This window comes from Corynebacterium sp. 045007 (genome assembly GCF_040743205.1).
Classification (GTDB): domain Bacteria; phylum Actinomycetota; class Actinomycetes; order Mycobacteriales; family Mycobacteriaceae; genus Corynebacterium; species Corynebacterium jeikeium_D.
Genome location: NZ_JBFLKW010000003.1, coordinates 115344 through 172794 on the forward strand (window position 1 = coordinate 115344; position 57451 = coordinate 172794).

Below are 57451 nucleotides of genomic sequence, written 5' to 3' on the forward strand. Positions count from 1 at the left end.
AGCGCCTCGATATCGGTGGCGTTGGACACGCGCGGCAGGCGAATGGCGGCCACGGACAACGTTTCCGTACCCAGCGGTGCGTTCGCCGGCCCTACCGACGCACCAGCGACTGTGCCGAGCGAATCCTCCGCATCGATCCACAGCCCCGGAATAAAAGGCACCACGCCGAGTACGGGCACGCCGGTGTGCTCGCGCACCACGTCCAATCCCGGTGTCAACAGCGAAACATCGCCCCGGAACTTGTTGACGATAAAACCGGTAATCCGCGCGCGGTCTTCGCGGCTCAAAATTGCATGCGTGCCGACGAAATGTGCAAGCACCCCACCGCGGTCGATGTCGCCGGCGACCACAACCGGCAAATCAGCGAGCTCTGCCAAGCCCATGTTGGCGATGTCTGACTCTCGCAGATTGACCTCGGCAGGACTACCAGCGCCTTCGCACAAGACGACATCGAACTGCCCCCGCAGCTCTTCCAATGTCTCCGCGACTACCCCGCGCAACGCTTTTCGACGCGACCGGTACGTCAGAGCGCTCACATGCCCATCGGCTTTGCCCTTCACCACCACCTGACTAGTGTGGTCCGAGCCCGGCTTGAGAAGCACCGGGTTAAAGGAGACATCCGGCTCCAGCCCACAGGCGAGCGCCTGCAGAGCCTGCGCGCGCCCAATCTCGCCGCCGTCAAGCGTGACAGCGCAGTTGTTGGACATGTTCTGTGCTTTGAAGGGTGCGACCTTCACGCCGCGGCGCGCGAGCAGCCGACACATGCCGGCGACCAGAACCGACTTACCGGCATCTGAGGTGCAGCCGGCAATCAGAGCTGCAGGGGCCTGCACGGGTTAGGCCTCGGGCTTCCAACCAGTTTGGAACTGACCTGGCACGTTCTGCTCATCCGGCAGAGTGAGGATTTCATAGCCGTCGGAGGTCACCAGCACCGTGTGCTCGAACTGGGCGGTGAACTTGAAGTCATCATTCTGCACAGTCCAGCCATTATCCCAGATGTGGTACGGCAGCTCACCAAGGTTAATCATCGGCTCAACAGTCAAGGTCATGCCCGGCTCGAAAATGGTGTCCTGGCTCGGCTCATCGTAGTGGAGAACGATTAAACCATTGTGGAACGTGGTACCGACACCGTGACCGGTGAAGTCCCGAACGGTGTTGTATCCAAAACGCTTAGCGTAAGACTCGATTACGCGGCCGATGACATTAATCTCACGGCCCGGCTTGATGACCTTAATGCCGCGCATGGTGGCGTTGTAAGTGCGCTCCACTAGCTGGAGGTGCTCCTCCGAGACATTGCCCGCGAGGAAAGTCGCGTTGGTGTCACCGTGGACGCCGTTCTTGTATCCGGTGACGTCGACATTGACGATATCGCCGTCTTCAATAACCTGAGTGTCCGGAATACCGTGGCAGACAATCTCATTGAGAGACACACAGCACGACTTCTCGAAACCGCGGTACCCCAGCGTGGACGGGTAGGTGTCGTGATCCAACAGGTACTCGTGCACCACCCGGTCAATCTCATCCGTGGTCACGCCCGGAGTTACGGCCTTGCCGGCCTCCACCAACGCGTTGGCAGCAATGCGAGAGACCTCTCGCATATTTTCAATATCTTCCGGAGTCTGTACCAGCGGCTCGCCGACGCCTTCCTGAACCTCGTCCTTCCAGGCGTACTCCGGCCGTTCAATATGTGCCGGAACAGTGCGAATTGGCGTGGACTTTTGCTGAGTAAGTGGAGAACGCTGAGTCATGGAACATACTCTACCCCTACCCCCGGATTAGCCTTTCGGCCTGTGCCGGTTTCGAAGCCAGAAATGCTCTAGCCCTCGTCTCCTGAACCTTCATCCATATTGGCGAAGAAGGCATCGGTAATCGCCACCGCATGTTCGGATCCACCACCACCGACGATGAGCGTGGCGAAGGCCAAGTCATCTCGATAGCCAGTGAACCAAGCGTGCGAGCCGCCTCCATACTCGGCCTCACCGGTCTTGGCGTAGACCTCACCGCGTCCGGCAATGGCCGAACCGGTACCGGAGGTCACCACCGCCCGCATGAGTGAGCGAATCTCATTCAAAACCTCAGGTGGAAGTGGCTTCGATGTCTGCGACTGCCACGTTCCCGCGCTTGGCACGAGTGACGGCGTCGGAGTGCGCCCGGCCGCCACCGTCGCGGAAACCAGTGCCATGCCAAACGGGCTGGCCAAGTCATTGCCCTGTCCATAGCCCGCATCGATACGCTCGACTTCATCACTGCCGTCAGAAACGCTGCCGGTAATAGTGTCGAGGCCCGCGATGTGATAGTTGATGCCGATGCCGAAGTTCTTGGACTCCTCCTTGAACTGCCCTGGTTCCAATTTGTGAGAGATGTTGCCGAACGTGGTGTTGCAAGACCGCGCGAACGCATCGCTCAGCGAGGTATCCCCGACGCCACTTCCGTTGTAGTTGGTAACAATTCGCGGCCCGATCTCCATCGAACCTGGGCACGGCACAGTCGATCCCGCATTTAGCCCCTCGTGCTGCACACCTGCAGCAGCAGTGACAATCTTGTACGTCGATCCCGGCGGGAACTGTCCCATCAGCGCAAGGTCGCCGTCCTTGTCTGCTTCCGCCGTCTGGGCTACCGCCAGAATCTTGCCCGTAGACGGCTGCACAGCCACCAGCATTGCCTTCGCATCTTGCCGCGTATCGACTGCCTTCTGCGCTGCGTCCTGCACCTTTTTACTAATCGATGCCTGCACCGCCGGGGCTACATCCGGAGACACCTCATAGAGCGTGCCGACGACTGCTCCGCCCTCGTTGGCCGCCACGATATTCCAGCCATCGGCACCGTGGTCACCAGTGTCCACTAGCCTTTCCACACGGCTCATCAAATCAGGCGCAAACCCCGGGTCGGGTCGCACCATCGCTGCTTCATCGTTAACAGAAATTCCGTCAATGTCCGCGAGCTCATCCTTGACTCGCTGCGGCGTGGATGCCGGCAGCACAATCAGTGAAAAGTTACCCTTCCCACCAGCTGCCTGCTCCCCTATAGCGCGCGCGTCAAGCTTCGGACCATCTTCCGGCATTTCATTATTGATGACCGTCGCCGCCCGATTAATCGACGACTGCACATTCTCCGCCCCATCACGATTGAGAATTACCCGGTGCACAGTCCCCGGCTCAAGCAAGGCCGCACCGTCCGAACCAACCACGGACGGACGTGGAGCTGCGATAGTGCGCAATTCTGGGTGCTGATTACGCCCCAGCTGTGGATGCAGGGATGCTGGCGACCAGCGCAACGCCCAATCCCGTTGCCCAGCCTCAGTCTTAGTCAGCGTAAAAGTCGTGTCATATCCCCAGCGTCGCTGGTGCGGTAACTGCCAATTCATGGCAACTTCGGCAGAGGACTGATTCGAACTGGAATCGATACCCGCAATTTCATACTCAAGCCCCTCCGGCTGGAGGCCGTCGGTGGCCGCTTTCAAATCTCCTTCAGCGGAATCCGGATGATCGGTCAGCGCCGCCGCCTTAGCGACATCCCCTCCCGCCAGCGCCCCCAGGAATTCCTCAAGCACCTCGCGCCCGGTGTCAGGCCGCGGCGTACACGCGGCGGATGACAACACCAGACCCGTGATTGCCACAGCCGAGATACTGCGAAGCAGGGGCTTGCGGCGCGAAGTTTGTTCCATGTGGGCTGACGTTAGCACCGCTTTGCTTTACGACGACGCTGGCGCGCCGCAACCTGCTATCAGCGGTTCAGTACAATTGGATTGACCACGTCAGCAGCCATAACCAGAACGCCGAAGACCAGCAAGACTGCGGTAAAGGCCATAGTAATTGGCATGAGTTTGGTGTAATCGGCAGGCCCAAGCGCAGGCTTACCGAACGCCTTGCGAATCAGGTCGCGGATGCGCTCATAAATAACCACGGCGATGTGGCCACCGTCGAGTGGCGGCAACGGCACGAGGTTGAACACGGCCAGGAAATAATTGAGGTTGGCCAGCAACAGGAAGAATGAAGGCCACTGGTTCATCTCCACCAATTCACCACCGGCACGCGACGCGCCGACCACACTCATTGGGCTGGCCGGGTCACGCTGAGCACCAAAGATAGAGGCGACCACGCCGGGAACCTTCTCCGGGATGGAGAGCAGCCCGTTCCAAACCGCCCCGAAAAGGCTGCCTGTGAAGCTGGCCGCACCGCCGATGGCAGTCACTGCGTTGTACTCGTGAAGGATGGTCTCTGGTCGCTGGAAGGCGATACCAATTGCTGGCTGGTCGATGTCCTGCCCGTCGTTAGTCTTGCGCTTGACGACTTCCGGGGTGACCGTGACCGTCTGGGTGCTGCCATTGCGGTCGATGGTCATTTTGATGTCGCCACCTGCAGAGCTACCGATGAGAGACACAGCCTCGGGGTAGGACGTGATCTTGGTGCCATTGATCTTCTCAATCACATCTCCGGCACGTAGCCCTGCGCGCTCTGCAGGACCGGAACCAGTGCAGGGCTCCAGCGTGCCGTCGGCACGCTGTGCCGGCGAGACGCACTGCACCGCCTGAATGCGTGGCGCCATTTCCTTACCCATGTTGGGCAAACCCCACGTCACGGCAATGAAGTAAAGAATGATGAATCCAACGATGAGGTTCATTGCCACCCCACCGAGCATCACGATAATGCGCTGCCACCACGGCTTCTTGTACATGGCGTAGGGCTCTTCGGCAGGATCGATTGGATCCATTGCGGTCATGCCTGCGATGTCGCAGAATCCGCCAAAGGGAATTGCCTTTACTCCATACTCGGTGTCATGCCCACCTGCCGCAGCGTGATGCCGCTTGAAGGAAAACAGCGTTGGGCCGAAGCCAATGAAGTATCGACGCACTCGCATTCCACACAGGCGAGCTGCGGTGAGATGGCCCCATTCGTGAAGAGCGATTGTCACCGCGATGCCGATTGCGAAGAGTAAAACTCCAAGAAGAAATGTCACGAGTGCTCACCCTACCCCCACTTTGGGCAAACGAGCACACCGGCGAACAGTTTCCGGCCGGGCTGAGTCCCAATTTCAGCAAGTTCTAAGGTATCCTTACACCCGATACTCAAGATTGTCTGAAAATGCGCTCAGTCGCTTTCAGCAAAATCGCAGATAGACTGAAGTGCATATAGAGTGCAATTCGCCGAAAGTGTTTACAGGAGGACTTTCAAGTGAGCAACCACGAGCCAAAGGAAGAGATTTACCGCGGCGTCAGCACCCTCGACGAGCCGTCGGCGAAGTGGGGCTGGCACGGCATTAGCAAGAGCGCTATGCAGAAGGCCGGCTGGATTTCCGTGATCTTCCTGCTGGGCATGACCATTGGTAACCACAAGGGCAACGTCGAGAACTGGTGGCTGGTCGTCATCGCCGCCCTGATCGCTATTGGCCTGCTGCTGCAGTTGTTCGCCCCGCAGGGTTCTCAGGTCCGCACCGTTACCGGTCACAACAAGCCGGAAGGCCACATTGAGCCGGAGTGGGCACGCGACCAGGTTAACGGCACTGGCGTCTACGCTAACCTGACCGACTCTCAGCTGCGCTCCTGGAACCGTCTGCCGGAAGGCCAGAACCAGTAGAGTTAGCCACTTTTGCTGAAAGTCTGGCCTAACAGCTCTATAGCAACAGCTCTATAGCGCTACAGCGCACAAAAAGATCCGCACCGAATTCGGTGCGGATTTTTTGCTATTTGTCGGCTAAACCTCTTCGGCCGCCAGCTGACCACACGCTGCCGCAATCTCGTTGCCACGGGTATCGCGGACCGTGCACGGTACCCCCTGCGCCTGTACGCGGCGGACGAACTCCTCCTGCTGCTTCTTCGGAGAGGCATCCCACTTCGAACCCGGAGTTGGGTTGAGCGGAATGAGGTTGACGTGGACACGTGAGCCCAGAGCATTATGGAGCTTCTTACCCAACAGGTCTGCACGCCAATCCTGGTCGTTAATATCGCGAATCAAAGCGTACTCAATAGATACGCGACGGCCTGTCTTGTCTGCGTAGTAGCGAGCTGCATCAAGTACCTCGGCCACTGTAAAGCGATTGTTGATTGGTACCAGCTCGTCGCGAAGCTCGTCATCTGGAGTGTGCAGAGACACCGCGAGGGTGACTGACAGGTCCTCGTCGGCAAGCCGTCGGATGTTCGGCGCGAAACCGACCGTAGAGACGGTGACATTGCGCATCGAGATGCCGAATCCCTCCGGCGAAGGCCGCGTGATGCGATGGACGGCGGCGAGAACGCGATTGTAGTTCGCGAGCGGCTCACCCATGCCCATGAATACGATGTTAGTCAGACGACCGCCCTCAGCTGCCATCGTGGCAGCGGCCTCACGAACCTGGTCGACAATCTCCGCGGTGGAGAGATTACGCTGCAGACCGCCTTGACCCGTCGCACAGAATGGGCATGCCATACCGCAGCCCGCCTGCGAGGAAATACAGAGGGTCGCACGCCCCGGGTACTTCATCAGCACGGATTCCAGCAGCGTACCGTCACCTGCACGCCACAGAGTCTTACGCGTTTCGCCGTCGTCACAGGTGATGTGCCGCACGGGGGTCAACAGAGGTGGGAAGAGACTGTCTTTGACCTTTTGACGGTCTGCTTCCGGCAGATCAGTCATCGTCATAGGGTCAGCCTCAAGCCGACCGTAATAGTGCCGGGCAATCTGATCGGCGCGGAAGGCCGGCAGGCCCAGTTCCTTGACCGCAGCCTTCCGTTCCTCAACATCGAGGTCCGCAAAATGGGTCGCGGGCATGCCGCGACGTGGAGCTTTAAGAACGATTGGAAGTGAAGATGCCATGATGGCACCCATTTTCGCATGTAATGACGGTTTTGGCCTAATGAGCGACTAGGCAGCCGCAACTAAGTGGACCTTTACAAGTGGTACATACCTGCCAAAACGTGTTGAATGATAGGTATGACTAACGCTAATCAGCCGAATAACGACAGTCCGCTTTTCGACGATACTCCGTCGTACTCTCCAAATGATTCCGTGGCTCCTGCACCAGAGCAGGACAACCTTCCAGAGCCAGTCGTTGACGCGCCCGCAGAGAAGGACTCCACACCGGAGCCAGCGCCCGCTCCTGGCCGGCGCAAGGTGAAAAAGACTACCGCGGGCTCGATGTGGGTTGGCCTGGTCATCAGTGCAGTTTTGCTGATCGTATTGCTTGTATTCATTCTGCAGAATCAGCAGGAGACCACACTAAACCTGTTCGGCTGGGCCTGGAACTTCCCGGTCGGTGTCGGAATGCTGTTCGCTGCTATCCTCGGCGCCCTCATCACTGCGCTAATCGGTGGCTGGCGAATGTTTGATCTGCGCCGCCAGATTCGTAAGGGCGACAACTAAAGCCCGACTGAACCAGCCAAATTAAACCAGGCTGAAAAGCTGCAATATCAGCCACGTCATCGCGGCTGATGGCAGCATGCCATCCAGGCGGTCCATCAGACCGCCGTGGCCCGGCAATATCGAGGACATATCCTTAATCCCCAGATCGCGTTTGAACTGGGACTCCATCAGGTCACCAAGCGTGGCGGAGATAACCAAGGCAATGCCCAGCACGATGCCCTGCCACCACGGCGCGTGCAACATAAAGATTGCACAGAGCGCTCCAGTAATAGTGGCGAGTACGAGAGAGCCGCCGAACCCTTCCCAGGATTTTTTAGGGCTTACCTTCGGGGCCATCGGATGCTTTCCGAACATGACACCGGCGGCATAGCCTCCGACGTCATTGGAAATTACCCCGATCATGAAGGTCACAATGACCAGACGGGGGTCGACTCCCCAGGGATTGTCCATGTGCACCAGCTGCACAGCTAGCGCCGCAAAGAACGGAATCCACATCACCACGAAAACTCCAACTGCGACATCCCGCAGCCAGTTCCGTGGTGCTTCAGCCATCCCGTGCAAAAACAGACGGATGACTAGTAAAAGCATCAGGGTCACAGTCAGGCCCATGACCAGACCGTCAATCCCCCAGTAGGCGGACAGCCACACCATCAGCTGTCCGCCGAGAATCAGAACCGGGCGAGGGACCTGCCAATCGGACTCGCGGAGCCGCTCGCAGACCTCCCAGGTTGCAAGGCCAACCGCCGCGGCGACCAGAACGGTCCAGGCGAGCGCCCCCAGCAGCAAGCCGATGATGACGACTGCACCAAGTGCTACGCCCACCGTAATTGCAACCGGCAGGTTCCGACCTGCCGAGTTACGCGGCTTAATAAGCCGTAGCTCGTCTAGAACCCGTTCCTTATTGGACGCTGGCTTCGACGTTGGCATTGGCGCCTCAAATCCCCTCTCCCGGTTGAATATGAAGGCCTAAACCTCCATCAGTTCCGCTTCCTTGCGCTCAACCAAGGAGTCCACCTGCTCGACGTAGTTCTTGGTGACCTGGTCCAGCTCCTTTTCGCCTGCCTGCACCTCGTCCTCGCCAGCGTCGCCGTCCTTCTGAATCTTCTTCAGAGTTTCCATGCCCTTACGACGGACATTGCGAATCGCAATCTTGGCGTCTTCACCCTTCGAACGTGCGACCTTGACCATCTCACGACGGCGCTCCTCGGTCAGCTGCGGGATAGTTACGCGCAGAACCTGGCCATCATTAGTCGGGTTCACGCCCAGGTCGGAGTTGCGAATCGCGTTCTCGATGTCGCCCATAACGCTCAGCTCATACGGCTTAATCAGCAGCATGCGCGGCTCCGGAACCGAAATGGTAGCCATCTGGGTAATCGGAGTCGGAACACCGTAGTACTCCGCAATAACGCCATTGAACATCGCCGGGTTCGCACGACCAGTGCGAATGTGCGTCAGCTCCTCGCGGCAGTGCTCTACGGAGCTACCGTACTTTTCTTCACAGTCAAGCAGGACTTCATCAATCATTGTGTTTTTAACCTCGGGTTTCTACTCGGGTTCTAGATAGTTCTAGAGCGCTCTGTGGAAAGAACGTATTACGAACAAATTTATCAGCTGTGGACGAGAGTACCGATTTGCTCACCGGCTACCGCGCGCGCAATGTTTCCGTCGGTAAGCAGATTAAACACGAGAATCGGCATGTTGTTGTCCATGCACAGGGAGAAGGCGGTGGCATCAGCAACGCGCAGGTCCCGTTCCAGAACCTCACGGTGGGTGATGTCATCGAACAGCTCTGCGTCCGGCACCTCACGTGGGTCGGCCGAGTAGACACCGTCAACGGCCTTTGCCATCAGCAGCACCTCGCAGCCGATCTCCAGGGCGCGCTGGGCGGCGGTGGTGTCGGTGGAGAAGTACGGCATCCCCATACCTGCACCAAAGATGACCACGCGGCCCTTCTCCAGGTGGCGCTTAGCACGCAACGGCAGGTACGGCTCCGAGACCTGTGCCATGTTGATTGCAGTTTGAACGCGGCAGTCCACGCCCTCCTGCTCGAGGAAGTCCTGCAGAGCCAGGCAGTTCATGACCGTGCCCAGCATGCCCATGTAGTCAGAGCGTGCGCGGTCCATGCCGCGCTGCTGAAGCTGTGCGCCACGGAAGAAGTTACCTCCGCCGATGACGACACAGACCTCGACGCCCTTTCGGGAAACTTCCGCAATCTGTCGGGCAACGTTTTGCACCACGTCCGGGTCAACGCCAACCTTGCCGCCACCGAACATCTCACCACCGAGCTTGAGCATCACACGTTTGAAGCCATTGCGCTCGACAGATTCTGCCATGACCATGCACCTTTCTCACACCGTTTAAAAAGTCGCAGACGAGTCTACCCGGTCACGACAGCAAGGCACACTTGACGCTCCGCATTATCGGCTACAGGACAGCAAAATACCCCGCCCGGGTTCCCGAGCGGGGCATTTAAACTAGCTCACAGCTAGAGGCTTATGCACAAATTACAGCGAATTAGTGCTGGCCAACCTCGAAGCGAACGAAACCGGTCAGGGTAACGCCAGCCTCTTCCATGAGCTGCTTAACGGTCTTCTTGCTGTCGGCGACAGACGGCTGCTCCAGCAGAACAACGTCCTTGTAGAAGCCGTTCAGACGACCCTCGACGATCTTGGCGATAGCCTGCTCCGGCTTGCCCTCTTCGCGGGTGATCTTCTCGTAGACAGCGCGCTCTGCCTCGACGCGGTCGGCCGGGACATCCTCGCGGGACAGGTACTGAGCCTTCAGAGCGGCAACCTGCATAGCTGCTGCGTGAGCAGTCTCTGCAGCACCCTCGCCCTCACCGGTGTAAGCAACCAGAACTCCGACAGCTGCCGGCAGGTCTGCTGCACGGCGGTGCAGGTAGACAGCGATGTTGTCGCCCTCGAGAGTAGCGGCGCGACGCAGCTCCAGCTTCTCACCGATCTTTGCGGAGAGCTCCTGGGTAGCGTCAGCTGCGGTCTGACCGTCGAGGTCAGCTGCTGCGAGCTCTTCCGGGGAGTTTGCCTTGACTGCTGCGGCAGCGTCGGCGACCTTGTTGGCGAAGTCGATGAACTCCTGGTTCTTGGCAACGAAGTCGGTCTCGGAGTTGACCTCGACCATGGTGTTACCAGAAACAGCGATCAGGCCCTCGGCGGCGGTGCGCTCTGCACGCTTGCCGACGTCCTTTGCGCCCTTAATACGCAGGATCTCGACAGCCTTGTCGAAATCGCCGTCGGTCTCGACGAGTGCGTCCTTACAAGCCTTCATGCCGGAGCCGGTCAGCTCACGGAGCTTCTTGACGTCAGCAGCAGTGAAATTCGCCATGCTGGGCGTTCCTCCTTGTGGTGGTTAGAACTTGTGGTGGTTAGAAAGTTCAGCTTTACTCAGCGGATGCCGTCTCAGTTGCAGTGGAGCCCTCGGCGTCCATCTCTGCAGCCTGGTCGGTGTTCTCAGCGGCGGACTCGATCGGAGCGTCGCCTGCTGCCTCGCGAGCAGCGTTGGCCTCGCGCTCAGCGCGAGCCTTGCGGCCCTCTTCAACAGCGGTGGAGATGATGCGGGTCAGCACGGAAGCAGCGCGGATTGCGTCGTCGTTGCCCGGGATCGGGAAGTCAACGTCATCCGGGTCGCAGTTGGTGTCCAGGATGGCAACAACCGGAATGCCCAGCTTCTTAGCCTCGGCGACAGCGATGTGCTCCTTGTTGGTGTCAACAATCCACAGTGCGGACGGAACCTTGGACATGTCGCGAATGCCGCCCAGGGTGCGCTCCAGCTTGGTGCGCTCACGGGTCAGCATCAGGATTTCCTTCTTGCCGCGACCCTCGTAGCCGTTCTCAGCAGCGTCCATTGCCTGAAGCTCCTTCAGGCGAGCCAGGCGCTTGGAAACGGTGGCGAAGTTGGTCAGCATACCGCCGAGCCAGCGGTGGTTGACGTATGGCATGTCAACGCGCTCTGCCTCGTTCTGAACGGCTTCCTGAGCCTGCTTCTTGGTACCGACGAACAGGATGTTGCCACCGTGAGCGACAGTCTCCTTGACGAACTCGAAAGCCTCGTCGATGTAGGTCAGGGTCTGCTGCAGGTCGATGATGTAGATGCCATTGCGCTCGGTGAAGATGAAACGCTTCATCTTCGGGTTCCAACGACGGGTCTGGTGACCGAAGTGGACACCTGCATCGAGCAGTTCTCGCATGGATACAACAGCCATGTCATATTCAGGGAAGATCCTCACGTCCAGCCTGACTAGGGCTGCGGCTGCTTCCCTTCCTTTCTTATCCGATATAGGTGGTTACAGTTCACGCACAGGCTTTCCCTGTGCCCTAGCGCTCCCCCGCTGCCTCACACCCGACAGATATTCTTGCCGAGCACCCGTGAACCAGCCGGAATGGGTCGCGCGCGTAGTCTTTGTGCTAATGACCGCCCGATTAAGGCAGACACCGCGAGCGTCATCTTATCTGATACATCGCGCAGGTCGCAATATCTGACACGCCCTGCTATCCACAGGACAAAAAGTCATCCACAGCTAGAACCGCTTGCAATGCACTGCCGCTTGTCGACGGGTGTAGCGTCCGCCACACTATCGCGCATGACAACCAAGCAGAGTTTCAGGCGCTCGCTAATGCGCACATTAGCGCTATTCGTGCTCGCTGTCGCGCTAACAACACCCCCAAGCCCACCTGCAGCTACCGGCGAGCCAATATCCGCCATTGCGCATACCTTCCCTGTGCACGGCAAAATACTACGCGACTACGCCCCACCGGAAAAACGCTGGCAGCCTGGACATCGCGGAGTAGACCTGAACGCCTCCCCGGGCCAGCCAATCCGCGCCTCAGCTCCCGGTGTGGTGCATTTCGCCGGTTCGATCGCCGGAATGACTTCCGTGTCAATCATGCACGCCGATGGCATCCGCACAACCTATCAGCCCATAGATACCGCGTTAGAAAAGGGAGACCACGTGGCCGCTGGCCAGGTGATTGGCCATCTTGTGGTTAACGCCAAACATCCCGAACCGGGCCTGCATTGGGGCGCACTGCGCGGCAAGGACTATCTCAATCCACTTGATTTGATACAGCGGAGGCCAATCGTGCTCAAACCCTTGAACAATTAAACAACCCTGCGCGATTAAGCGCGCGGATGTGCCCGCTTGTGTACTTCACGGAGACGGTCCGCTGAGACGTGGGTATAAATCTGCGTGGTCGCCAGACTCGAATGACCGAGCATCTCCTGCACCACACGCAAGTCAGCGCCACCTTCCACCATGGCTGTGGCCGCAGAGTGCCGGAGCGAATGCGGTGAAACATCAGCCCATTTATGAATCACTCGGCGCGCCTGACGAGGATTCAATCTACCTCCACGCACACCGAGAAAAAGCGCATGTTCGGCCTGTGCGGAAGCATGAAAGCTTCCACGCACCTGGAGCCAGCCTTTGAGTGCCGCCTCCGCTGGTGCACCGAAGGGCACGATGCGCTGCTTGTTCCCCTTACCCACTACCGAGATGATATGGCGGGAAAAGTCCACATCAGAGACATCGGCCTTGCACAGCTCTTCTACACGCATCCCGGTGGCATACAACAGTTCCACAATGGCCAAGTCGCGAGCTGCTACTGCGCTGTCCTCGGCGGAGACTTTCTCGATTGCCTCCTCGACCCTCTCCGGCGAGAGCACTTCCGGAAGATGCTGATGCTTCTTCGGCGTTGACAGCCGCAGCGACGGATCAGCATCGAGAATTTGCCGAGCTACGAGCCAACTACAGAACTGGCGAATGGACGTCGTTAAGCGAGCCAGCGATGACCGCGCAGCACCCTCCGCATGCTTCGCGCCGAGGTGCGCACGGATGACAGGGGTGGAGAGTTCACTGATGTGGTCCAGGCCGGCGAGGAGGGGGATGAGATCGGCTCGATAGGCACGGACGGTTGCGTCAGAGAGTCTGCGGGAATAAGTCAGCTCATCGAGAAAATCCATGAGCACGGCCTCAATATTGGCGGATAACCCGAGATCCGGCTCAGTCCTGTCGTCGTTATTGGTTGCGCGCTTCACGGTTCTGACCTTAGTAGACGCACACCGCGAGACCTCACCAGACAGCGGAAAAAGGCAGTGACTCCGACTTTCGCCAGAGCCACTGCCCTATTGCCTCACCCATGTCACAAGCCCGTTTCCGTAACAGTTACTTAGGCTTGCCTTGCCTATATTACTGAGCGTACAGAGAATTGCAATACCTAATTCAAGATTTTTTCGAGATTCTCTGCAGAAGGCTTTATTAGCGCCTCACTAACGCTTCTGTTCCTGGCGCAACCACCCACCCTCCACCCGACTGGTCAGCCCCTGTCCCTGCAGCTCCAGCAACAAATGTGTCGTAAGCGCCACGGCCAATCCCGCCTGCGCTGCGACTTCTCCCACCGGCGTTGGCTCCGCAGAATTCAGAGAGTCGTAGACAGCGAGCTCGTTTCGAGAAAGCTTCTGCACCGCCGACTTTTCCCACAACAATTCAAGCTGAGCATCCTCATTCACTGTGCCAACTGACCGATACAGCGACCGCACATTATCGGCACTACACACCAGGACAGCCTCGCCACTGCGGATTAGGTCATGACAACCAGAGGTAGTTTGCAGCGTCACCGGTCCCGGCACTGCTCCCAAGGGCTTGTTTAGCCTCACTGCCCAGTGCGCTGTGTTGCGCGCCCCTGAACGCCAGCCCGCCTCGACGATTGTGGTTGCTCGCGATAGAGCCGCTACCAGCCGATTCCTAGTCAAAAACCGATGCCGTGCTGGTCGCACCCCCGGTGGATACTCCGTAATCAGCGCACCCCGCTCTGCAATCCGGTCGAAGAGCTCTGCATGCGCCCGCGGATAGTCAACCCCTACACCACCGGCTCCGACCACAACCGTAGTGCCGCCAGCGTCGAGCGCAGCTCGATGCGCCGCGGCATCAATACCCAACGCACCACCACTGATGACACTAACCCCCGCATTCGCGAACTGCCCCGCGAATTGGGCCGCCACCTGTGTCCCGTAGCTGCTGGCCATCCGCGTTCCGACAATCGCCACCGCTTCACTGACCACGTCCCGCAAGTCACGGCCACGCACCCACAGCGCAAGTGGTGGTGCATCGGCGCGGTCACGGACTTCGAGCGTCGTAAAGCAGGACAGCAGCTCCCCCGGCCACTCTGGGTGCCCCGGATAAATAAGACGCCACCCCATCGCTGCCGCCAGCTCCAAATCGTGGCCGCTCTGGTCAACGTCGGCCCGTGCCTGCGTCGTATTGAGCAGGCCTTCCGGCAGCCCGGCGCGAGCCTTGATCCTCTCTGCTACCTCTACCGGGCCAAACTCCGTCACGAGCCGCACAATCTGCGGATGCGTCGCCTCTACCACACGATTCAGGTAAGCCCACGCGTGAATTTCGTCCATTTCTCCCCCTTGATAATGGTTCGGTTGTATTAGCCGCCCTCGCGGTCATGCAGCTGGCAGGCACGTTGCACGTGCTCGAAGGTAAACGCGTCTACTCCCCCGAGATCTGCGAGCGTCCACGCCACTGCGATTACTTTGTCCACTCCCCGCTGGGTAATCTCTCCGTTCCTCAACTGGAAGTCCAATAACGCCATCGCTTCTTCGTCTAAGCCCGCGTGACGACGGAGAAGCGAGCGTGGCACACTCGCGTTGGTGACGGCTGCTTCGTCGGCAAGCCCCAGAGCCTGCCACCTATGGCGGGCACGGTCACGTGCGGCCTGTACCCGATCGCGAACGGCCGCGGAGGGCTCATTGTGTACTTTGTTTTTAATTCCCAGCTTGGCCCCGGCAGGACTGAGCGTGACGTTGAGATCCATGCGATCGCGAAGCGGGCCCGATAATGCGCGACCATGCTTGGCTCGCTCGGCACTAGAACAGGTGCATTCGCTGGCATACGCCGCCCCACACCGACAGGGATTGGTCGCCATGACTAGTTGTGTTCTCGCCGGAAAGGTCACTCGATGGTGCGTACGCAGGTGGACGACCACCCCGTTTTCCATCGGCATCCGCAACGCATCCAATACCGCCGGGCGCATGAGGGTGATTTCGTCCAAGAACAGCACCCCATGGTGGGCAAGGCTAATCGCGCCGGGCTTGGGCACAGCACCGCCGCCGACTAACGCTGCCACAGTCGCGCTGTGATGTGGAGCCACAAACGGCGGATGTTGGACAAGAGTGTCCGCAGTATCGAGCGCTCCGGCCACCGAATGCAGCGCGGTGACCTCCAGCTGCTGCCACTTCTGCAATGGCGGCAGAATTGTGGGCAAGCGCTCAGCGAGCATGGACTTCCCAGTTCCCGGAGAACCCTGCATGAACAGATTGTGCCCACCTGCTGCGGCTACCTCGAGGGCGAAGCGCGCCTCAGGTTGGCCATCGACATCGGCCAGGTCTACCGAGAAGGCTTGTTCGCTGGGGTCGTCGTTAAGCGCGGTCGTCAAACCTGAGCCGGTGAGTACCCAGCCCCATAGCTGTGCGAGGTCGGCTGCGGTGCAGACTGCGATGCCGTCGACGAGCGCGGCCTCGGCGGCGTTGGCGGCGGGGACGACAACCCAACGGGCACCTGCCTCGCGGGCGGCAAGGACTTGCGGCAGCACTCCACGCACCGGGCGAATGGAACCGTCGAGCCCAAGTTCGCCAATGAGAACCGTGTGGCGGAGACGACCTCGGGCCTCCATGTCATCGCTGGTTGCGATAAGGATGGCGCAGACGATGGCGAGGTCAAAGCTAGTGCCGTGCTTGCGGATATGCGCCGGAGACAGACTCACCACGACCTTTGTCTTCGGCCAGGGCAACTGCGAGTTAGCAACCGCCGTGCGCACGCGATGTTTGGCTTCTCCGACGGCGGCATCGCCGAGCCCACCGATATACATTCCTGGCAAGCCACGCCCAACATCGGCTTCCACCTGCACAATAGTTCCTTCAATGCCGCTGAGGCTGACTGCAAGAGCTGTACCGACAGTCATCTAGCAGTCCCACATGATCGCGTCGCTGATTGCGGGAATGTACGTAACTGCAACGACTGGAGGGCCGGACGAAGGGCTGGACACTGTGACTTCTGCGCAGTCGATAACTACGGACTCTAACCAGTTGGTAGAACTCTCTGACAGCCACTGTGCCGCCGCCTTGCGCAAATGACGAAGCTTGGCTGCTGTGATGGACTCTCTGCCGTCCCCAAACTGACTACTTCGCGAGCTGCGCCGCGTTTTTACCTCCACAAAATGCAGCCTGCCGTCAACATCTTCAGCAATAAGATCGAGCTCATAGCGCCCCACCCGCTCATTCCGAGCAATAACTTCCCACCCCTGATCCTCCAACATCTCGGCGACGAAATCCTCCCCAAACGCGCCGAGCTGTCTCGTGGTTAGTTCTTCAAAGCTCTGTGTCATAGCCCCGGTCCCCCTGGTTCCCCGTTGAATTGTGCCTTGGCGGTTTACTGCCTTGGCGGTTTACTGCCTTGGCGGTTCGGAAACACTCTTGCACAGCGGGCATGACAAAGGCCCTCCGATAAATGCTCAGAGGGCCCTAACTGTGGATAATTTTTCGACTGTGGATAACTGTTAGCAGCTAGCCATAACATGCGATGACAGGCGACGATAACCTACGGCAGTCGCAAGTCCGGCTTATCCAGTTCCTCGATATTGACATCCTTGAAAGTGATAACGCGCACGTAGCGGACAAACCGAGCCGGGCGATGGACATCCCACACCCACGCATCCGACATCCGCAGCTCGAAATAGACCTCGTTTTCGCTGTTGTGCGGAATCAGCTCCACAGCATTAGCAAGGTAGAACCTGCGCTCCGTCTCAACAACGTACGAAAACTGACTAACGACATCGCGGAACTCCTTGTACAGGGATAGTTCAACGTCGGCCTCGTAGTTTTCTAGATCTTCTGCGCTCACGACCGCGACGGCTCCTTCGAGTGTTTACATGTTGCTCTTTTTGTACATGTTGGTCTATTCGGGGTGCTCAAGATACTCCGCGTGTGCCAAGCGCACATTGCGGTATGACCACCGATGCACCGGGGTTGCGCCATGGCGTGAAATCGCTTCCATATGCGATGACGTGCCGTAGCCCTTATGCCCCGCCAGACCATAGTCCGGATACTTCTCCGATAGGTCAACCATAATGCGGTCGCGGGTGACTTTGGCTAAGACACTCGCAGCAGCAATACATCGGCAAGCGGAATCACCACCAATCACGGGCAAATAGGGTGCCGTGAAGCCAGACACTTTGAGTGCGTCGGTAAGCACATAGCCAGGACGCTGTCCCAACCCGGCTACCGCGCGGCGCATTCCAGTGACATTCGCGTCCTGAATGCCGAATTGGTCGATGTAGGACGCGGGAATCGTCGTCACGCAAAAAGAGGTGGCGAAGCGTTGGATGAGCGGAAAGAGCCGTTCACGTGCGGCCGGCGTGAGCTTTTTAGAATCGGTGAGCTTATCCAGCTCTGCGATAGGGCGTTCTGGAAGGCAGCAGGCGGCGATAACTATCGGGCCTGCACAGGCGCCGCGACCAGCCTCGTCGACCCCGGCTACAGGTCCAAAGCCGCGCTTTGCCAGAGCGACCTCTATCGTGCGCGACTGCTTCAGCCTCCGCAGTTTCGGCGCCGGCGGCGTGAGCAGACTGTGCTGACTAGTTGTGCTGGATGTCCGGATCATCGACGCCACCGATGCGGTTAAACGGCAGGATGATTGCCTGCACCTTGCCGACGACGTTATCCAGCGGCACAGTACCCTGCAGCTCGTCGCCCATGTGATAGCGAGAGTCCGCAGAGTTGGTGCGGTTATCACCCATGACCCACAGATGCCCCTCCGGCACTGTTACCGGCCCGAAGTACGGGCCACCACACTGCTCTGAGCCAAGATTATCCACCACCGGCTTGTCTGCCGGAGTTTTAATGAAATCCTGGTCTGTCATCTTGCCGTCAACCATGATGCCGGGATCTCCTGGGCGACACTGCACAGTCTGCCCACCCGTGGCAATCACACGCTTGACCAACGCATTTTCATCCGGGGCGACAAGGCCAATCCAGGAACCAACCGTCTGCAGCGAGTTCGCCACCGGGTTAGTAGAACGCTGTGACACGTAGTTACTATTCCAGGACTCCGGGCCATTAAAGACGACAACATCGCCGGGCTTGGGATCTGAGAACTGGTAGGAAACCTTATCCACCCAAATGCGGTCACCGGTGCACCCGACACATCCATTGAGCGTCGGCTGCATCGACTCGGATGGAATCACGTAGACACGGCCGATAAAGGACTGCACACCAGCACTGATGAGCAGGGCAATCACGATAATGATTGGAATCTCGATGTACCACGGAGTGTGCTTTTCAGGCTCCTCGTCAAGTTTCCGGAAGCCTTTCAAGCCTTCAGTACGGTCTTCTTTTTGGCCGTCAGTCTGTTCGCGAGAATCGTCGTCGGTCATGGGAAGAGACTATACGCGATAGAAAAATCCCCACCGAGCTCAACACTCGATGGGGATTATTTTGCGCCAAAAAACTAGCGGCGCTCCTTGATGCGTGCAGCCTTACCGCGCAGGTTGCGCAGGTAGTACAGCTTCGCACGGCGAACGTCGCCCTTGAAGACAACGCGAATCTCGTCGATGTTCGGGGAGTGCACCGGGAAGGTACGCTCAACAGCGATACCGAAGGATACCTTGCGGACGGTGAAGGTCTCGCGGACGCCGCCGCCCTGACGACGGATAACGACGCCCTTGAAGACCTGAATACGCTCGGTCTTACCCTCGACAATCTTTACGTCGACCTCGACGGTGTCACCAGCGCGGAACTCCGGAATGTCGTCGCGCAGGTATGCTGCATCAACCTTGTCAAGAATGTTCATGGAAACTTATTCCTTTACTTTTTGCATAGACAGAGGACCCTGGCGGCGCTTTCCCACAGAGGGACGCTCGGCCGGTTCATGCCCGAAACAGGTAAAGCTGCCTATAAAGACAACCTGGAAATTATTACACACCCCCTGGTCAGAAACCAAACTCTTCCATGTTCGGCGGGTCTTGCGGGTCTTGGGGAGCTTCCGAGTCTTGGGGGTCTTGCGGGTTGGGAGTATCGGTGTCTTCTCCCCTGCGCGCTTCCTCGACCAGCTTCCGTGATTGCTCTATCAGCTCCTGGCGATACTCGTTATATTCTGCCAGCGCCTGCGTCATCCGCAGTCCCCGTTTGTCGAAAGTGTAGCGCCCGTGCCCGGCAAGCGGCCCGTCTTCCAGGCTCACCGCCTTTTTGCCCGTGCTTGACGACGTCCACAGTTCCACCCCATCCCGATCACGTGCAACATTCCACAGACCAGCTGTTTTCATGTTGTGGTGCCGGCGGCAGAGGCAGTGGAGGTTCGGCGTTTCTGTTGCCCCGCCCTCCTCTGGGTGCTCTTTGTCGTACGGCTCAATATGGTCAATGTCGCAGAGCTCCGCGGGTACATCACACCCCGGAAAGCGACACGTTCCGTCCCGACCTTTAACGAAGGCCCTCTGACTTTCGGTTGGGGCGTAGCCCTCCGCGGTTTCGTCGGCAAGCATACGAATATGCGTGACCTTATCAATCCACGCCTGCGTAGCTAACTGCGAGATCCAGCCAACGCCGCCAAGCCAGGCGGTGCGGGGACGCTCCTCTGTGGCAGGACAGTATAGGTTGAGTACGATTTTTGCCTCGGCGGTGCCGCGGATGAGGTGTGTCAAAGCTTCGACTCGAGTGCAGCCAGCTGAGCTGGAGATGGACTCGAGGGTGGTTTTGAATTCGAGAGCGCGGGTCTTTTCCAGCTCCATAAAAACTTCCGCGAAGTTGTCGCTCTCTTCAAAACCGATACTCTCTCCTACTATTTCGCGTTCTCCTGCAGGAAGCAGCGGATCGACATCACCCGGAAGGTTTTTGGGGCGAAGCTGAGGTTCAATTTCTTCGATAACCCGTTGCAGGAATTTATGTAGGCTGCGAACTCCCCGGAGTGCCTCGCCATGCTTTCGGGGAATGACAAAGCGGGCAATTTCTTCTTCAACAGCTGCACGCACCTCTGGATCGTGGAGCGGCGCTGTCGCGCGAGCAATGGTGATCAGATGCGCAAAGGGCAAATGAGCTCGAGCTTTAATAAAGGCACCCAGCCGGGGCATACGCGCTAACTGAATGCCGACCTCTACATACTCGAGCGCCTTACCGCGGGAAATACCCAACTCGGGTGCGATTTCAGCAATGTATGCATCCACATCAATCTCAAGCGACTTCGGCGTGCAACCGCAAGCTATACCCAGTTCCAGGCGATTGCGTTGGATACCCGCCACCGCCAACTGGTTCGTGGATGACTCGTGGAAAAACTGCGGCGCTTCAGGCAGCAGAGCCGCTTGGTAAACATCAGACGGTTGTTTGGCCGGACTATCTTTTTCAGACATTGTTCCCCCAAAGCCCCAACCCCGCTCAGTGTCGATAACCAGTGAATACCACTAGCCCAACGCCAAGAAGAGAAGCTCAAGTACTTTGTTCTTGATGCCTCCATTTTAGCACACCCATTCGATTGCGCAACCCCTTTAATAAAACTTTTTCGCTTGTACATTCGAGTGAATTGTTGAGCGTGTTATCAAATGTCACGAGGTGCATCTTCTGGCGAAACTCCGCGCACACTAAGACGGCACGCTACAACCGCTCGCTACAACGTCACGCTGATACAGCACTCCAATAACGACCGCTGCCGACCGTTGCTACAAAGCCCCCCCCAACTGCTAGATTGTCTCCATGCAGCAGATTCCACGCTTTGACCCCTGGATTGTTCGAGGAACAATCATCGCCCCGTGCGTTCTGGCGATTGCACAGCTTCTGTGGGTAATTGCCATTTCCGACCGACTACCGGAGCAGTTAGCAACGCATTGGAGCGGTAGCGGCACTCCCAACGGTTTCATGCCGCCAATTCAAAGCACATTGATTATGGCCATCATCGTCATCGCATGTGCACAGATCGGTTGGCTCGGCGCCAAGACCAGTACGCCGCTTGTTGTACGGAAGCCAATTGCAATAACCAACCTCGCCCTCTGCGGCTTCTTAATCGGCATTGAATTCGCGATTATCATCCCGCAGATCGGCACGACGGACCCTACGACCGCCCGAATCGGCTGGATCTATGCAATAGCCGGCGTCATCATCGGCCTAGTAGCGGCCCTGCTCGTGACGCGCCGCCTCAAGGACTACTCCTCGCTTACCGACGCCACGGTCACCGAGCCGACATCGCCACAGTTGCCCCATCGAGAAGGAGCCCCGACTCCCATCGATGTCAGTGTGACCATCTCTAAGGGGGTCAAGGTCACCCTCGCAGTCTGGTGCGTGGTGTCTGTAGCGCTCGCAGTGTTCCTGCCAAGCCTCGGCATTGTTTTTCTGCTGTGCACGCCGCTATTCCTCATCGCATATGAAACCGGCATGACACTAGACACGGACCCGAAGACAGATTCCATTACCGTTTTTAACGGCTGTGGACCGCTGAAGATGAAACACCCCATTGAGCTTCGAACCATCAAATATGCGAAGCCGGCCACTTATAACTGGGCCGACGGTGGCGGTATTGGGCTTCGACTTGGCAATGATGGCCGCATCACCGTGGCGGCACGGTCAGGCGAGGCAGTCAAGATTGAGACCTCGGGGTCCGATTACACCATCGTCGTACCGGATGGAATGGCTGCGGCTGTCGCGGGTGAGATCAACAGCCGCATCGACGCTATGCGCCAATAGGCTATGCGCTAACAGATCAAGCGCTAAAAGATCAAGCGCTAAAAGCCTGCCCTGCGCAGCGCGTCAGCCATGGAACCGCCGCCTCCACCACGGTTGGCTCCACCGCGCTTCTTATTCTGGGAACCACGCTTTCGGCCGCCTCCACGGCCTTCTCCGCGACCGCCGTCACACTTTGGCTTGGCATCCGAGGCGTCGTCGTCAAGCCTGAGCGATAGACCGATGCGGTTGCGTTCGACGTCAACGTCGAGAACCTTCACCTTGACCACCTCGCCCGAGCGGACGACCTCGTGCGGGTCGGAGACGAAACCGCGGGCCATGTTGGAGACGTGGACGAGGCCGTCCTGGTGGACTCCGACATCGACGAAGGCACCGAAGGCCGCGACGTTGGTGACGGTGCCCTCGAGAATCATGCCGGGCTGAAGATCGGAGACCTTCTCCACGCCTTCCTTGAAGGTGGCGGTGACGAACTCGGGACGCGGATCGCGGCCGGGCTTGTCCAGCTCGGTTAAGATGTCCTGGACGGTGGGCAGGCCGATGCCGGCGGACTCGTCGACGAAGTCTGCAGCACGCACCTTGGACAAGACGCGGGAGTTGCCGATGAGCTCCTGGACACTAACGCCGGTCGACGCGGCGATGGCATCGACGACGCGGTAGGACTCCGGGTGCACGGCGGAGGCATCCAGCGGGTTGTTAGCGCCGTGGATGCGCAGGAAGCCGGCGCACTGCTCGAAGGCCTTCGGGCCAAGACGCGGAACCTTCAGCAGCTCCTTGCGGGAGGTGAAAGCGCCGTTTTCGTCTCGGTAAGCGACGATGTTGTCCGCAACAGTCGAGGACACGCCAGCAACGCGACCGAGCAGCGGCGCGGAGGCGGTGTTGACCTCGACGCCGACAGCGTTGACGGCATCCTCAACCACGGCATCGAGAGAGTGCTCGAGCTTGGTCTGGGAAACGTCGTGCTGGTACTGGCCGACACCGATGGACTTCGGATCGATTTTGACGAGTTCAGCAAGCGGGTCCTGCAGGCGGCGGGCAATCGATACGGCACCGCGGAGAGATACATCCATGTCCGGGAACTCAGCTGCTGCCAGGGACGATGCGGAGTAGACGGAAGCACCGGCCTCAGAAACCACCACAGGGGTCGGCTTCTTGCCACCGGCCTGAGCTATCAGGTCAGCGATTTCGCGGACCAGGGTTTCGGTCTCGCGGGAAGCGGTGCCGTTGCCGATGGCCATGAGCTCCACGCGGTGCGTGGCGCAGAGAGTGGCCAGTTGCTCCTTGGCGCCGGACCAGTCATTGCGCGGCTGGTGCGGGTAGACGATGGCAGTGTCGAGCACCTTGCCAGTGGAGTCGACAACGGCGCACTTAACACCATTGCGGTATCCCGGGTCCAGGCCGAGAGTGGCGCGCTGGCCAGCCGGTGCGGCCAGCAGCAGGTCACGCAGGTTACGGGCGAAGACATCCACGGCTTCGGCCTCGGCACGCTCCTTCAGTCGAGTGCGGGCATCGAGGGCAGCGGACACCTCCAACTTGGTGCGCCAACCGAAACGAACGGCCTGGTCAATCCACTTGGAGGCACCGCCGTCGGGAAGCTCAAAGGCCTCACGAATCATGTGTTCGTAGGTCTCATCCTCACCCGCATCGATGTTAAGAGTCAGGATGCCCTCGGCCTCACCGCGAAGCACGGCCAGTACACGGTGGCTAGGCATGGTGTCCAGAGGTTCGTTGTGCTCGAAGTAGTCACGGTACTTCGCACCCGCAGTCTCCTTGCCCTCCACCACGGCAGCGGCGGCGGAACCGGAGGACCACACCTGCTCACGGACAGAGCCAACCAAATCAGCATCGGTAGCGAAGCGATCGACCAAAATGGCACGGGCACCGGTCAGAGCGTCCTTCGCATCCTTGCCAGCTGCCTCGCCGTACTTAGTGGCTAGAGTCTCGGGGTCCGCGGCGGGGTCGGCCAGTAGCTCCTCCACCAGCGGTTCGTACCCGGCCTCACGCGCAATATCGGCCTTGGTCTTGCGCTTCTTCTTGTACGGCAGGTAGAGATCCTCCAGCCGTGCCTTGGTATCGCAGGCGAGGATGGCGGCCTTGAGATCGTCGTTAAGCTTTCCCTGCTCTTCGATAGCGGCGAGAATCGTTTGCTTGCGCTCTTCTAGTTCGCGCAGGTAGACGACGCGTTCCTCGATGAAACGCAGCTGTGTGTCATCGAGTCCGCCGGTTACTTCCTTGCGATAGCGGGCGATGAAAGGCACGGTGTTGCCTTCGTCGAGAAGCTTGATAGCGGCGGCGACGGCACTTTCGGCAACGTCCGCACCAGTGGCGGCGAGTTCTCGGGCAATTACTGATGAAATCACCCGGGCAACTTTACTATCGTGGAAGTACCAATTGGCGAACGCCCCACAGAAGGCTCGCAGTAAACACCGGAAAAGGAGCCCCATGAAGCAGAAACTCTGTGCCGAATACCTGCGCATCTCCGACGAGGAGGCAGCGCGGTTAGTTGAGGTCGCAGCACCTGCGGCAACCAGCGACGGCGGCACGGCGGGGCTTGTTAACGACGGCGCGGAGAAGATTATCCTGCAGCACTTCGTCGACGTTCCGGACGAAGACGCCCTGGACATCGACACGGACTGGGAGTCCCTGCTGCGCACGTTGACCGGCAATCCCATCGACGGCCAAGCACTCGGCGACCCGCTGGCGGAGGCCATCCTCGGCGCCGACCGCGTCTGCCGCAAGCCGCTGTCTGCAGTCATCCGCGCCGATCGCGTCGGCGACGTGCACCAGACGCTGGCAAGCATCGATCTTGCCGCCCGCATCACGGACAATGGTTCGCTTATCGACGAAGCCACTGCGACACAGCGGTACCGCGAACTCGTGGCCTTCTACGAGGAGACTAAGGCAGCGCGTAGCGCCGTGCTCGTGGCCATCTCCTAAGAACTAGCAGCGCAACTGCTAAGCCGATAACTCCGGCGATGAGGCCGCCGATAACATCGGTAAGCCAGTGCGCCCCGACCCACACGCGCGACAGTGCCACAGCGCCGATAAGCGCGATGATGGCCAGGTCGAGCAGCTTGCGGGCTGTGCGGCGCAATACGGGGATGGCAAGCTGCATCGCGGCCATACCGCTGGAAGTAACCGCTGCCACATGTGCAGAAGGAAACGCCGCGTCATGTAGGTTGACCAGCGAGAACTCCTCACCCGGTCGGTCGCGGTCCAAAAACCACTTCATGGCATAAGTCACCGCAATCGACGAACCGAATGACGCCGGCAGTAGCAACGCCCACGCACGGAAGCGGAACCACAGGAGTGCCGCAGCAACAAGCGTGACCGGCGCGATGTAAATCGGCCGGATAATCTCGCTCAAAGCCAGCATCAAACTATCGACGCGGCCATCCCGCGCCCCATGCAGGTCACTGACCCAGCCCGCAAACGACTGATCCACGCTCCCCGCCAGCTGCGTCTGAGTGAACCACGCCAGTGCACCTAGGACAGCTAACCAACCAATGACATGCCGGGGTCGCGCAATTCGAACACGTGCCACTAGCAGTTCTCCTCGGTTACTTCCCCAATGACTCCTTGGATTATTTCCCGGTCACGGGCGCTGAGGTCGACGTCGGCAAGCAAATCGGGACGACGTTCGGCCGTGCGGATGAGTGACTGGTCGCGCCGCCAACGGTCCACCAGCGCGTGATTGCCGCTGAGGAGAACGTCCGGCACTGCCAGTCCACGCCACTCGCGCGGCTTGGTGTAGGACGGCCCTTCGAGCAGACCGTCAGAGAAAGAGTCCTCCTCGTGGCTTTTGCGATTGCCCAACACACCCGGGATCAACCGCACGACGGACTCCGCAATCACCAGCACCGCCACTTCCCCGCCGATCAGCACATAGTCCCCAATAGATACCTCACGCACGCGGTAACGATTAGCGGCATCATCAATAACTCGCTGGTCAATGCCCTCGTAGCGCCCGCACGCGAACACAATGTGCTCCTCGTGTGAGAACTCCTGCGCCATCTGCTGCGTAAACGGCTCGCCCGCCGGGGTCGGGACGATCAGCAGGGGCTTCGCTGAATCTTCTTCGCTTAACGACGGCACTTCCGCTGCAGCATAGGAAGATTCCTCGGCCAAACCCAATTTCTGATCATGGCGGACATTGTCCAAATGTGGCACCGCGGACGTGAGCGACTGCTCCGCTTTCAGCGCCGCTACCTCGTCGAGGGCGGGACCCCAGACATCCGGCTTCATAACCATGCCGGGGCCACCGCCGTAGGGCGAGTCATCCACAGCCTGGTGTACACCTGGCGCCCAGTCGCGCAGGTTGTGTACGCCGACACTCAAAATGCCCTGCTCAATTGCCTTGCCCAGCAGCGCATGACGCAGTGGCTCGAGGTACTCCGGGAAGATTGTGACTACATCGAGACGTAAGCTCACAGCTCCAACAGTCCTTCCGGCGGGGTGATGGTGACAGTAGAATTCTCAAGGTCAACTTCCGGAACGATGTCCTCTACCAGAGGGATGAGTACCTCCCGGGCCCCGTCGTCAAGCGTGACTTCAAGGAGACGATGAGCGGGCGCGCGGACGATAGAAGTGACCTCGCCTATATCGGTGCCGTTATGGACTACGCGCAGGCCTTCAAGTTCAAAGTCATAAAAGTCCTCGTCTTCGAAGACGGGCTCGGCATAAAACTTCATGCCCCGATGGCGCTCGGCCTCATTGCGGCCCGGAATCTCCTCGAAGCGAACCAGCAAACGCCCCTGGTGCGGGCGTGCCGTTTTCACAGTCAGCTGTTCCTCACGGCCGGCCTGTACACCCAACAGCGTGGTCCCGACTGCGAAACGCCCTTCCGGGTCATCCGTTGTCGCATCGACGACGACTTCCCCGCGCACACCGTGGGGCTTGATCACTCGGCCAATAAGCACCATGTCAGCTACCGACACGCGCACACTCCCTCTCTTATAAAGGCTCTGTAAAACACCCCGCGTAAAGCAAAAAGGCGCCACCCAACACTTCGTCTTGAAGTATAAGGTAGCGCCCGGATTAGCTAAGCGGCGTACTCAGCGTCCTTATTACTCGGCGTCCTCGGAAGCCTCGGACTCAGCAGCCTCAGCCTCGGCAGCCTTTGCGGCCTCCTCAGCTTCCTTAGCAGCCTTAGCTGCTTCCTTGGCCTCGCGGCGCTTAGCGGTGATGGCCTCAGCGGACGGGCCATTGTTGGCCTCTTCCAGAGCCTTGTTGAACAGCTCGAGCTTGGTCGGCTTCGGCTCAGCAACCTTCAGAGTGCCCTCTGCACCCTCGAGGCCCTTGAACTTCTGCCAGTCGCCGGTGACCTTCAGCAGAGCCAGAACCGGCTCGGTCGGCTGTGCACCGACGCCCAGCCAGTACTGAACGCGCTCGGAGTCAATCTTGATGATCGACGGCTCTTCCTTCGGCTGGTAGATGCCCAGGTTCTCAATGACCGCACCGTTGCGACGGGTACGAGCATCAGCAACGACGACGCGGTACTGAGCAGTACGAATCTTACCCAGGCGCTGCAGCTTAATCTTGACTGCCATGAGGAGTTCCTCTTTCTTCTATGTCACTGGACAATACTTATGCATCCGAGCTCACGAGTAATTACTAACGAAGTGCCTCGGACCGGTTTTGCCCTTGGGATATTTACACTGCGCGTGACCACCGGGCGGCCGTGGCCGGATCCGATGAATTCGCAGTCGTGCCTCAGCTGAGGATTCTCATTGAGACAACTCGAGGTATGTTACCAGCAGTTTTTGGAAATTAACAAAACTGCGCACTCGAAACGCTGCATACCCACTAATGCTGAACGTCGTTGACAGTGCGGTAACGTAACATTCTATGAAAACCACCGGCACCCAATATAGGTATGACTTGGACGGACTACGGGGCATTTCGATTGCCCTCGTAGTCCTTTTCCACGTTTACGTCGGCCGCGTTTCCGGTGGTGTGGACGTATTCCTCTTGCTCTCCGGGTTTTTCTTCTTCGGCGCGCAGTACCGCAATGCCATCAACCCCAGGCAGTCCATCAATCCGTGGTGGAGTATCTGGCGCACGCTGCGTCGCCTAATCCCGACACTGGTGCTGGCCCTCTTCGCGACAACCCTGTTTGTCATTTACTTCATTCCATCGCTTCGCACCATCGACATTGCCCAGCAACTCCGCGCCAGCCTGCTCTACTACCAAAATTATGAACTGGCACTCCAGGGCTCGGACTACGCTGCCGCAGAGAGCGAAACTTCCCCACTGCAGCACCTGTGGTCAATGTCGGTGCAGGGCCAGTTTTATCTCGGCTCCATTTTGCTCATCTCCCTACTCGCCTGGATGACGCGCTCACCCCAGATTGTCGGCGCGGTCACCTCACCGGTGGAGGCGAAGCGCACCGACGCTACCGGCGGTAAACTCCGCCGAATCCTCACCCCTTTGCTGGCAGTTATCACTCTCGGCTCGCTTGCCTATGCCTTCTATATGCACTCCGAAAACCAGGGCTGGAACTACTACTCCACTGTCAGCCGCCTCTGGGAGCTCTGCCTCGGCGCACTACTCGGACTGATTCTTGTCCGGGGCTCCATCCCCATGCCCAAGCCTCTTCGAGTGCTGTTAGCCAGCATCGGCCTCGCACTGGTAGTCTCCACCGGTTTCATCTTCGACGGCGCCGCGCAGTTCCCAGGCCCTTGGACCCTATGGCCCCTCGGTGGTGCTGCGCTGATTATTATCGCCGGCCCTGAGGCGGGCTGGATCTCCAAGTTCCTGGCCAGCCGCCCAATGCGCGAAGTAGGCCAGAGCGCCTACGCGCTCTACCTGTGGCACTGGCCTCTTCTCATCCTGGCCATAAACTACCTCAACCGCGATACTCCGGGGCTGAAACTTGGCACCACAGTGATCGTCGTTTCCTTTATTTTGGCCAAACTCACCAACAAGTATGTCGAGCTGCCGCTGGCTCAATCGACTCGCCGACCGACCCGGACTCAGCCCGTCGTTGGCGATGCAATCCACGCAATGAAGCATCGTCGCCCGGCTCGTCGTCTAGCGGCAGTCGGCACTGTTGTCGTCATTGCGTTGGTCGGCATGTCCAGCCTTGTCAACGTGCAACAGGTGCGCGTCGATCGCGCCTCCGCCACCAGCCTAGATCCAGAGGTCTATCCAGGTGCACTCGCGCTTACCGACGGGTACGAGGTCCCCAAGGCAGCCACAAAGCCGAATACCGATTTCATCACGGACCTTTGGCCGGAACCTGCCCTCGATGGCTGCCTTGCGACAGGCGGTGAGGACGTCGGATACTTCCCGCCGAATCGCCGTTGGCGCGATGAGACCCAGCCGTGTGTCTACGGTGATGCAGATGCTAGTGAATCGATTGTCATCGTCGGCGGCTCGCACATGGAACATTGGTTTGCCCCGATTGATGCCTACGGCAAAAACAACGGGTACCGAGTGGTGGTTCTTCTCCGACAAGGCTGTCCAGCGACCTTAGAACCGATCCACGGAGTCGGCGATATCTGCGTGGCCTGGACTTTCGAGGCTCTGCAGAAAATTGACGAGATTCAGCCAGAGATGGTTTTCACCACTGCAACCAGACCCTTGTTCCAGGCGGACCCACCGCAGCCCGGCGACTACACACCGGATGGTTACGTTTCGTTTTTCGCTGCTCTGCAAGAACGCGGAATTGATTTCTTCGCCATCCGCGATAACCCATGGGCGCTACGGGAGGACTTGGACCAATTCTCCCCCAGCGTATGCGAAGAAGCGGAAGAAGACTGCACTATCCACCGCAAAACTGCCCTAAATGCAGAAAATCCCGCTGAGGAGATTCTTGCGAACTTCCCCAACGGGCACAGTCTAGATTTCTCCGACATCTTCTGCGGTCCGACCACCTGCCGTAAAGTTATTGGCAATATCTACGTCTACCGCGACAGCAATCACATCACCGATGAACTAGCGGCCACTTTCAGTCCTGAAATGGACCGCCAGATTCAGAAGGCTCTGCGGGACTAGCTACTTCTAGTCCCCGCTACTTCTTGCCCTGTCCGAAGTCGAGATTGTTGAGGTCAAAGTCCTCCATACCTTCTGGCAGCTGATTACCCATCTGCTTCTGCAGCTTCTGCAGTTCAGCCATGCTAGGCATACCCGGCATGCCCTGCATACCTGGCATTCCAGGCATACCGGGCATTCCGCCACCGCGCATTGCCTTCGGCGGCGTTGGACCACGGTTAGCGCCCTTGCGCTTATTCTTGCCCTTGCCCTTTCGACCACGCTTGGCCTTGCGGTTCGATGGGCGACCACCGCCCATACCAAATCGGCCGGCCATCTGCGCCATCATCTTCCGCGCCTCATTGAAACGCTCGATGAGCTGGTTAACCTCTGAAACGGACACACCGGAACCGTTGGCGATACGACGACGTCGTGAAGCATTCAGAATCTTCGGATTCTCGCGCTCTTCCGGAGTCATACCGCGGATAATCGCCTCGATGCGGTCAAGCTGCTTTTCGTCGACCATTTCCGCGGCCTTGGACATTTCCGCGCCGCCGGGGAGCATCTTGAGGATGTTGCCGATTGGGCCCATCTTGCGGACCATCATCATCTGCTCGAGGAAGTCCTCGAGAGTCAGCTCACCGGAACCAATCTTCTGGGCGGACTTGGCAGCCTGCTCATGATCGATTTCCTTGGAAGCGACCTCAACCAACGTCTTTAGGTCACCCATCCCCAGGATGCGGCTGGCCATACGGTCTGGGTGGAAGACGTCAAAGTCCTCCAACTTCTCGCCCGTGGAGGCGAACAGAATCGGCTTACCGGTGACCTCACGGATAGACAGTGCAGCGCCACCGCGCGCGTCGCCATCGAGCTTGGTCAGTACAACGCCGGTGAAGTCAACGCCGTCTCGAAAGGCCTTGGCGGTCTCTACCGCGTCCTGACCAATCATGGAGTCGATGACAAACAGAACTTCATGCGGGTTGATGGCATCGCGAATATCGCGGGCCTGCTTCATCAGAACCTCATCGATACCCAGGCGACCTGCGGTATCGATAATCACCACATCGTGGCGATGCTGGCGAGCATAAGCGAGGCCACGGAACGCGGCGTCAACTGGGTTGTCCTCGCTGGTGCCCATCTCATGGGTGGAATCGAGGCTGGTGCCCGGGAACGGTGCGAAGCACGGCACGCCTGCACGCTCAGCGACAATTTCCAGCTGCTGCACCGCGCCCGGACGCTGCAGGTCACAGGCGACGAGGACCGGAGTGTGCCCCTGATCCGTGAGGTACCTGGCCAATTTACCGGCCAAGGTGGTCTTACCAGCGCCCTGCAGACCGGCCAGCATGATAACCGTTGGTGGCTGCTTCGACATATTCAGCCGTCGAGTCTCGCCACCGAGGATGTTAATCAGTTCCTCATTGACGACCTCAATAATCTGGTTTGCCGGGTTGACAGTCTGGCTGCCAATAATTTCGTTAGCGCGTTCCTTGATGCGCTTGATGAAGGTACGGACAACCTCGAGGGAGACATCGGCTTCCAGAAGAGCCAGCCGAATCTCGCGGGCGGTGGCGTTAATATCCGCCTCAGTCAGGCGGCCCTTCCCGCCCAGCCCCCGCAGGGCACCCGTCAAACGATCGGAAAGAGACTCAAACAAGTTTCCAGCTCCCCTTTTGCCTTGTTTTTTCTTAACTGTTCTACTGTACCCGCTGGATACTCCATTTGGCACATATCTACAGCTTCGCCTATCGACAACGATTGCAGCCCACCCACCCTAAATGCCCCGATTCGGGTGTAACCAATAGGAAGTAAAAAATAGCAATAGGATGAAGCTCTTTTATTCTCACGGACGTTAGATTACTGTTCGTTATTTTAACGTGACAATTAAACGAGCCTCCAGATATGAATGCCCTACTGCATAAAGAACGTTTATCCAACCCAGCTACCACCAGCTAGGTAACAGAAAGATAACGCCAGTGGCTAGCTTTTGCTAAGGGCACCCTTAGTAAGAACCTCCCCCGGAATGGTGTAAGCCAAATAGCAAACCGGCGGCATTGCAGCAGGTCAAAGCACGCCACTGCGCACCTGATGTTATTCCTATAACTACCTCCAATGCCATTCATATATCAACCAGTTTATGGTTAATCATGAACCTAGTTAACCGCAGTTGGCCTGGTTTTATTTTCCGCCGTGCACGATGAGGGATGAACGGCGAAATCATATTCATTGGTCTCTGACCGTTTGACTCCTTGAGAGGTTTTCATGAAGAAGTTCACCACGGCTATCGCCGCCGCTGCCTTCTCCGCCAGCATGATTGCAAGCGCAGGCACCGCTACTGCACAGATTCCGGACTCAATGCCGACCGAGTGCCCCGCCGGCCAGCACTTTGAAAACGTCGGAGGCACCTTCCAGTGCGTCGCAGACCAGCCTGAGCAGGATTCCACTGACGGAATTCCGGCCCCAATGCCGGACAAGTGCCCAGACGGGCAGCACTTTGAGAACGTCGGCGGAACCTTCCAGTGCGTCGCGGACCAGGAAGCTCCTAAGCCCGAAACACCGGGCGACAATGAGTCCCAGCCGGGCGACCTGGGAAACCCAGGCATTTCTGATAAGCAGTGCCCGGAGGGCGAGCACTTCGACATGAGCAAGCCAGTCCCAGGCAACCCGAACGTCTTCGGTGTCTGCGTCAAGGACGAGGCGAAGCCGGACACTGACAAACCAGGCACGGACAAGCCGGACGCTGACAAGCCAGGCAAGGACGACGAAAAGCCGGGTAAGCCGGGTAAGGACGGCAAGGATGTCAAGGTAAACGTTGACATCAAGATCTCTGCTGAGTGCAAGAACGAAAACAAGTGCACGAAGGAAGAGAAGAAGGCCAAGGAAAAGGCTGAGAAGAAGGCTTCCGAGTCCAAGAAGACGACCTCTTCCGAGAATGTAAAGAAGGTTTCGGACTCCAAGAAGTCTGAGCACAATACCTCGGAGTCCAAGAAGGCTTCTTCGACTCAGAACACTGGCCTGGCAGCCACTGGCGTTGACGCCACCACCCTGGGTGGAGCCGCTCTGGTTCTCCTGGTCGGCGGTGTCGCCGCTACCCGCATCGCCCGCAAGAACCGCTAAGAAGCTTAGGGTTCTACCCCGCTAACGAAACATAAAATGCTCCTGATGCCAATTCAGCATCGGGAGCATTTTTGTGCGTCACACCTCCGAAAAGTCATAACGTCTAGAGCTCGAAGCATAAAACCCACAGGTACCGATTTTTTACCAAACCTCTACGCTCGCACCCGCCTCTCGCCACCCCGACACGATCAGATGCCAAGCTTCGCTAGCGAAGACAGAAAAGCCTCCCCGCCGAGTGAACAGTGACGAGTTCTAAAGATGCTCCAACCACAACGGGTGTACACACTCAGCGTTGTAAATATAAGTTCCCGCTTTCCCTTACTGGGACTTGGACGAGTCAACAATTTCGATTTACCCCCTCCCCAAGCTCACGTCACCAAAGACTGTAATTAGTTATTAGAATCAAAAGTGTGAACAGTGTTCCCCCCCCCTTAAGCCCGTTGATTACAGGGCTTTCCTATAGACATTGTGAGGTCTCCAAATGAAGAAGCTCTCTTCGACCATGGTGGCCGCTGCCTCTTCAGCCGGCATGCTCATCGGCGTTGGCGCTGCCACCGCACAGATTCCTGACCCCGCCCCGTCGGAATGCCCCGCCGGTCAACATTTTGAAAATGTTGGCGGTACTTTCCAGTGTGTAGATGACGCTGCAAATCCGGATCCAGGAGGTTCATCTAACGATGGCATCCCACCGGGCGTTGAGGACACCCAGACCTGTCCCGACGGTTCCCCGCGTGACATGAGCAAGATTGACCCGGCAACCGGGGCTTACGGTGCTTGTGGCACTTCAGATGATTCCGGCCCAACTCCGGAGCCTGATGAAGATGCCCCAGAAAATGACGGAATTCCGCCGGGAGTCGACGACACCGCAACGTGCCCCGACGGTTCCCCGCGTGATATGAGCAAGATTGACCCGGCAACCGGAGTCTACGGCTACTGTCCGACCTCCGATGACGAAACTCCGGGCGACGACGAGAACCCAGGCGACGAACAGCCTGGGGACGACGAGAAGCCCGGGGAGGAAAAACCAGGCGACAAGCCCGACAACCCTAAGAATGACGGTAAGAAAACCGGGACCAAGAACACTGGGCTAGCAGTCACTGGTGTTCAGGCGACTGCCCTCGGCGGTGCCGCTCTTGCACTCTTGGTCGGTGGCGTGGCAGCTACCCGCCTCGCACGCAAGAATTCTAAGGATTCCTAGCACAACTCTCCGCTAGATTCCTAGCACCTCAACATTAAAGGCCCCGGAGCCCCGCGTATCCTCTACAGAAATCTACGCGGTGGCTCCGAGGCCTTTATTTTTGCCGGGGGCAACGGGCGACGCTGTACTCACCAATCGATGGAAAATTCACTCATCGATGTTAGTTACTATTTGCGGCCGCCGAGCAGTGCGTCTACGAAGCTCTCCGGCTCAAACGGCGCCAGGTGGTCAGCACCTTCACCAAGGCCAACCAACTTCACCGGCACACCGAGCTCGTTTTGCACCTGGAATACAATGCCGCCCTTCGCGGTACCGTCCAGCTTGGTCAGGGCAACGCCGGTGATGTCTACTACATCCCGGAACGTACGAGCTTGCAGTAGACCATTTTGGCCAACCGTCGCGTCCAAAACCAGGATGACTTCGTCAACCTGAGCCTTCTTCTCCACCACGCGCTTAATCTTGTCCAGTTGGTCCATCAGACCGACCTTGGTGTGCAGGCGGCCGGCGGTGTCGATGAGCACCACATCAGCGCCGGACTCGATACCGTGAGCAACTGCCTCAAATGCAATAGAAGCAGGATCGGCGCCTTCAGCGCCGCGAACGGTCTCCGCGCCAACGCGTCGCCCCCAGGTCTCCAGCTGGTCGGCTGCAGCAGCACGGAAGGTATCCGCTGCGCCGAGAACAACACGGTGGCCACCGGCGACCAGTACACGAGCCAGCTTGCCCGTCGTCGTGGTCTTACCTGTGCCGTTGACACCGACTACCAGAATCACTGCGGGCTTGCCCTCGTGCGGAAGTGCGCGGATGGAGCGGTCCATCTCAGGCTTGCACTCCTCAATCAACACCTCACGCAGCAGGGCGCGCACTTGCTCTTCCGTGCTCACCTTCTGGCTGGCAATACGCTCGCGCAGCTTATCGACGACACGCTGCGTCGCAGCCGCACCGAGGTCAGCCATAACCAGGATGTCTTCAACCTCTTCCCACGCGTCCTCATCAAGGTCACCCGCGCCCAAGATGCCGAGCACAGACTGGCCAATTGCATTCTGCGACCGTGACAGACGACCGCGCAGGCGGCCCAGACGTCCCTCAGCCGGGTCGATGGAGTCAATCTGCTGTTCTGCTTCTGGCTCTGGCGTCGGCTCCGGCGCAGCTTCCGGCTCCGGCTCTGGCGTCGGTTCTGGTTCGGGAGTCGGCTCCGGCTCCAGCTCCGGTTCAGGAGCAGGAACTACCTCTACCTCAGGCTCTGCTTCGGGCTCTGGTTGTGGTTCCGGCTCGGGCTCTGATTCCTCTTCCCCGGCCGTTGGCAAATCGATTGGGATTTCCCGCATTACGCGGTCATAATCCCCCTCCATTTCGGTGGGGTTATCCGGAATAACCAGTCGACCTTCTGGTTTCAGCAGTGAACCGTCCGGCTGATCGGCAGGTATATCAGCCTGCTTTTCCTCTGGCTCCGGGGCCTGCTTTTCAATCGGCTTTTCCGCCGGTTTCGGCATCGGTTTTTCAACCGGCTGCTTCTCGCGGGTATCAGTCCCACCACCGGCCGGAGCGAAGTTAAAACCACTAGTGGCCTGGTAATTTCCAGACTTCTCCTGCTGGGTGAGTTCCTTAGTATCTTCCTTCGCAAAGGAAATGCGCTGGTTCTTCCTGCGGACATAGCCCACAACAAAGAGCAGCGCGATAATAACGACAATCGCGACGACAAGGAGTATCCACTGAGTTGGAGTCATAACTCTCATTATGCAGTATCAACGACTCTTCCTCACTTACTCCGCGCTTACTCCGCTCCTGTCGACGGAGTTGCGGATGCCGGTGACATTCGCTGCGAGATTACTCGAGTCACACCATCGCCCCGCATGGTCACGCCGTAGAGCACATTCGCAACGTCCATTGTTGGCTTCTGGTGCGTAATGACAATCAGCTGACTGGTCGCGCGGAGTTCCTCGAGCAGCGCAATAAGGCGACGCAGGTTAACGTCGTCAAGCGCGGCTTCCACCTCGTCGAGTACGTAAAAGGGACTCGGGCGCGCGCGGAAAATAGCGACGAGCATTGCCAGCGCCGTCAGCGACTTCTCGCCGCCGGAGAGCAACGACAGCCGCTTAACCTTTTTGCCCGGCGGGCGGGCTTCAACCTCGATACCTGTCGTGAGCAGGTTGTCCGGCTCGGTGAGAACCAGTCGTCCGTCGCCGCCCGGGAAAAGCGTTTGAAAGACCGCGGGGAATTCTGCCTCGACATCGTTCCACGCGTCTGTGAAGAGCTGCAGGATCGTGGCATCGACTTCCTCGACAACATCGGTGAGGTCCTGGCGGGCCTTGAGGACATCATCGAGCTGCGTGGATAGGAAAGAGTAGCGCTCCTCCATCGCCTTATACTCCTCCAGCGCCAACGGGTTGACGCGGCCGAGCACACGCAGATCCTTCTCCGCCTGTTTGAGCTGCTTCGTCACGGCTGCGCGGTCGAAGTTCTCATCAGGAGCAAAGTCCGCGAGCAGGTCATCGACAGACAGCCCCAACTGGTCGACGATGCGCTCTGCAGCCTCGGTCACGCGGACCTGCGCCTGCGCACGGGCGATGTCGCCCTGGTGCGCGGAATCCGTTAGCTGTGCCAGCTCACGTTGCGCCGTATTCGCCTCCGTCCGGGCCTCTGATAGTGCCTGCGACACCGTCTTCTTCTGCGCCTCGGCATCGTCGCGATCGGCCTCTGCCCTCGCCAACGACACGTTGACCTTCGCGTGCAAGTCCTCAGCCAGCTCCGCGACAACTTCTGCCAATTCGCGCTGGGCAACCTTCGCCATCTGCGCCTGCTCATGGCGGGCCTTCGCTACGCGCTCCGATGCAGCCTGGCGACGGAGCCGCTCGGCCTTGCCTCGTACACTCGACAGTCGCTCCTCTGCCGTACGCAGCGACAGACGCGCCTCTGTTTCCATGGCGCGCACAGCCGTCAGCGCCTCCGAGGCACGGTCACGTTCGCTTGTCGACGGTTCCCCCTCCTCGGGGTCACGGTCAACGCGAGCTAAGCGGTCTGCGACCTCCGCCAACTCCTTCTGGAGCTTCGTTACTCGGTCCGCGGCTTCGGCTCCGCGCTGCTCAGCGCGTTCGGCATCATGCACCACGCCGGACAGCTGCGCTGTGGCCCGAGTTCGGGCATCCGTGAGGACCTTCATACGACTCTGGTGTTCACGCAACGCAGCACGGGCGGCCGCCGCGTCCGTGCGGCGGTCCTCTTCTTCGGCCTGCGCACCGGAGAGCACACCACCGAGGTCACTCAAACGCACCTGTGCTTCTGCTAGTTCTTCGCGAGTCTTAGCAATGTCGGCGGCGATTTCCACACCTGATGCAGTGCCACCAGCACCGCCAGCTACCCAACCAGAGCCACGCAGCACACCATCGCGGTCAACAACGCGCAGTCGAGTATCCTGGGTCACCAGCTCACGGGCGACGTGCTCGTCGTCGCAGGCCACGACATCAACGAGCAGAGAGGTCAACGAACCCGAAAGCTCCGCGGGCACTGTCACATGATCGAGCAGCCAGGATGCCTGTGCGGGCAGAGTGATGTCCAAGCGCCAAGAGTCGGATGCATCCGCAGAATTGATAACAACGGCACTGCCCTTGCCCGTGGCCACCAGCTCGTCGATAAGCGAATCTCCACTGCCCTCGCTGACCAGTGCTTCGGCGGCCGCGCCGAGGGCGGCAGTGAGCGCTTTTTCCCAGCCAGCGTCGACATCGATGACTTCAGAGAGAACGCCGAGCTCGTGCTTTTCACGTAGCCACGCGGTGCCGTCGTTGGCAGCGGCGGTGCGGGCGGTCTCCAGAGCTTCGATGCGGGCGGAAAGACCTGAGACGCTGCGCTCGAGGTCGCGCTCGTCAGCGCGGAGTTCTTTCAACCGTGTAGAGGCCAGCTCTGCTTCCCGGTTGGCCTGTTCATAAGCACTCTGCAGCTCGGGACCTTCGAATTCGGCCTCGGCTAGTTCCTGCGCGGCGTTTTCCACAGCTTCGGTGGCATCGGCACGGCGTTCGTCGGCCTCATTGGTTTGCTCGGCAAGGCGTGCAGCTTCGGCTTCGGCGGCTTCCAAGCGGGTGCGCAGAGATTCTTCTGCGGAAATGAGACGAACCACGCCTTCGCGACGGTCGGCGATTGCGCGAACGGCCGCGAGGTGCTCCGCTTCGGCTTCACGGAAAGTCTCCTCGGCGTCGAAGAGCGTTTCGCGAATTTCCTCCAGTTTCTCGCGGGCCTCTGCCTCAGCCTCAGCAAGCATGGCTTCTTCGGTCGCGGCGTCGTCGGCCCGCTGCTCCAGGAAGTCCGGGTCTGGGCCTACCCACGGCGCGACGGAGTGGTCGGCCGCACGATCGGCGGCGATGCGGGCCGTCGCTTGAATACGCTCACCGAGTGCGGAGAGACGGAACCACAAATCTCGGGCAGCATCAGCTGCTGGAGTGATGTCTTCCAGTTCCGCTTCAAGCTCTGCAGTGCGCTCAGCGGCAATCTCGGCTCGCTCAGTGGCGGCCTCCACCTTTTCCTCAATGAGCTTGGCTTGACCAGCAATGTCATTGAGGCTGTCCTGCAAATCCACAAAATCCGCAGCGGCCAGGCGCAACTTGGCGTCGCGCAGGTCCGCCTGCACAGTCTGGGCGCGAGAGGCGGCCTCAGCCTGACGCTTCAGCGGTTTGAGCTGACGGGAAAGCTCACCTGTCAGATCCTGCAGACGGTCGAGGTTAGCCTGCATCGACTGGAGTTTGCGCTGCGCTTTCTCCTTGCGGCGGCGGTGCTTGAGCACACCCGCTGCTTCTTCGATAAACGCACGACGCTCCTCTGGCCGCGACTCCAGAATCTGCGAAAGCCGGCCCTGGCCGACGATGATGTGCATCTCGCGGCCAATACCGGTGTCGCTGAGGAGCTCTTGGACATCCATGAGGCGGACGCGAGAACCGTTGATTTCGTACTCACTTGCGCCGTCGCGGTACATGCGACGCGTGACAGAGACTTCCTTATATTGAATGGGAAGTGCCCCATCGGAATTGTCGATGGTAAGAGTAACCTCCGCGCGCCCCAAGGGCTTTCGCCCGGAGGTACCCGCAAAGATGACATCTTCCATTTTGCCGCCACGGAGGGTCTTGGCGGAATGCTCACCCATAACCCACGCGAGGGCATCGACGACATTCGACTTTCCGGATCCGTTCGGGCCGACAACTGCGCAGATGCCGGGCTCAAATTTCATCGTCGTCGCCGAAGCGAAGGATTTAAAGCCCTTCAGAGTCAGCGATTTCAAATACATGGGGCAATATCTTACCCGTAGTTACGGTTTGGAGCTGAATTACCCCAAGCACTCACTCATTTACACAGCCTTGTTTACACGGCGCCGTTTACACAGCCGCCTGCTTGGCCGACGTGTAGGCCGACTCACCGTGCTGAGCGACGTCAATACCAGAATGTTCCTGCTCGCCGTGGATACGCCAACCGACGGTTGCCTTCAGGACTCGGGCAATGATGTACGTCAGCACGCTTGAGAACACCGCTGCGACGACAGCAATAATGACCTGGATGGCAAACAACTTCAGGCCGTCGATGCCACCGCCGGTAAGCAGTCCGCGATCATTAGCCAGCAGGCCAACACCAATCGTTCCCCACATAGCTGCAACCAGATGCAGACCAACCACATCCAGGGTGTCATCGAAGTTGAATTTGTACTTTAAGCCCACTCCCCAGCAACCCAGCGCACCGCCGATATAGCCCAGAATGATTGAGGTCACTGGGTTCATATCTCCTGCGGCCGGAGTAATAGTCACAAGCCCTGCGATGACACCCGAAGCGGCGCCCAGCGAGGTGGGATGTCCATCACGAATACGCTCGAGTGAAATCCAGCCGAGCATCCCCACGCACGCTGCCACCGTCGTATTCAGCCATGCCAGACCAGCGACACCGTCGGCCGCAAATGCCGAACCGCCGTTGAAGCCGAACCAGCCGAACCACAGCAGTGCAGCACCCAGCATGACGAGTGGCAGATTGTGCGGGCGATGCTGGCTGCCATCGATAGACTTGCGCTTGCCGACGATAATCGCCAGCACCAACGCGGCGGTACCAGCAGCAATGTGCACAACCGTACCACCAGCGAAGTCAATTGGAGCGATCAATGCTTCACCGTCAGCGGTCCCAAACAGCTTTGCCGAAAGGCTCTCTGCAGAGTGGCTCAGCAGGCCACCGCCCCAGACCATGAAGGCCATTGGGAAGTACACCAGCGTTGTCCAGAAACCGACGAAGATCAACCAGGTGGAGAACTTCACACGTTCAGCCAGCGCGCCGGAAATCAGCGCCACCGAGATAGAGCAGAACGTGAGTTGGAACCCGATGTCGATGATGTTCGGGTAACCATTTGCACCCGCAATGTAGTTGCCGTCGCCATCCGTGATTGAGTTACGCAGTCCGAAGAATTCGAATGGGTTGGCAAAAACACCACCGATCGACTGCGATCCGTAGGACATCGACCAGCCCCACAGCACGTAAATGGCACCGACAACGCCGACAGCACCAAAGCTCATCATCATCATGTTGAGCACCGACTTCTGTCGCGACATGCCGCCATAGAACAGCGCGAGCGCCGGTGTCATCAGCAAAACCAACGAAGCCGAAATCAGCATCCACGCTGAGTTTCCCGACTGTGCAATTACTTCTTCAGGCGTCATATGTGCCTCCCCTGTCTGTCAGTAGGTAGTTATTAACTTAAACCACCCGCATTGCGTATTTACGTATTCTTTTTCTCGCTTGCGTATTTTTTGGCGATTCGGAAGCTCTTCAGCGCCCCAATTGACTACCTGGAGACACGAAAAAATCCCCCGCCAACTGCGTAAAAACAACGACGCAGAGCGAGGGATAGAACGTATTCGAATTTTTCGGATTCCTACACCGACATGGGGGGAGAGAAGGCAGTTGGCACCCGCTTAACGACGGTCAAATGCGCTCAATGCACCCTTCGGTTCCTGCCATAACGGCACCACTGCCGTCACATCGCCCGGAGTATTCGGCCCCTCAAGCCAAGCGAGCAAACTCTCACAGTCTGCCCGTTGCCCTTCAGCAACAACTAACACCCGACCATCCGGGTAGTTCTGGGCATAACCGACCAACCCCAACTCCAGAGCCGTCGCGCGGGTGTACCAGCGAAAACCAACACCTTGAACACGACCGTGTACCCACGCGGTGAGGCGGACGTCGTTAAACAACATCGGACTCACGCACTGTCATCGGGTCGGAACCGTCCCAGCACTCGATCTTGTCGTGGCCGCGGACGTTAGGCAGATCATCGCGGTGGAATACCGGATTGAGCCCCTTGGACTTCTGCTCGGAGTAATTCTTTAGTAGGGCGACAGCTACGCCGCCCAGCGGCAGAATGGCGATGATATTGATGGTGGCCATGAGTGCGGAGAAGGTGTCCGCAAGCGACCAGACCAGCGGCACGGAACCGACAGCTCCGCCAATAACGCACAGGATGACCAGCACGCGCACGGTATTCAGGACAGCCTTGCTCTTAGACAGGAATGGGATATTTGCTTCGGCGTAGTAGTAGTTACCCACCAGGGAGGAGAACGCCAGGAAGAAGATGATGACCGTAACCGCGTGGATTGCCCACGTGCCCACCTGCGCCGACAGCGCGGCCTGAGTCAGCGCGGTGCCCTCTGCATCGCCGCCGAAAGTAGGGTCGGACAGCAGGATGATCACTGCGGTGATGGTACAGACGACCCAGGTGTCGAAGTAGACACCCATCGTCTGGATGAGACCCTGCTTGACCGGGTGTGACACCGACGCCGTCGCCGCCGCATTCGGAGTGGAACCCATACCAGCCTCGTTGGAGAACAGGCCGCGGCGAATACCCTGCATCATGGCAGTACCGACAGCGGCACCGGCAATCTCGCGGATACCGAAGGCGTGCTCAAAAATCAGCTTGATCATGCTCGGCACCTCGGTGATGTTGAGAGCCAAAACAATCAGGCCGAGGATAATGTAGGCGACGGCCATAATCGGCACGACGATCTGCGTCACCGCCGAAATACGCTGCACACCACCGAAGATGATGACGCCGGCCAAGATTGCCAGCACAATGCCGACACCGAACTTAAAGATCGGCGCGTCTTGACCGGTCGACTCCGCCACAGCCGCCGTAATCGAGTTGGACTGCACCGCGTTGAACACGAAACCGTAGGTCACCGTGATAGCGATGACGAACAGCGAGGCCATCCAGCGCCAGTTCTCCCCGAGCCCCTTGGTGATGTAGTAGGCCGGGCCGCCTCGGTAAGAGTCCTTATCCCGCACCTTGTACAGCTGTGCCAGCGTAGACTCCACGAAGCTGGTTGCGCCACCAATCGCGGCGAGCAGCCACATCCAAAACACGGCGCCAGGGCCACCGGTGGTGATCGCCACCGCCACACCTGCGACGTTTCCGGTACCCACGCGTGAGGCCGCCGAAATTGTAAAGGCCTTAAAGGCCGAGATGCCCTTGACACCTTCAGAGATATCAGAGGGCTTTTCAGTGATGGCCCTGAACATCTCCGGGATGTACCGGATCTGCACCATGATGGTCCGCCAACAGAAGTACAAACCTGTACCAACTAGCAGAACAATCATGAACAGCCAGTACTTGTCATTCCAAGCATTTACCCAGTCGGTTGCTTGCTCCATGAAACTCATAAGGAAATTCTAGCGTTGACAAGTGGGACACAGATAACTCGATCTATTCCCAAATGGCAGACGGACAATTTCGCGCCCACACCTCGGGCACGGCTCCCCCGCTTGTCCATAGGCGTTCAAGCTCCGCTCAAAATAGCCACTTTCGCCGTTGACATGCACATATAACGCATCGAAGCTCGTGCCACCGGCCGCTAGCGCCCGCTCGAGTACCGATTGCCCCTCGCGCAAAAGTTTCGCTAAACGACGGACCGAAAGGTCACACGCCGGCACGCGACCATCGACCTTCGCCGCCCAAAGCATTTCGTCGGCATAGATGTTGCCGATACCCGACACAATGTTCTGGTTGAGCAATACGGCCTTGATCGGTGAACGCGACTTCATCATGCGGTGTGCAAGTGCAACCACATCGACGGTGGGCTCCAATAGATCGGGCGCGATCTTGGCTGCGGGTTCCGGAACCACGCGTCCATGGGATTCGACCATTTCACAGGCCCAGACCCAACCAAAGGTGCGCTGATCGTTGAAGTTGATTAGGTGCCGAGCGCCGTCCGGCAGGGCGATGTCGAAAGCGGCTCGGGTGTGACGGCCAGGCAGCGTATCGGGAGTGTACGGAGCTTCCACGCGCAATTGGCCGCTCATGCCCAGGTGGATGGCGATTGCGGAGTCGTCGTCAAGCGTGAGCCACATGAACTTGCCACGACGATCCGTAGCGACAACCGTCCGCCCGCGCGTACGACCGATAAACTCCGCGGCGCCACCGGGTTGGCGCCGCACGGCACGCGCGTTGTAGACGAAGGAATCGTCGATGCGGCCACCGACGACGTAAGTGTCGAGACCGCGGCGTACGGACTCGACTTCAGGAAGCTCGGGCATTAGGCCAGTGCGGTATGCGCCTGATGCGCGGCGTGCATTTCAGCTTCCTTCTTCGTGGCGCCGGTACCGCTGCCCTTAACCACGCCGTCAACCAGCACGTCGACGTAGAAAGTTAGGTCATGGTCGGGGCCGGTGGTGCGCACGGTGTACTCAGCAGCCGGTAGTTGCTTGGCCGCCAGGCGTTCCTGCAGCAGCGTCTTCCAGTCACGGCCGCGGGACTCAGTCGGGGCATCGTCAATCATCTGGTTGAACAGGCGAAGCACGGTCTCGCGGGCAACCTCGAAGCCATGCTGCAGGTAAATAGCACCCAGCAGCGCCTCGGTGGTGTCAGCGAGAATCGAGTGCTTATCCGCGCCACCGGTGGCCTTCTCACCGCGGCCGAGGAGAATGTGCTCTCCCAGCCCGATACTGCGGGCCAGGTCAGCCAGCGCGTACATGTTCACGACACCTGCACGCATCTTGGAAATATCCTGCTCAGCGCGGTCCGGGAAGCGACGGTAGAGTTCTTCAGCAACGCACATGCCCAGCACGGCGTCGCCCAGGAACTCTAGCCGCTCGTTATTGGTCAGCATGCCATTTTCATTCGCGAAACTGCGGTGGGTCAAAGCGAGCTTCAGGGACTCCTCTGGTAGCTCAACACCGAGTTTTTCCAGCAGCGGGGCGTGATCGACGGCCTCGAAAGCCGCCTTTCTAGCCGCCTCACCGGTTAGCCGACGCTTGCGGCTCATCCGTTATATCTCCTTTAAAGTCTTCGTCTAAGTCGTCGTCGATTACTTCTCGTCGCCGAGCGAGCCAAACTTTTCCGCCAGGCCAGCCCAACGCGGATCAATGCGCTCCTCTTCACCCGAGATGCCGTCTGGCTCCGGCACTTCCGAATCCGATTCAGCACAGCTGGAATCGAAATCCAGACAGGTCGGATTGAAGGGCAGATTCAAGCCCGCCTCATCGATGACGGCTTGAGTGATATCCACCGTATTGTCGACGATCTGGCCAACTTCGTCCTCAAGGTCTTCTTCCTCGGCATCGTCGCCTGTGATGAAGTCCTCGTTGTTGGAAAAGACAGCCGAAATGTGGAAGCTGAGCTCCGGATTCAGCGGGGCTAGGCAGCGGACACACTCGCCGGTGGCCTTGGCAGTCACAGTCGCGTCAACCATGACACCACTGCCGAGGTTCGTGACAATGCCGTCAACGACAACCTCCTCGCCAGCGGCGATGCCAATCATCTCGACACCAACGCGGACAGGGCTATCGCCTACCTTGCGGAACTGCTCGGGCATGCCGCCCTGCAGACATGTCGAAACGTCCAGAACAAATGGGGATGAGTCAGTCATGATAGCCCTCAGTCTACCCCGAAGATGCGCTAACGCTCGTACCGGCGGCGTTCCTGCCCCTCGGAGAAGGAAGACGGCGCGCTCTGTGCCCCTGCACCACCGCCGACGGCACCGGCCCCCGAACGCAGTACCGAGCGATTGCGACCGACATTACGCAGGGTCTCCTGGAGAGTCTGTTCAAACTCGGCGAGCTTGGAATCGACGTAGCGGTCACACTCTTCACGGAGGCGAGAGGAATCCGCGTGTGCGTCGGAAAGCAGACGATTCGCCTCGTCATTGGCCTCGCGGACGACCGTCGACTCAGCGACCAGGCGAGCCTGCTCCTCGCGGCCTTCCGCAACGGAACGCTCGTAGGATTCGTTACCAGCGTGAATCAGGCGATCGGACTCGGCAGAAGCACGATCCACAATGCTGTCGTACTCGTGCTGAGCATCCTCGCGGAGACGACGGGCGTCGTCCTCAGCGGCCGCGACGGTGCCAGCTGCGTGGGCATTGGCATCCTCGACGGTGTGGTTAGCGCGGGCCTCGGCCTCGTCGACAATGCGATGGGCTTCTTCATCCGCAGTCGAAATGGTGTTGTTCGCCCGGGCTTCAGCATCGTTGATAATCTCATCCCGCTGGTCCAAGACGTCCTGCGCGTCATCGAGCTCAGCCGGGAAAGCATCCCTCAGCTCATCGAGCAACTCGAGAACACGCTGACGCGGAACCATACAATTGGCCGACAGTGGCACGCCGTGTGCCTCTTCTAGGATCTGGACCAGTTCATCAAGAGATTCGAAGACGCGAAACATGACTTACATGCTACTTCAGTCGGCGCTGCAGGGCGTGCAAGACAGGCTCGGGAACTAGCCCTTCCACCGAACCGCCGTAGCGAACAACTTCCTTCATCAGTGTCGACGACACATGACCGTACTTCGGATCAGCCTCCACAAAGAGAGTCTCAATGCCCGTCATGCGCCGATTCATCTGCGCCATGGGCGCCTCGTACTCGTAGTCCGCCGCCGAGCGCAACCCCTTGACCAGGCAGGTGATACCCTGCGCGGAGGTGTAGTCAACCAACAGCTTCGACCAGGAGTCCACCTGCACATTGTCCAAGTGCTGCGTGCACTGCCGAATGAGGTCCATGCGCTCTTCGACGTTGAACATGCCCTGCTTATTCGGGTTGTGGGTAACCAACACGGTCACCTGATCGAATTGGCGCGCGGCACGCTCAATCACATCGAGGTGACCAGAGGTCATGGGATCGTAGGAACCGGGGCAGCATGCGTGAGTCATAGAGGTCAAACCACCTTTGGCCGTCGTAAAGCGTAAAGAAGAACGTTAAGCGTTGTAGATAGCGGTGTCGAAGCGCGCCAAACCGTGAATGCGGCGCTTCAGCTTCTGCTGGAGCTGCTCGTAGCCCTCGGGCCACCGCGTCTCCTCGTCATCGCGGTGACGCTCCACAGTCACGACCGCGCCCGGCGCGAGGAAACTGCGCAGCGCCTCCAGCATCTCTGTAACGGCCTCCCCCGCCAGCTCATAGGGCGGATCCGCAATAACGCGGTCAAAAGGCTCGCCCGGCGCGCCCGCAAGGTACGACGACACTTTCATCGGAGACACGGCCACATCAGGATGCCCCACGGTGCGAATGTTCTTTTCAATAGCGGCAATGGCGTTCGGATCGTTTTCCACCAACACGACGGAACGCGCGCCGCGAGAAGCCGCTTCCAAACCGAGCGCGCCCGAGCCAGCAAACAGGTCGAGAACGCGAGTTCCCTCTAGCCCAAAGCGTGTTGACCAGGAGGAAAAGATGGCTTCCTTCGCGCGGTCACTAGTTGGCCGAGTGGTCTCTCCCTTAGGCGCGACTAGCCTACGACCGCGTGCCTCACCTGCAATAATGCGGGTCATCTACTTCCCTTCGTGCGATGTGTTCTCGTTGCCGTTGTGCTGTGCCGTGGCGCTGTGAGTTGCTGGCGTGATTCTTGCCAGCAGCTGACCGCCTTCGACATCCACAAATTGATCTGCCGCCACCTCCGCGACCGTGCCCGGGCAGGGCGCTAAAACCGGCGCTTCTAGCTTGACGGCCTCCACGACCGCAATGACCTGACCGGTCGTCACCGAGTCTTTCTCGGCGACCTCCCAGCGGACTACTCCTGCAAAAGGTGCACAGACATCTACCATGCCCAACAGTCTACTTTGGTCTTACTAGGAGCGGTCCAAGTAGTTCGACTGCTCTTCATCGATATCGGATATGAGCTCCCCCACAAGCCTTTCATCACTGTCGAGGAGAGCCGTGGCATCGTGTCGGGTGCGCTCGATGATCTCGCCGTCGGTGGTGAGGTCCACCAGGCCGAGGCCTGTTGCCAGTCCCGATTGGTCATCGCCGAGCAGATCGCCGAAACTACGCGTGGCCAGGTCCAACTCCGCCAGTTGAATGCCGTCGGTGGTGGCGGCAATGCGGTCCAGCCGGGTGCGCTCTGGTGTCTGCGAATGCGTGTGTGTACACAGGAAGCACAGGCCACCACGGTCACCACGGCCGACACGACCGCGCAGCTGGTGAATCTGCGAGATACCGTAGCTCTCGGCGCGGCGAATCATCATGATCGTGGCCTCTGGTACATCCACGCCGACTTCGATAACTGTGGTGGACACCAGCACATCCAGCTGTCCTGTGGCAAAGGCCTGCATCACGCGGTCTTTGTCCTCCGGTGCCATATTGCCGTGCAACTGACTGATACGTACACCGGGAAGTTTCTTCCTCGCTCGGTCGAACACCGCCTCCACGGACTCGTCGAGGAACTGTTCCTCGTCGCGGGTAATGCGGGGACAGACAATGAAGGCGCGGTTGCCCTTGGCCACTTCTTCCCCAATCCGCTCCCAGGTTCGTGCCTCCCAGCGCGGCTTTTCCAGCGTCGGTACGACAAAAGATTGGATCTCCTGACGTCCCCGTGGCAATTCCGTCAACTGCGAAACTGCGAGGTCGCCAAAAATGGTCATCGCTACCGTGCGCGGAATCGGGGTTGCCGACATCACCAACAGATGCGGTGTCATTCCACCCCGTCCCCTGCTGCGCAACTGATCGCGCTGGCGCACACCAAAGCGGTGCTGCTCATCGACGACCACCAGCCCGAGATCGAAGAACTCCACGCCCTCGCTGAGCAGGGCATGCGTGCCGACGACGATGTCAGCCTCCCCGTTGACTGCCTCCAACAGGGTTGCCCGGCGCTCCTTCGTCGACATCGAACCCGTCAACAGTCGTACAGTCACTGCTACTCCAGCTTGCTCCAGCATCGCTGTCAGCGATCGGTAGTGCTGTTGGGCCAGGACTTCCGTCGGTGCCAGCATCGCGCACTGCCTGCTGGCATCGACTGCTTGCAGCATTCCCAGCAGGGCCACCACGGTTTTACCCGAGCCAACTTCACCTGCTAGCAGGCGGTTCATTGGGTTAGGCCTCGCCATATCGTGCGCAATATCGGCTGCGACAGCGACCTGACCGTCGGTAAGCGAAAACGGCAACCCCCGGCGTAGCTCATCGCGAAGTCCCCCGGCGACTTCCATGCAGGCCGGAGCGGTGAGGCTCGCTTGAGTACGCTTGCGTGCACCAACGGCGAGCTGGAGCTCAAGCGCTTCGTCGTACTTCAGTCGGGCAAGCGCGATGTCGGGGCCCGCGATGGAGGGAAAGTGTGCGCCACGCAGTGCGGAGTCGAAATCGGTAAGTCCCTCCGGCGTGGCGGGCAATGGGTCTGGCTGCAGCGGTAACCATTCGAGGATGCGCTGCATGTACAGAGCCAGGTGAATACCCGCTACTCCTTTGCGGCCACGGTAAATGGGCAGATAGGGGCGCGTGAGCAGCCGCTGCATCTCCGCAATCCCCTTGGCTGTCTTCGTCAGTGTGGCCAGCTTGCCAGTGGCTGCGCCTACCGAACCATCGTCTTTAAGCACCATGCAATCAACATTTTTCAGCTGTAGCTCATTGCGGAACTCGCTGAGCGTGCCAACAATGAGCAGACGCACACCGGGGTGCAGCATATTGCGCAGCCATTCGGCACCGAAAATCGCGGCCGGAAGAATGCGCACGCCGTCGCTGACATAGATTTTCAGTGGCTTGCGTCGGTCGGCGAAGGCGGGCGCTGGCGAAATGCTGTGCACCTCCACGACTGTGGTGATGGTGTCGCCAATGTCGGAAAATGACACATCTAAGCTCTTACCCTGCGCCACGTAGCGCTTCGGGAAATTCGTCAGTGCATCCGAGACGGTCTCCACACCAAAAGCCGTATGCAGCTTCTTTGCAATCTTTGGCCCCACCACGATATTCAGGGGCGTGCGCGCATATTCCGAGCCGAGCCATCCGAGCATCGCGCTACTCGATTCCTATCTGCACCGGCTCATCGATGCCGGTCGCATCGTAGGCTACGACTTCCACAGGCTTGTCCAGCCGCGCCCGCACTTGCGCTATGTCCACGCCCTCAGCTCCGCGCCCGAGCAGCAGAGTCACTAGTTCCCCGCCGCCAGCCAACAGGTCTGAGATGGTCTCTGTGAGCGCGTCAGTCAGGGGCTTATCGACGTCCGCAGCCACTACAGCCGTTCGCGTGCCATTGGCAGCCTCTCCCATCGCATACGCAGCAACCGCCAGCGGCAGCTCAGCCGAATGCACGGCCAAGGCAGCAAGGCCAGCCGGAATGGAGTCTGTGGACACTACCGCGAGAGTCGGATTAGCCGCGGCAGCAGCGAATTCGATATCCGCCAATTCCTGGTCGCTAACCAGCCCATTTGGCAGCAGGATTACCTCATCCGCGCCCCTCATGGCAGTCAGTGCCTTGGTGACCACATTGTCAGCGAACTCCTGGTCGGCGATGGCTGCTCGATCTGTGGGAGTGGATGTGGGAGTCGGAGCGGGGGTCGGGCTGATAGCAATCGCCCCAGAGGAGGTGATGAGATTATTCAGCGGACCGTCCGGCACTACCGCAATGAGGATGCGAGTGGACTCAGGTGTTGGTGCCGGCTCATCGAGCACCTCGATACGGATGCGTTCCGGACGACCGAAGTCAAGTGCTGCCTCGATAACCGCGCCCGGCTCCACTGTGTGGATGTGCACCATGTACTGCGCGGTCTCCGCATTACCAGCATCACCTGCGATGATGAGCGAATTGCCCAGCGGGTTCAACCGCTCTCGCAGCGCTTCCGCCGCCTGGGTATCCGCCAAGGAAATCAGGTACATGACCTCCATCTCAACGGTGGCTACGTGTGGCGCGTCGACATGCAAATCGACCGGTGCGGCTGCGCGGCCGCTGACTTCGTCGGCAAGCGCGTCGAGCAGAATGACCAACCCCGCGCCGCCGGCGTCGACCACGCCCGCCTGCTGCAGTGCCGGGAGCTGGCTAGGGGTTTTCGCCAGCGCATCGCGAGCGGCATCCGCGATCGTGTCGGCGAGCTCCTCAATCGAGTCGCCCTCAAATTCCTCCGCGGCAATCGCGGCGTGCCGCAGGACTGTCAGAATCGTGCCCTCCACCGGATTGGCAATCGCTTGGGAAACATGTTGCACAGCTAGCTTTAGCGAGTGTTGTACCGACTCAACGCCAATGCCACTACCGGAGGCAGCCTCAGCCACCGCGCGAAAAACCTGCGAGAGCACAGTGCCCGAATTACCGCGGGCACCGCGCACTGCACCGGCAGCTAGGGCCGCGGTGACTGCGCGAACATCGGAAGCGTCAGCCTTTTGCGCTTCCTCATAGGCCGAACTCAACGTCGCGAGCATATTCGACCCAGTATCGGAATCCGGTACTGGGAAGACATTGAGACTGTTGATCTCATCGCGGCGGGATTGAAGCGCGTCAATCCCCCGGGCAACCCAGCCGACAATGGCGGCAGAACCAATCTGCAAAGACATGAATTCCTATTCTAGCGTCCAGTCGATAGGGGTAGCTCCCTGACGAATCAGCGACTCATTGGCCCGGCTGAACGGACGCGACCCGAAGAACCCACGGGATGCCGACAGCGGTGACGGGTGCGGCGAACAGATGCAGTCCACGCCGGGGAGCCAACGCTGCAAACTCTGCGCGTCGCGTCCCCACAGAATGGCCACGAGAGGCTGATCACGGGCGACCAATGCTTTGATGGCATGCTCCGTGATTGCCTCCCAGCCCTTACCGCGGTGCGAGGCAGCAGCACCCGGACGTACGGTCAACACACGGTTGAACAGAGCTACGCCCTGCCTACTCCACGGAGTGAGGTCACCGTTGGAGGGAGTCGGGAGCCCCAGGTCGGAGGAATACTCCTTAAAAATATTCGCCAACGACCGCGGTACCGGCTTCACATCCGGCTGGACCGAGAAGCTAAGCCCCATCGCATGCCCCGGGGTCGGGTACGGGTCCTGACCGATAATGAGCACCTTGACCTCATCGAATGGATAAGTAAAGGCGCGCAGCACATCGGTGCCCGCGGGCAGGTAACCGTAGCCGGCCGCGTTCTCCTCGCGCAGGAACTGCCCCATCCGGTGGATGTCATCGGCCACTGGCTCCAGCGCCTTCTGCCACCCTTCTTCGACCGGCAACGGATCCATGTCATGCAGCCTTTCTTCTCAAAACCTCTTCGAACTCTTAAAAGGAAACCCAACCGGCATCGCGGGCAGGAGGTTTGCCGTCGATAAGCACCGAATCGAACTTTTCCTTCGACACCGTGCCGATAGCGCGGAACCCCGTCGGAGGCTCCCCCGGCGTCGAACCGATCAGTGTGTGGTCCTCCCCGCCGGTGAGCACCCACTCCCACGGGTCGATGCCCAGGTATTCACCAGCGGCAATCTGCAACTCATCGGGCGCAATGGCACTGCTGTCAACTTCCAAAGTAACCCTGGAGGCCTGCGCAATAGCGCGGAGATCCACCACCAGTCCATCGGAATTGTCCGTCAGTGAACGCACACCTGTAGCTCGCGCCGTGGCACCCCTGCGGTATTCGAATTCGGGCGTACAGTGTGCTGCCACCAGCTGCGCAAACTCGCTTGGAACCTTTGCCGGGCTTCCGCAGTGCTGAAGCAGCGCAAGGCCCGCAGCAGAGTAGCCGATGCGTCCCGACGCAATCACCGTATCCCCCGCGCGTGCTGCTGAGCGCAGCAGCGGCCGCCCAAGCCCACCGAGTTCGCCCATCGCACTGATGGAAATCACCAGAGAATCTCCGCTGACCATGTCACCACCGACGAGCTCCGCCGGACATTGCTTGCCTTCTTGCCACAACCCCTCGGCGATACCGGTGACCACACTCACCGGAGTATGCAACGGTGCTGAGATGGCGAAAAGCATGGCCGTTGGACGCGCACCCATCGATTCGATATCGGCGAAATTCTGTACTGCGGCCTTAGCTCCAACTTGCTGAGGTGTCGACCAGTCCAGGCGGAAATGGCGCCCTTCCACCAACATGTCAGTGGAAGTGACAAAACGGGCGTTGGGGGTTGTCTGTGTCAAGACGGCGGCATCGTCGCCATTGCGTGCCGACGGGGCGATAGCCCGGATGGCCTCAATGACCCCAAACTCGCCAATATCGCCAATGGTCAATTCAGTCACAGTGTCGAGTCACATTCCTAATAGTCGATGGTTAACCGTTAATAGCGGAACCCGTCTCGGTATTGCCCCCAACCAATTGGAGTTGGTACCGGACAACGTAGAATCAGGCCCATGGTAGACGCACCCCCATCGGGAGAAACAGTTCAGTCCAAGGGTAGCCGGACACGCGCGGGCATCGCACTCGCTATCGCCATTATCTCTATCCTCGGCATCATTTTTGCCGCAAAGATTTACCAGGATAATCAGGCGACAAAGCCAGTCGCGATTTCCAACCCGGAGCTCCCCGCCAATGACTCGCCCGAGTGTGCGGAACTGCTCGACCGACTGCCAGATCGCGCCGCAGGTCTGGTTCGCGCCGACATTGCAGAGCCAGCTCCAGAAGGTGCCGCTGTGTACCGAAACTTGGAACAAGACCGCATCACGCTGCGCTGTGGCGCGAACGTACCTAGCCAGTACAACGAACTGGCTAAGACCGAAGAGGTCAAGGGCATTTCGTGGCTGCGGGTTGTCGACAGCACCGACGAGTCTTTGGCGACTTGGTTCACCGTCGGGCGCGAACCGGTTGTTGCAATTACCGCCGAAGGAAATGCAGAGGCGGAGGATGCCCTGAGTGACCTCGCCGAGGCGCTGCGCCCGGACTCCGAGTACAAGAACAAGCCGGAGCGCGGCGGCGTCCCACTGGTAGAACTGGCAGCTCCGGAAGCTGATAAGCGCTGCAGCGGCTTGGAGGCTGCCCTCCCCCGCGAGCTTGGCAACCGTCACCGTCTGAGCGCAGCGGAAATGCCGGCTGACATGCCGAAGGACATGGTCATTTGGGGCGGTACCCCAGCCGATCCGGTGGTGCTGCGCTGTGGTGTCGACGAGCCGGCTGGCTACAGCACCACCACGCAGCAGCTAACACAGGTTGGTGACATTGTCTGGTTCAACGAACCAACGCTGTCCTCCGGTACCTCCGCCACCTGGTACGCCATGGGGCGTGAACGCTTCGTCGCCGTTGAAATGCCAATGCCGGAGGCCAGCTCTCTGATGCCGGTGCTCTCCTCGGTCATCGCTGACAACCTGGAGAACATCTCGCCGAGCGAAGAGAAGTAAGAACCAGCTTTTATCGACGAGCTACCAGCGCCCGCTCAATCAGGGCGCTGAGCAGCTCCTCGTAGGCAACACCTGAGGCCGCAAACATCTGCGGGTACATCGAAATCGGGGTGAAGCCCGGCATGGTGTTGACCTCATTGATAATCGGGCCATTATCCGTGACAAAGAAGTCCACGCGAGTCAGACCATCAGAGCCCAGTGCCCTGAACGCCCGACGAGCATCCTTCTCCAGCGCCTTCAAAACATCCTCTGGCAGCTCAGCCGGAATCTGCGCCGAAACGATGTCATCCAAGTACTTGGTTTCAAAACCGTAGAAGCCCTCGTCGGAGTCCTCTGTGCCACGCAGCAAGGACGGAACTGATACCTGCAGGCTACCGTCAGCGCGCTGCAACACGCCAATCTCCACCTCGGCACCGTCTACACCGGCCTCTACGATGACCTTCCAGTCATGCTCTCGGGCCAGCTCTACCGCCGCATCCAGATTCGCCCAATCATCGACGCGGGAGATACCAATCGACGATCCGCCACGGGCAGGTTTGACGAACACCGGCAGGCCAAGGGTCTCCTTGTCCTCGTCGGAAAGCGACTCGCCAACGTGCAAAACGACCTGCTTGCCGATAGGAAGCCCCGCTGCCTGCAGGAGATTCTTCGTGCGTTCCTTATCCATACCCGCCGCGGAAGCAAGCACGCCCGGGCCGACGTAAGCAATGCCGGAAAGCTCAAAGAGCCCCTGGATTGTGCCATCCTCGCCGTGCGGACCGTGGAGAACAGGGAAGATGACGTCGACGGTGTCGAAAACCTCGCCGGCGCGATCACCGGTGACGAAGCGGAATTCACCGCGGCGTGACGGCGAGGTGCTCAGCGCAACTTCCTCGCCCGGGATGACCTCCGGCATCGTACGCCCCTGCGTGCGCAGCGTATCCGTCTCACGCGTGCCGACGGTCCAAACACCATCCTTGGTAATACCAATGGGAACCACTCGGAAGCGGTCCTCATCCAGGTGATCCATAATTGCGCCAGCCGAGACACAGGAGACGCTGTGCTCAGGGCTTGCGCCACCGTAGATGACGGCGACGGAAATGCGATCTGCAGACGAGCTATTCGACGAAGTCATGGTGACTAAGTTTAGCCCCGACCCTGCACTATTGGTTATTCCGACTTGCGGCTGCGCCCCATCAGCTTACGAATTGTCTCATCGACCTTCGCGCCTTCGTGGCAGACAGCGTAAACGGCCTCAGTAATTGGCATTTCCACGCCATTGCGGCGAGCGAGGTCACGGACCGAGATTGAAGAAATCACGCCCTCAGCCACCTGACCACGCGTAGCGTGCTGCGCCTGCTCCATCGTGTCACCGCGGCCGAGACGGTCACCGAAGGTGCGGTTACGCGACAGTGGTGAGGAACAAGTGGCCACCAAGTCACCGAGGCCCGCCAGACCCGCGAAAGTCTTATCCTCTGCGCCAACCGCGTCGCCCAAACGCGTGATTTCCGCCAGCCCACGGGTGATGATGGTTGCCAACGTGTTCTCGCCCAAGCCCTGACCAGAGGCCATACCGCAGGCCAACGCAATGACGTTCTTGCAGGCACCGCCGATTTCGCAGCCGATGACATCGGTGTTGGTGTACGGGCGGAAGTAATTAGTGGCGACTGCCGCCTGAATCATCTTGGCGTTGTTCTCATCGGCGCAAGCAATGACCGTTGCCGCTGGCTGCTCCATCGCAACTTCACGGGCGAGGTTCGGGCCCGATAGCACCGCAATACGCTCTGCTGGCAGGTCTGTGACCTCAGCGATGACCTCACTCATGCGCAGATGTGTCTCGCGCTCCACACCCTTGGCCAGGCTGAGCAGAATCGTCTCCGGCCCGATGAAGTCCTTCCAGACCTTGAGGTTGTCACGCAAAGTCTGCGAGGGCACGCCCAGCACCACCACATCCGCGCCCTTCAGCGCGGCCTCTGCATCCGAGGTGGCTTCGATGTTGCGCGGCAGCCCCAGACCAGGCAGGTAGTCGTGGTTTTCGCGGCTGATCTGAATACGCTGTGCCTGCTCCGCACGTCGCGACCACAGCCGTACAGGATTGCCCGCATCAGCAAAAACCTTGGCGAGCGTCGTGCCCCACGAGCCCGCACCCATCACTGAAACCTGCACCATCGCCGCGACCTTCCTCCGTTAGTCTCTAATCTCCAACAAGTCTAGCGAGACGTTCTCACACTGCGATACTAAACTAGGTCGGCGACAAAGGATTGAAAGGGAATTCACGATGATGCACGAAGAGGACAAGGACCTCAAGGGCGATACCTCCGTGACCGGTCGCCTGCGCCAGATTCCAACGAAGCCAGGTCAGGATGTCACCAAGCCGACCTTCGCGGCCGGCGCGGTTCTATGGCGCGGCGATGTCCACAACCCTGAAATCTGCGTGATTCACCGTCCCTCCTACGACGACTGGTCGCTGCCGAAAGGCAAGCTCGACGCCGGCGAGAACCTCATTGCCACCGCCGTCCGCGAAATCTGGGAAGAGACCGGCTACCGCGTCCGTCTGGGCAAGCTCGTCGGCAACGTCTCTTACCCTGTCGCCGGACGCACGAAGCTGGTCTGGTACTGGACCGCTGAGGTTCTAGACGGCGAATTCGAACAGAACTCCGAGGTCAACGAGCTTCGTTGGGTCTCCTGGGACGAAGCCGAGGAGCTGCTGTCCTACGACCTCGACCGCGACGTGCTGGTCAAGGCCCGCAAGCGCATGAACAAGGAACCGGACACCCGTCTCATTCTGGTTCGCCATGGGCGTGCGCACCGTCGCACCAACTGGAACGGCAATGATGCACTGCGACCACTGGATAAGAAGGGACGTCGTCAAGCGGAACTGCTCGTCTCTGCCCTGGAGGGCTTCCGCCCCGAGCGCGTCTACTCCGCCGAGCCCGTGCGTTGCCAGGACACCGTCGCGCCACTCGCCGCAGAGCTGGGAATGCAGGTCACAGTCGACGAACGGCTTGGCGACGAGCACTGGATTGCCAACCAGGTTGAGTCCAAGAAGGCATTCGAAGACATTGTCGCGCTAGGCGGAGTCAGCGTCATCTGCTCTCAGGGCATCACCATCCCAGACCTGCTTGCCGCCTGGTCCGCTGAGGGCACCCTGCCCTTCGACGAGGAAATCCTGTGCAAGAAGGGCTCTGCCTGGGTGCTGGGCTTCAACGACGGTGTGATGACCACGGCTGATTACTACGCCTCGGCGCTGCCGGTGAAGTAACCCCTACAACCTCGGATCCATCGGCTCTGACTCCAGCGCCAACACGCCGAAGACAGGGACGTGGATCCGATGCAGTGGTTCGCCGGCCGCTAGGCGCTCCAGCGACTCAATGCCGAGGGCATACTCGCGCAGCGCCGATGACTGCTTGTGCTGCAGATTTCGCCGCTTCAACTGCTCTTGACGCTGCGGGTGCAGGTAGTCATGCCCATAAATCATGCGCAGATACTCCCGCCCCCGCACCTTCATACCGGGCTGCACCTGACGGTCCACTGCCGCGTTTTCCATTGGCTTGACGACGGCCCCCTCCCCGCCCGACTCTGTCAGTTGCAACCACCACTGCGATGCGGCCTCCACCTGTTCCG

The 57451-nt window shown here is 59.2% G+C and carries 54 protein-coding genes (2 of these 54 only partly in view); 10 read left to right on the forward strand and 44 right to left on the reverse strand.

The features are described 5' to 3' along the window. The 4 genes from AB1Z34_RS02840 to AB1Z34_RS02855 all read right to left on the reverse strand — a co-directional run. Positions 1-833, reverse strand: partial view of a cobyric acid synthase gene (locus AB1Z34_RS02840; RefSeq protein ID WP_367157857.1) — the 5' portion only. The gene continues 631 nt to the left of window position 1, outside the view; the window shows 833 of its 1464 coding nt (coding positions 1-833); the start codon lies at positions 831-833; the stop codon falls past the left edge of the window. A 3-nt stretch (positions 834-836) separates the two neighbouring features. Beyond that, positions 837-1748, reverse strand: coding sequence for a type I methionyl aminopeptidase (map, locus tag AB1Z34_RS02845; protein ID WP_049189666.1), 912 nt, complete (start codon positions 1746-1748; stop codon positions 837-839). A 68-nt stretch (positions 1749-1816) separates the two neighbouring features. Next, entirely contained in the window at positions 1817-3664 is a 1848-nt protein-coding gene (locus tag AB1Z34_RS02850) for a penicillin-binding transpeptidase domain-containing protein (protein ID WP_367157858.1), read from the reverse strand. A 59-nt stretch (positions 3665-3723) separates the two neighbouring features. Then, a complete protein-coding gene (locus tag AB1Z34_RS02855; protein WP_049189668.1) occupies positions 3724-4956 on the reverse strand; it encodes an RIP metalloprotease in 1233 nt (410 codons plus the stop codon). Positions 4957-5171: 215 nt separating this feature from the next. On the opposite strand from AB1Z34_RS02855, the gene AB1Z34_RS02860 reads away from it, so the two are divergent. Next, the gene (locus tag AB1Z34_RS02860) at positions 5172-5573 is read left to right on the forward strand and encodes a DUF2631 domain-containing protein (RefSeq protein ID WP_016422566.1); all 402 of its coding nucleotides are present in this window, start codon (positions 5172-5174) and stop codon (positions 5571-5573) included. A 117-nt stretch (positions 5574-5690) separates the two neighbouring features. On the opposite strand, the gene rlmN is transcribed toward AB1Z34_RS02860, so the two are convergent. Then, complete coding sequence (gene rlmN / locus AB1Z34_RS02865; RefSeq protein ID WP_049189669.1) at positions 5691-6788, reverse strand: 23S rRNA (adenine(2503)-C(2))-methyltransferase RlmN; 1098 nt, start codon at positions 6786-6788, stop codon at positions 5691-5693. A gap of 117 nt (positions 6789-6905) precedes the next feature. Between rlmN and AB1Z34_RS02870 the strand changes: the two genes are divergently transcribed. Continuing rightward, the gene (locus AB1Z34_RS02870) at positions 6906-7334 is read left to right on the forward strand and encodes a lipopolysaccharide assembly protein LapA domain-containing protein (RefSeq protein WP_065421645.1); all 429 of its coding nucleotides are present in this window, start codon (positions 6906-6908) and stop codon (positions 7332-7334) included. Between the two features lie 21 nt (positions 7335-7355). Here AB1Z34_RS02870 and AB1Z34_RS02875 read toward each other — a convergent pair whose 3' ends face one another. From AB1Z34_RS02875 to rpsB, 5 genes are all read right to left on the reverse strand, one after another. Continuing rightward, positions 7356-8261 carry a phosphatidate cytidylyltransferase gene (locus tag AB1Z34_RS02875; RefSeq protein ID WP_049189670.1) on the reverse strand — a complete coding sequence of 302 codons (906 nt, stop codon included), beginning with the start codon at positions 8259-8261 and terminating at the stop codon, positions 7356-7358. A 39-nt stretch (positions 8262-8300) separates the two neighbouring features. Beyond that, on the reverse strand, positions 8301-8858 hold the full coding sequence (frr, locus tag AB1Z34_RS02880) for a ribosome recycling factor (protein ID WP_038628675.1): 558 nt from the start codon (positions 8856-8858) through the stop codon (positions 8301-8303). Positions 8859-8941: 83 nt separating this feature from the next. Next, positions 8942-9667: a UMP kinase gene (gene pyrH / locus AB1Z34_RS02885; protein WP_005509726.1), complete on the reverse strand. Its 726-nt coding sequence runs from the start codon at positions 9665-9667 to the stop codon at positions 8942-8944. 181 nt (positions 9668-9848) lie between these two features. After that, positions 9849-10676, reverse strand: a complete 828-nt coding sequence (gene tsf / locus AB1Z34_RS02890) for a translation elongation factor Ts (RefSeq protein ID WP_049170780.1) — start codon at positions 10674-10676, stop codon at positions 9849-9851. A 55-nt stretch (positions 10677-10731) separates the two neighbouring features. Then, complete coding sequence (rpsB, locus tag AB1Z34_RS02895; protein WP_040360682.1) at positions 10732-11553, reverse strand: 30S ribosomal protein S2; 822 nt, start codon at positions 11551-11553, stop codon at positions 10732-10734. Positions 11554-11931: 378 nt separating this feature from the next. Between rpsB and AB1Z34_RS02900 the strand changes: the two genes are divergently transcribed. Further along, positions 11932-12453, forward strand: a complete 522-nt coding sequence (locus tag AB1Z34_RS02900) for a murein hydrolase activator EnvC (RefSeq protein ID WP_367157860.1) — start codon at positions 11932-11934, stop codon at positions 12451-12453. Between the two features lie 14 nt (positions 12454-12467). Here AB1Z34_RS02900 and AB1Z34_RS02905 read toward each other — a convergent pair whose 3' ends face one another. From AB1Z34_RS02905 to AB1Z34_RS02945, 9 genes are all read right to left on the reverse strand, one after another. Beyond that, on the reverse strand, positions 12468-13307 hold the full coding sequence (locus AB1Z34_RS02905) for a tyrosine recombinase XerC (protein WP_367157880.1): 840 nt from the start codon (positions 13305-13307) through the stop codon (positions 12468-12470). 306 nt (positions 13308-13613) lie between these two features. Beyond that, positions 13614-14750: a DNA-processing protein DprA gene (gene dprA, locus AB1Z34_RS02910; RefSeq protein WP_070546677.1), complete on the reverse strand. Its 1137-nt coding sequence runs from the start codon at positions 14748-14750 to the stop codon at positions 13614-13616. Positions 14751-14779: 29 nt separating this feature from the next. Further along, positions 14780-16312: a YifB family Mg chelatase-like AAA ATPase gene (locus AB1Z34_RS02915; RefSeq protein WP_367157861.1), complete on the reverse strand. Its 1533-nt coding sequence runs from the start codon at positions 16310-16312 to the stop codon at positions 14780-14782. After that, entirely contained in the window at positions 16313-16735 is a 423-nt protein-coding gene (locus AB1Z34_RS02920) for a YraN family protein (RefSeq protein WP_070858204.1), read from the reverse strand. Positions 16736-16947: 212 nt separating this feature from the next. Further along, on the reverse strand, positions 16948-17250 hold the full coding sequence (locus tag AB1Z34_RS02925; RefSeq protein WP_005509529.1) for a DUF2469 domain-containing protein: 303 nt from the start codon (positions 17248-17250) through the stop codon (positions 16948-16950). A 54-nt stretch (positions 17251-17304) separates the two neighbouring features. Next, positions 17305-18009, reverse strand: a complete 705-nt coding sequence (locus AB1Z34_RS02930; protein ID WP_284870139.1) for a ribonuclease HII — start codon at positions 18007-18009, stop codon at positions 17305-17307. Beyond that, entirely contained in the window at positions 17984-18781 is a 798-nt protein-coding gene (lepB, locus tag AB1Z34_RS02935) for a signal peptidase I (protein ID WP_048735525.1), read from the reverse strand. Before lepB ends, AB1Z34_RS02930 begins: the two co-directional genes overlap by 26 nt. A 74-nt stretch (positions 18782-18855) precedes the next feature. After that, entirely contained in the window at positions 18856-19197 is a 342-nt protein-coding gene (gene rplS, locus AB1Z34_RS02940) for a 50S ribosomal protein L19 (protein WP_048761860.1), read from the reverse strand. 139 nt (positions 19198-19336) lie between these two features. Further along, a complete protein-coding gene (locus AB1Z34_RS02945; protein WP_049170763.1) occupies positions 19337-20746 on the reverse strand; it encodes an HNH endonuclease signature motif containing protein in 1410 nt (469 codons plus the stop codon). Positions 20747-21086: 340 nt separating this feature from the next. Between AB1Z34_RS02945 and AB1Z34_RS02950 the strand changes: the two genes are divergently transcribed. Beyond that, entirely contained in the window at positions 21087-22070 is a 984-nt protein-coding gene (locus tag AB1Z34_RS02950; RefSeq protein ID WP_048735516.1) for a DUF1648 domain-containing protein, read from the forward strand. Between the two features lie 38 nt (positions 22071-22108). Here the strand turns inward: AB1Z34_RS02950 and AB1Z34_RS02955 are convergent, their stop codons facing one another. After that, positions 22109-24424, reverse strand: a complete 2316-nt coding sequence (locus AB1Z34_RS02955; protein ID WP_367157862.1) for a Tex family protein — start codon at positions 24422-24424, stop codon at positions 22109-22111. 82 nt (positions 24425-24506) lie between these two features. Here AB1Z34_RS02955 and AB1Z34_RS02960 point away from each other — a divergent pair, with 82 nt between their 5' ends. Further along, on the forward strand, positions 24507-25001 hold the full coding sequence (locus AB1Z34_RS02960) for a DUF1877 family protein (protein WP_016422552.1): 495 nt from the start codon (positions 24507-24509) through the stop codon (positions 24999-25001). Here AB1Z34_RS02960 and AB1Z34_RS02965 read toward each other — a convergent pair. The 4 genes from AB1Z34_RS02965 to rpsP form a co-directional block, all read right to left on the reverse strand. Next, positions 24961-25608 carry a phosphatase PAP2 family protein gene (locus tag AB1Z34_RS02965; RefSeq protein WP_070546686.1) on the reverse strand — a complete coding sequence of 216 codons (648 nt, stop codon included), beginning with the start codon at positions 25606-25608 and terminating at the stop codon, positions 24961-24963. The genes AB1Z34_RS02960 and AB1Z34_RS02965 overlap by 41 nt on opposite strands. Then, positions 25608-26495: a tRNA (guanosine(37)-N1)-methyltransferase TrmD gene (trmD, locus tag AB1Z34_RS02970; RefSeq protein WP_069358773.1), complete on the reverse strand. Its 888-nt coding sequence runs from the start codon at positions 26493-26495 to the stop codon at positions 25608-25610. The genes AB1Z34_RS02965 and trmD overlap by 1 nt, the downstream gene beginning before the upstream one ends. Then, positions 26492-26986, reverse strand: a complete 495-nt coding sequence (gene rimM, locus AB1Z34_RS02975) for a ribosome maturation factor RimM (RefSeq protein ID WP_367157881.1) — start codon at positions 26984-26986, stop codon at positions 26492-26494. The genes trmD and rimM overlap by 4 nt, the downstream gene beginning before the upstream one ends. Before the next feature lie 144 nt (positions 26987-27130). Further along, positions 27131-27613, reverse strand: a complete 483-nt coding sequence (rpsP, locus tag AB1Z34_RS02980; protein ID WP_038628648.1) for a 30S ribosomal protein S16 — start codon at positions 27611-27613, stop codon at positions 27131-27133. 298 nt (positions 27614-27911) lie between these two features. On the opposite strand from rpsP, the gene AB1Z34_RS02985 reads away from it, so the two are divergent. After that, on the forward strand, positions 27912-30062 hold the full coding sequence (locus tag AB1Z34_RS02985; RefSeq protein ID WP_069358774.1) for an acyltransferase family protein: 2151 nt from the start codon (positions 27912-27914) through the stop codon (positions 30060-30062). 16 nt (positions 30063-30078) lie between these two features. On the opposite strand, the gene ffh is transcribed toward AB1Z34_RS02985, so the two are convergent. After that, positions 30079-31692 carry a signal recognition particle protein gene (gene ffh / locus AB1Z34_RS02990; RefSeq protein ID WP_048735500.1) on the reverse strand — a complete coding sequence of 538 codons (1614 nt, stop codon included), beginning with the start codon at positions 31690-31692 and terminating at the stop codon, positions 30079-30081. Positions 31693-32297: 605 nt separating this feature from the next. On the opposite strand from ffh, the gene AB1Z34_RS02995 reads away from it, so the two are divergent. After that, complete coding sequence (locus AB1Z34_RS02995; protein ID WP_367157863.1) at positions 32298-33152, forward strand: intestinal mucin; 855 nt, start codon at positions 32298-32300, stop codon at positions 33150-33152. Between the two features lie 481 nt (positions 33153-33633). Next, on the forward strand, positions 33634-34350 hold the full coding sequence (locus AB1Z34_RS03000) for an intestinal mucin (RefSeq protein WP_076773670.1): 717 nt from the start codon (positions 33634-33636) through the stop codon (positions 34348-34350). Positions 34351-34517: 167 nt separating this feature from the next. On the opposite strand, the gene ftsY is transcribed toward AB1Z34_RS03000, so the two are convergent. The 16 genes from ftsY to AB1Z34_RS03080 all read right to left on the reverse strand — a co-directional run bounded on the left by ftsY (position 34518) and on the right by AB1Z34_RS03080 (position 52756). Further along, a complete protein-coding gene (gene ftsY / locus AB1Z34_RS03005; protein WP_049171536.1) occupies positions 34518-36077 on the reverse strand; it encodes a signal recognition particle-docking protein FtsY in 1560 nt (519 codons plus the stop codon). 47 nt (positions 36078-36124) lie between these two features. After that, a complete protein-coding gene (smc, locus tag AB1Z34_RS03010) occupies positions 36125-39619 on the reverse strand; it encodes a chromosome segregation protein SMC (RefSeq protein ID WP_367157864.1) in 3495 nt (1164 codons plus the stop codon). Between the two features lie 88 nt (positions 39620-39707). After that, complete coding sequence (locus tag AB1Z34_RS03015; RefSeq protein WP_367157865.1) at positions 39708-41024, reverse strand: ammonium transporter; 1317 nt, start codon at positions 41022-41024, stop codon at positions 39708-39710. A gap of 255 nt (positions 41025-41279) precedes the next feature. Further along, positions 41280-41561 carry an acylphosphatase gene (locus AB1Z34_RS03020; RefSeq protein WP_367157882.1) on the reverse strand — a complete coding sequence of 94 codons (282 nt, stop codon included), beginning with the start codon at positions 41559-41561 and terminating at the stop codon, positions 41280-41282. Next, positions 41551-43011 (reverse strand): alanine/glycine:cation symporter family protein, encoded by a 1461-nt coding sequence (locus AB1Z34_RS03025; protein ID WP_367157883.1) that lies wholly within the window; start codon positions 43009-43011, stop codon positions 41551-41553. Before AB1Z34_RS03025 ends, AB1Z34_RS03020 begins: the two co-directional genes overlap by 11 nt. 18 nt (positions 43012-43029) lie before the next feature. Beyond that, a complete protein-coding gene (gene mutM, locus AB1Z34_RS03030) occupies positions 43030-43893 on the reverse strand; it encodes a bifunctional DNA-formamidopyrimidine glycosylase/DNA-(apurinic or apyrimidinic site) lyase (RefSeq protein ID WP_070858197.1) in 864 nt (287 codons plus the stop codon). After that, the gene (gene rnc / locus AB1Z34_RS03035; protein ID WP_038628630.1) at positions 43893-44621 is read right to left on the reverse strand and encodes a ribonuclease III; all 729 of its coding nucleotides are present in this window, start codon (positions 44619-44621) and stop codon (positions 43893-43895) included. The genes mutM and rnc overlap by 1 nt, the downstream gene beginning before the upstream one ends. Positions 44622-44663: 42 nt before the next feature. Continuing rightward, on the reverse strand, positions 44664-45224 hold the full coding sequence (locus tag AB1Z34_RS03040; RefSeq protein WP_048735478.1) for a YceD family protein: 561 nt from the start codon (positions 45222-45224) through the stop codon (positions 44664-44666). A gap of 29 nt (positions 45225-45253) precedes the next feature. Beyond that, positions 45254-46015 carry a DivIVA domain-containing protein gene (locus AB1Z34_RS03045; RefSeq protein WP_049171555.1) on the reverse strand — a complete coding sequence of 254 codons (762 nt, stop codon included), beginning with the start codon at positions 46013-46015 and terminating at the stop codon, positions 45254-45256. A 10-nt stretch (positions 46016-46025) separates the two neighbouring features. Next, on the reverse strand, positions 46026-46499 hold the full coding sequence (coaD, locus tag AB1Z34_RS03050; protein ID WP_016422540.1) for a pantetheine-phosphate adenylyltransferase: 474 nt from the start codon (positions 46497-46499) through the stop codon (positions 46026-46028). Positions 46500-46544: 45 nt separating this feature from the next. Then, on the reverse strand, positions 46545-47111 hold the full coding sequence (gene rsmD, locus AB1Z34_RS03055) for a 16S rRNA (guanine(966)-N(2))-methyltransferase RsmD (RefSeq protein WP_256886921.1): 567 nt from the start codon (positions 47109-47111) through the stop codon (positions 46545-46547). Further along, positions 47112-47384, reverse strand: coding sequence for an acetyl-CoA carboxylase biotin carboxyl carrier protein subunit (locus tag AB1Z34_RS03060; RefSeq protein WP_049171558.1), 273 nt, complete (start codon positions 47382-47384; stop codon positions 47112-47114). A gap of 24 nt (positions 47385-47408) precedes the next feature. Beyond that, the gene (locus AB1Z34_RS03065) at positions 47409-49559 is read right to left on the reverse strand and encodes an ATP-dependent DNA helicase RecG (protein ID WP_367157866.1); all 2151 of its coding nucleotides are present in this window, start codon (positions 49557-49559) and stop codon (positions 47409-47411) included. A 4-nt stretch (positions 49560-49563) separates the two neighbouring features. Continuing rightward, on the reverse strand, positions 49564-51090 hold the full coding sequence (locus AB1Z34_RS03070; protein ID WP_256886923.1) for a DAK2 domain-containing protein: 1527 nt from the start codon (positions 51088-51090) through the stop codon (positions 49564-49566). Positions 51091-51096: 6 nt separating this feature from the next. Then, positions 51097-51762, reverse strand: a complete 666-nt coding sequence (locus AB1Z34_RS03075; protein WP_048735462.1) for a uracil-DNA glycosylase — start codon at positions 51760-51762, stop codon at positions 51097-51099. A 37-nt stretch (positions 51763-51799) separates the two neighbouring features. Further along, positions 51800-52756 (reverse strand): thiamine-phosphate kinase, encoded by a 957-nt coding sequence (locus tag AB1Z34_RS03080; RefSeq protein ID WP_049171566.1) that lies wholly within the window; start codon positions 52754-52756, stop codon positions 51800-51802. A gap of 111 nt (positions 52757-52867) precedes the next feature. On the opposite strand from AB1Z34_RS03080, the gene AB1Z34_RS03085 reads away from it, so the two are divergent. After that, positions 52868-53848 (forward strand): DUF3515 domain-containing protein, encoded by a 981-nt coding sequence (locus tag AB1Z34_RS03085; protein WP_367157867.1) that lies wholly within the window; start codon positions 52868-52870, stop codon positions 53846-53848. A 10-nt stretch (positions 53849-53858) separates the two neighbouring features. Here the strand turns inward: AB1Z34_RS03085 and AB1Z34_RS03090 are convergent, their stop codons facing one another. Next, positions 53859-54962, reverse strand: coding sequence for a D-alanine--D-alanine ligase family protein (locus AB1Z34_RS03090; RefSeq protein WP_070862877.1), 1104 nt, complete (start codon positions 54960-54962; stop codon positions 53859-53861). A 35-nt stretch (positions 54963-54997) separates the two neighbouring features. Further along, a complete protein-coding gene (locus AB1Z34_RS03095) occupies positions 54998-55996 on the reverse strand; it encodes an NAD(P)H-dependent glycerol-3-phosphate dehydrogenase (protein WP_038628610.1) in 999 nt (332 codons plus the stop codon). A 112-nt stretch (positions 55997-56108) separates the two neighbouring features. Between AB1Z34_RS03095 and AB1Z34_RS03100 the strand changes: the two genes are divergently transcribed. After that, positions 56109-57089, forward strand: a complete 981-nt coding sequence (locus tag AB1Z34_RS03100; protein WP_187269737.1) for an NUDIX hydrolase — start codon at positions 56109-56111, stop codon at positions 57087-57089. 3 nt (positions 57090-57092) lie between these two features. Here the strand turns inward: AB1Z34_RS03100 and AB1Z34_RS03105 are convergent, their stop codons facing one another. Further along, a protein-coding gene (locus AB1Z34_RS03105) for a polynucleotide kinase-phosphatase (protein WP_367157868.1) crosses the window boundary here: on the reverse strand, positions 57093-57451 show its end. The gene runs 2110 nt beyond the window's last position; the window shows 359 of its 2469 coding nt (coding positions 2111-2469); its start codon lies off the right edge, out of view — the gene reads right to left on this strand; it ends in the stop codon at positions 57093-57095.

Coding starts and splice junctions, on each gene's coding strand:
- map (WP_049189666.1), bottom strand. CDS start 1,748: ATGACTCAGCGTTCTCCACTTACTCAGCAAAAGTCCACGCCAATTCGC.
- AB1Z34_RS02850 (WP_367157858.1), bottom strand. CDS start 3,664: ATGGAACAAACTTCGCGCCGCAAGCCCCTGCTTCGCAGTATCTCGGCT.
- rlmN (WP_049189669.1), bottom strand. CDS start 6,788: ATGGCATCTTCACTTCCAATCGTTCTTAAAGCTCCACGTCGCGGCATG.
- AB1Z34_RS02870 (WP_065421645.1), top strand. CDS start 6,906: ATGACTAACGCTAATCAGCCGAATAACGACAGTCCGCTTTTCGACGAT.
- AB1Z34_RS02875 (WP_049189670.1), bottom strand. CDS start 8,261: ATGCCAACGTCGAAGCCAGCGTCCAATAAGGAACGGGTTCTAGACGAG.
- frr (WP_038628675.1), bottom strand. CDS start 8,858: ATGATTGATGAAGTCCTGCTTGACTGTGAAGAAAAGTACGGTAGCTCC.
- pyrH (WP_005509726.1), bottom strand. CDS start 9,667: ATGGCAGAATCTGTCGAGCGCAATGGCTTCAAACGTGTGATGCTCAAG.
- tsf (WP_049170780.1), bottom strand. CDS start 10,676: ATGGCGAATTTCACTGCTGCTGACGTCAAGAAGCTCCGTGAGCTGACC.
- rpsB (WP_040360682.1), bottom strand. CDS start 11,553: ATGGCTGTTGTATCCATGCGAGAACTGCTCGATGCAGGTGTCCACTTC.
- AB1Z34_RS02900 (WP_367157860.1), top strand. CDS start 11,932: ATGACAACCAAGCAGAGTTTCAGGCGCTCGCTAATGCGCACATTAGCG.
- AB1Z34_RS02905 (WP_367157880.1), bottom strand. CDS start 13,307: ATGGATTTTCTCGATGAGCTGACTTATTCCCGCAGACTCTCTGACGCA.
- dprA (WP_070546677.1), bottom strand. CDS start 14,750: ATGGACGAAATTCACGCGTGGGCTTACCTGAATCGTGTGGTAGAGGCG.
- AB1Z34_RS02915 (WP_367157861.1), bottom strand. CDS start 16,312: ATGACTGTCGGTACAGCTCTTGCAGTCAGCCTCAGCGGCATTGAAGGA.
- AB1Z34_RS02920 (WP_070858204.1), bottom strand. CDS start 16,735: ATGACACAGAGCTTTGAAGAACTAACCACGAGACAGCTCGGCGCGTTT.
- AB1Z34_RS02930 (WP_284870139.1), bottom strand. CDS start 18,009: ATGATCCGGACATCCAGCACAACTAGTCAGCACAGTCTGCTCACGCCG.
- lepB (WP_048735525.1), bottom strand. CDS start 18,781: ATGACCGACGACGATTCTCGCGAACAGACTGACGGCCAAAAAGAAGAC.
- rplS (WP_048761860.1), bottom strand. CDS start 19,197: ATGAACATTCTTGACAAGGTTGATGCAGCATACCTGCGCGACGACATT.
- AB1Z34_RS02945 (WP_049170763.1), bottom strand. CDS start 20,746: ATGTCTGAAAAAGATAGTCCGGCCAAACAACCGTCTGATGTTTACCAA.
- AB1Z34_RS02950 (WP_048735516.1), top strand. CDS start 21,087: ATGCAGCAGATTCCACGCTTTGACCCCTGGATTGTTCGAGGAACAATC.
- AB1Z34_RS02960 (WP_016422552.1), top strand. CDS start 24,507: ATGAAGCAGAAACTCTGTGCCGAATACCTGCGCATCTCCGACGAGGAG.
- rimM (WP_367157881.1), bottom strand. CDS start 26,986: ATGGTGCTTATTGGCCGAGTGATCAAGCCCCACGGTGTGCGCGGGGAA.
- rpsP (WP_038628648.1), bottom strand. CDS start 27,613: ATGGCAGTCAAGATTAAGCTGCAGCGCCTGGGTAAGATTCGTACTGCT.
- AB1Z34_RS02985 (WP_069358774.1), top strand. CDS start 27,912: ATGAAAACCACCGGCACCCAATATAGGTATGACTTGGACGGACTACGG.
- AB1Z34_RS02995 (WP_367157863.1), top strand. CDS start 32,298: ATGAAGAAGTTCACCACGGCTATCGCCGCCGCTGCCTTCTCCGCCAGC.
- AB1Z34_RS03000 (WP_076773670.1), top strand. CDS start 33,634: ATGAAGAAGCTCTCTTCGACCATGGTGGCCGCTGCCTCTTCAGCCGGC.
- ftsY (WP_049171536.1), bottom strand. CDS start 36,077: ATGACTCCAACTCAGTGGATACTCCTTGTCGTCGCGATTGTCGTTATT.
- smc (WP_367157864.1), bottom strand. CDS start 39,619: ATGTATTTGAAATCGCTGACTCTGAAGGGCTTTAAATCCTTCGCTTCG.
- AB1Z34_RS03015 (WP_367157865.1), bottom strand. CDS start 41,024: ATGACGCCTGAAGAAGTAATTGCACAGTCGGGAAACTCAGCGTGGATG.
- AB1Z34_RS03020 (WP_367157882.1), bottom strand. CDS start 41,561: ATGTTGTTTAACGACGTCCGCCTCACCGCGTGGGTACACGGTCGTGTT.
- AB1Z34_RS03025 (WP_367157883.1), bottom strand. CDS start 43,011: ATGGAGCAAGCAACCGACTGGGTAAATGCTTGGAATGACAAGTACTGG.
- mutM (WP_070858197.1), bottom strand. CDS start 43,893: ATGCCCGAGCTTCCTGAAGTCGAGTCCGTACGCCGCGGTCTCGACACT.
- rnc (WP_038628630.1), bottom strand. CDS start 44,621: ATGAGCCGCAAGCGTCGGCTAACCGGTGAGGCGGCTAGAAAGGCGGCT.
- AB1Z34_RS03040 (WP_048735478.1), bottom strand. CDS start 45,224: ATGACTGACTCATCCCCATTTGTTCTGGACGTTTCGACATGTCTGCAG.
- AB1Z34_RS03045 (WP_049171555.1), bottom strand. CDS start 46,015: ATGTTTCGCGTCTTCGAATCTCTTGATGAACTGGTCCAGATCCTAGAA.
- coaD (WP_016422540.1), bottom strand. CDS start 46,499: ATGACTCACGCATGCTGCCCCGGTTCCTACGATCCCATGACCTCTGGT.
- rsmD (WP_256886921.1), bottom strand. CDS start 47,111: ATGACCCGCATTATTGCAGGTGAGGCACGCGGTCGTAGGCTAGTCGCG.
- AB1Z34_RS03060 (WP_049171558.1), bottom strand. CDS start 47,384: ATGGTAGATGTCTGTGCACCTTTTGCAGGAGTAGTCCGCTGGGAGGTC.
- AB1Z34_RS03065 (WP_367157866.1), bottom strand. CDS start 49,559: ATGCTCGGATGGCTCGGCTCGGAATATGCGCGCACGCCCCTGAATATC.
- AB1Z34_RS03070 (WP_256886923.1), bottom strand. CDS start 51,090: ATGTCTTTGCAGATTGGTTCTGCCGCCATTGTCGGCTGGGTTGCCCGG.
- AB1Z34_RS03075 (WP_048735462.1), bottom strand. CDS start 51,762: ATGGATCCGTTGCCGGTCGAAGAAGGGTGGCAGAAGGCGCTGGAGCCA.
- AB1Z34_RS03085 (WP_367157867.1), top strand. CDS start 52,868: ATGGTAGACGCACCCCCATCGGGAGAAACAGTTCAGTCCAAGGGTAGC.
- AB1Z34_RS03090 (WP_070862877.1), bottom strand. CDS start 54,962: ATGACTTCGTCGAATAGCTCGTCTGCAGATCGCATTTCCGTCGCCGTC.
- AB1Z34_RS03095 (WP_038628610.1), bottom strand. CDS start 55,996: ATGGTGCAGGTTTCAGTGATGGGTGCGGGCTCGTGGGGCACGACGCTC.
- AB1Z34_RS03100 (WP_187269737.1), top strand. CDS start 56,109: ATGCACGAAGAGGACAAGGACCTCAAGGGCGATACCTCCGTGACCGGT.